Source organism: Streptomyces sp. NPDC001100 (assembly GCF_053598575.1).
Window position 1 is genome coordinate 193,437 of sequence record NZ_JBSFKO010000005.1, and the last position, 56,204, is coordinate 249,640.

Sequence of the window (56,204 nt, forward strand, 5' to 3'; positions counted from 1 at the left end):
TCTGATTGACCCGCAGCAGGGTCAGCGCGGTGCGCTTCACACCCATCTGCTGCTGGGCGATACGCAGCGTGTGCCCGATCGCCGGGAGGCCGGCGGCGGCATGCTTGGGCTCGGTGACCTGCGGCGCGTCCTGGACCGGATCGCCCTGGGGCGGCTTCGTGGCCATCGCGGGCCCTCCTTCGCTGGCACGTGTGCACTAGATCTCCGATCCTCGCACGCGGCAGTGACAACGCCGAGGTCGGTCCGCGGGCTCAATGGTTTCGGTGTGTGCGCGGGACGAGGTGTGGGGTGTGGGGCGGGGTGGGCCGGTTCCTCGCCGCGGCTTCCTCGCTGCGGCGGGTGGTGGCGGTCGGTCCGATCCGCCGGGCGGTGGGCCGGGGAGTGTTCGTCCAGGTTGCCCTCTGGCGACGGTGACCTCGCACGCGCGCGCGTGGCCTGTCCGTGTCGCTACGGGGACCGGTTCTCGTGCGACCGTTGCCGCGACGCGGTGGGCCACACTGCCCGCGCCTCGCACGGGTTTCCTCCGTTTCCGCGGTCACCGCGGTCCCTGCGCTGCCTCTCTGCGCTGCGTCCCCGCGCTGCGGGCCGCGCGGGATCGGCCGCCGCTCGCTCCCGCTGTCGCGGCGGCGACTCCAGCCGCCTCTCCCACGCCTTTCCCACGCCTCCGGTTCACCCTCGCCCGACCTTCGTTCATCACGGCCACGGCCTCCGACGCGGCGGCCGTGACCCCGACTGTCAGTGGGGCGTGGCAGGATCGGGGGCGTGGCAGAGACAGCATCGAAGAAGACCGACAAGACCTCCGGCGGAGACCGTCCACGGCTGATGCTGATGGATGGGCACTCGCTGGCCTACCGCGCGTTCTTCGCGCTGCCCGCGGAGAACTTCACGACCGCGACGGGCCAGCCGACGAACGCGATCTACGGCTTCGCGTCGATGCTGGCCAACACCCTGCGCGACGAGGCGCCCACGCACTTCGCGGTGGCCTTCGACGTGTCCCGCAAGACCTGGCGCTCCGAGGAGTTCACCGAGTACAAGGCGAACCGCTCCAAGACCCCGGACGAGTTCAAGGGCCAGGTCGAGCTGATCGGCGAGCTGCTCGACGCGATGCACGTCTCCCGGTTCGCGGTCGACGGCTTCGAGGCCGACGACGTCATCGCCACGCTCGCCACCCAGGCCGAGGCCGAGGGCTTCGACGTGCTGATCGTCACCGGCGACCGGGACTCCTTCCAGCTGGTGTCCGACCACACGACCGTGCTGTACCCGACGAAGGGTGTCTCCGAGCTGACCCGGTTCACTCCGGAGAAGGTCGTCGAGAAGTACGGGTTGACGTCCGCCCAGTACCCCGACTTCGCGGCCCTGCGCGGCGACCCGTCCGACAACCTCCCCGGCATCCCCGGCGTCGGCGAGAAGACCGCCGCGAAGTGGATCAACCAGTTCGGTTCCTTCGCCGAGTTGGTCGAGCGCGTCGACGAGGTCAAGGGCAAGGCCGGACAGAACCTCCGCGACCACCTGGACGCGGTCAAGCTCAACCGCCGCCTGACCGAGATGGTCAAGGACGTCGAGCTGCCCAAGACGGTCGTCGACCTGGAGCGCGCTCCCTACGACCGCACGGCCGTCGCGATGGTTCTCGACACCCTGGAGATCCGCAACCCCTCGCTGCGCGAGCGCCTGTTGGCCGTCGACCCGGGCAGCGAGGAGGCCGACGCGACCCCGCCCGCCGAGAGCGGTGTCGCGGTCGACGGCTCGGTCCTCGGCACCGGCGAACTGCCCGGCTGGCTCGCCGACTACGGCACCGAGCCCCTCGGCGTCGCCACCGTCGACACCTGGACCCTCGGCTCGGGTTCGGTGACCGAGGTCGCGCTCGCCACCGCCGGGGGAGCGGCCGCCTGGTTCGACCCCGCCGAGCTGGACGAGAGCGACGAGAACGCGTTCGCGGCCTGGCTCGCCGACGCCGACCGCCCCAAGGTGTTCCACAACGCCAAGGGCGCGATGCGGGTCTTCGCCGAGCACGGCTGGACCATCAACGGCATCTCCATGGACACCGCGCTCGCCGCCTACCTGGTCAAGCCCGGCCGCCGCTCCTTCGACCTGGACGCGCTGTCCCTGGAGTACCTGGGCCGCGAGCTGGCCCCCGCCGCCACGGCCGACGGGCAGCTCGCCTTCGGCGCGGACGACGGCGCCGAGGCGGACGCCCTGATGGTGCAGGCCCGCGCGATCCTCGACCTGGGAGCGGCCTTCGAGACCCGCCTCCAGGAAGTCGGTGCGGCGGACCTCCTCCGGGACATGGAGCTGCCCACCTCGATCCTGCTCGCCCGCTTGGAGCGGTACGGCATCGCGGCCGACAAGGCCCACCTCGAAGCCATGGAGCAGATGTTCGCCGGTGCCGTCCAGCAGGCGGTGAAGGAGGCGCACGCGGCGGCCGGACACGAGTTCAACCTCGGCTCGCCCAAGCAGCTCCAGGAAGTCCTCTTCGGTGAACTCGGCCTGCCCAAGACCAAGAAGACGAAGACCGGCTACACGACGGACGCCGACGCTCTTGCCTGGCTGGCCAACCAGACGGAGAACGAACTGCCGGTCATCATGCTCCGACACCGCGAACAGGCGAAGCTCCGTGTCACCGTCGAGGGCCTGATCAAGACGATCGCGACGGACGGCCGCATCCACACCACGTTCAACCAGACCGTCGCCGCGACCGGCCGCCTCTCCTCCACGGACCCGAACCTGCAGAACATCCCGGTCCGCACGGACGAGGGCAGGGCGATCCGCCGCGGCTTCGTGGTCGGCGAGGGCTTCGAGTCCCTCATGACCGCGGACTACAGCCAGATCGAACTCCGAGTGATGGCCCATCTCTCCGAGGACGAGGGCCTGTTGGAGGCGTTCACCTCCGGCGAGGACCTGCACACCACGGTCGCCTCCCAGGTGTTCTCCGTCGAGGGCTCCAAGGTCGACGCGGAGATGCGCCGCAAGATCAAGGCCATGTCGTACGGCCTCGCCTACGGGCTGTCCGCCTTCGGGCTCTCCCAACAGCTGAACATCGACGCGGGCGAGGCTCGGGTCCTGATGGACACGTACTTCGAGCGCTTCGGCGGTGTACGGGACTATCTGCGCCGCGCGGTCGACGAGGCACGGGCCACGGGCTACACGGCGACCCTCTTCGGGCGCCGCCGCTACCTCCCCGACCTCAACAGCGACAACCGCCAACGCCGTGAGGCCGCCGAGCGGATGGCCCTCAACGCGCCGATCCAGGGCACCGCGGCGGACATCGTCAAGATGGCCATGCTCAAGGTGGACAGCGCGCTGCGCGAGGCCGGCCTCAAGTCCCGCATGCTCCTCCAGGTCCACGACGAAATCGTCCTGGAGATCGCCCCGGGCGAACGAGCGGCCACGGAGGAACTGGTCCGCCACGAGATGGCGGGCGCGGTGCATCTCCGGGCGCCGCTCGACGTCTCGGTGGGAGTGGGCCCGGACTGGGAGTCGGCAGCACACTAGCCTGCGGCACTGCGGCGGAGAGTCGTCCCGGGCGAGCTTGTCACTCGGGCCCGTCTTGACTCTCCGCCGTAATGGCGCGCACGCACCATGGCGCATTCCGGCGGTGCCGAACCCTCTTTCACCCCGCCCCGGCAACAGAAACTCCCCGCCCAACCCTGGCCCGACCCCCGGAGGGCCCGTCACCCGCGTGGCCCCCGCGGAGGCGCCCCCCGCGCCCGGGGACCGTAAGGATGCGGGCATGGGTATACGCATGCTCCATCGCCGGTCGGGCCGGGCACGGACGCAGGCGCAGGCAGCGGGCGCCGCTGCCGCACCGGTCACGCCCCGCCCGCCGGTCCCGGCCCTCGCCGCCGGCGCAAGCACCGCCCGCATCCCCGCCGACCTCGCCATGGCCGTCCGGCACACGGCCGCAGGCCTCCGGCATCGCCTCACGTTCCGGGACGACACGGCCGTAGATCCCCGAGAACAGGCCAGACATCCGCAGGGGCCGGCCACCACCCCCACCGGCACCCCCGTGTGGCGGCTGTGGGCCGAGCTGGGCCGCAGCTATCTGGACCTCGTACTCACCCGGCTCCCGAGGTCACGCTCCGTGCACACCATGACAGTGTTCATCGCGACCCCGCCGGACGGCTCCGCTCCGCGCTGACCTCGCCGGGAAACCCGGAGGTCGCCGGGCGCCACACACGGACGCCCACGGCGTACAGCAGCACGCCCAGGACCAGCCCGGCCCCCGCCCCGAAGCACAGGGTCGGGATCAGGTCCCAGGCGCTCGCCGTCGAGCCCCAGTACGCCCACCAGCGCGCGGCCCGCTCCACCGCCCCGACGAGCGCGCAGCCGGCCAGGACGGCACCGGCCGCCCACCGGTCCCGTACCGACAGCACGGGCACCCTCACCGGCGCGGTGGCCGGAACCCGCCGTAGCGCACGCACCAGGAACGCGGTGATCAGCAGTGCGCCGACGGCCGAACTGCCGTACTGGAGAGCCGAGAACAGCGGTCGGCCGCCCACCGCGCGGTCGAGGACGGGGAACAGCCGTACACCCCACCGGTCGTGGTGCGTGAACGCGTCCCACACGACATGGGTCAGACCGCCGAGGACCGCGGAGACGTACCACCACGCGGCCAGTGCCGGGGTGGCACGCGCGCGTGGCGCCCCGCAGCGCAGCAGGGTCGCCGTCCGCGGCTGCCGGGCGCGGGGGAGGAGGGCCACCAGGGGTTCGCGCAGCAGGAGCCACAGGGCGACCGTCGTCCAGGTGATGAGGACGTCGACCGTGAAGACGCCGGGGAAGGAGTGCGTGACGTTCCCGAACTCCATCGCCCCGGGGACCGCGCTCGCCGCGTAGTAGGTCATGTCGGGGGCGAAGGAACCCGCCACCAGGACCGCCGGTACCAGCCGGCCGCGCCCCCTGCCGTCGCCGCGCACGGCGGGCAGTACGGCGGCGGCATGACTCAAAGTGAACGGCAACAGGGCTCCCCGTAGGAGTCATCGGCATATGGCCAGGCGGTGAATAAGGGTCACCAACGGGTGCCCGTGCAAAGCAAGTTGTCGTAGGGTCGCCTGGGCCCCCACGCGGGGCCCACGGGCAGGCGGAGACGGAGAACAAGTACACACCATCCGATAACCACCACGAGGGCAACCTGCGGGGCGGCTCGACCGTCACAACAGGCGCAGAGGCAACAGACAAGGACGGGCGCTCGGGCGTCCCTGGGAGGGGTTCACTCCATGACGGCGCATTTCGGCAGGCGGCTGCGCAAGGGTGCGGCGACGACAGCGGTGGCCGCGGCAGCGGTCGCGGCACTGTCCGCGTCCCAGGCTCCGGCGGCGACCGGCGGTCACAGAACGCTCGCCGCCGGCCAGACCGCGCCGGGCGGGAGCGACGGAGGCACCGGCCGCAGCGCCACCGGAGACTCGCCGTACTACACGGACCTTCCGCCGCTGAGCAGCCCGAACCCCAGTACGAGCACCAGTCAGCCGCCCTCCATAGGTACCCCCGTCTCGGTGGGCGAGGCCGAGGCGGGCATCCCCGCGACCGTCCTCGACGCCTACAAGAAGGCCGAGGCCGAACTCGCCACCTCCAAGCCCGGCTGCAACCTGCCCTGGCAACTCCTCGCCGCCATCGGCAAGGTGGAGTCGGGCCAGGCGCGCGGCGGCCAGGTCGACGCGAACGGCACCACGACCTCCAAGATCCTCGGCCCCGCGCTCGACGGCAACGGCTTCGCGCTCATCAGGGACACCGACAACGGCAAGTACGACGGCAACAGCGAGTACGACCAGGCCGTCGGGCCCATGCAGTTCATCCCGTCGACCTGGGCGTGGGCGGGCCGCGACGGCAACGGCGACGGGGTCAAGGACCCCAACAACGTCTACGACGCCGCGCTCGCCGCCGGGCACTACCTGTGCCGCAACAACTGGAACCTGTCGACCGACGCGGGCCTGCGCAGCGCGATCCTCAGCTACAACAACTCGACGGACTACCTGAACACGGTCCTGTCGTGGCTGGAGTACTACCGCAAGGGCACCCACTCGGTCCCGGACGGCACCGGCACCCTGCCCTCCGGCCGCAGCGACGACGGCTCCGGAGCCAACCCCTCGCCCTCGCCCTCGACTCCGGCCACTTCGACGCCGAGCCCGAGTCCGAGCACGCCGGGTGACACCACCAGCCCGAGTCCCTCCGCGCCGGCCACTCCGACGCCCACACCCACTCCGACGCCGACCCCCACCGACACGGTGGCCAAGCTGGCCGACGCGGGCACGGCGAAGCTCACCGCGACGGCGGGCGACGCATTCACCAAGAAGATCAGCACCCGCGCCCAGAACTCGGCCGGCAAGGGCGTCGCCAAGGTCAGGATCCGGTTCACGATCGTCGGGACCACGGACGCCACGTTCGCCGGCGGCGAGAAGGTCGCCACGGTCGTCACCAACGCCTCCGGTGTGGCCGTCGCCCCGGCCCTGAAGGCCGGCGAGACCACCGGTGACTTCACCGTCCGCGCCACGCTGCTGGGCCGTACGATCACCGCTCTCGACTACACGGCGAGCGTCACGCCCCGGGTCGCCGACACCCTCGTCCGCACCAGCACCACCGCGCTGACCTGCACCCCGGGCGGCGAGTTCGCCGACCAGGTCGAGGTGAAGGCCACGAACAACGGCGCCGTCGCCGACAAGGTCGCGGCCACCGCGACCCTCGTCAAGGCGACCGACGACGCCACCGAGAACGACAAGGGCCCCTACTTCAAGGACGCCGACGGCAAGACCGTCCGCACCCTCACCGGCCTGGCCACGGACGCCGACGGCCTCCTGAAGCTGCCGAAGCTGTACGCGGACGACAACACCGGCACCTTCCTGCTCAGCATCACCACCACGGGCGGCGCGACCCTCACGGTCGAACTGACCGTGGCCGCGGCGACCGACACCTCCTCGCCCAGCCCGACCGCCTCGGCCGACCCGAGCCCGTCGGCCTCGCCGAGCGCGTAGTTCCGACCGCACGACCGCACCACGCACTCCGCACTACCGCACCACGCACTTCGTACGACCGCACCACGCAGTCCCCACGACTGCACCACGAGGGCGCCCCTCCGCTTCGGCGGGCGGGCGCCCTCGCCGTGTCCGCCGTCCGCCCGTCGTGCGTGTGCAACGTGTTCTCATCTCGCCCGCGCGTTGCTACGGTGCCCGACCTGACGACCTATCAGTTCCTGTCCGTCGGGAGGCCCGTCATGCGTGCCCTGATCGCCGCCGCGACCGGACTCGTGCTCGCGTTCGCGCTGATCCTGACCATTACCGCGATGGGCTCACCGATGGGGAAGACCTCCCCGAAGCCGTTGCTGACGACGGTGCCCGCGCACCCATAAACGATTGCGCAAGCGTTTACGCAAGCCTTTGCGCAAGCGTTTGACCGCCCGGGAAGGAGGCCGAGATGCGCCGCAAGGCCAGCCTGATCCTGCTCGCCCTCGCCGTGTTCTTCACGACGCTGTCCCCGCTGCTGCGCTGGTACGCCTTCCCGCGCCTGGCCAAGATCCCGGCGAACCAGTACCAGGACATGGTCCTGGAGGCGAAGAACGCCACCCTCCTCGACTACGACGGCCTGAAGGCCAAGACGGTCCCCAAGGTCACCATCGTGCAGACCCTCAAGGGCAACGTGGAGGCCGCCAAGAAGATCGACAAGACGACGGGGCGGGACGTCGTCGTCTGGGACGGCCTGTCCTACGTCCAGGGCCCCGACGGCAAGATGGTCTCCTCGATCCCCGAGCGCTACATCTTCGACGCGCACACCCAGGAGCCCGTCCACGCCGCCGGAGAGATGGTCGACGGCGACCCGGTGAAACGGGACGGCATCGAGTTCAAGTGGCCGTTCCTGACCCAGAAACGGGACTACGAGTACTTCGACGCGCAGACCCGCACCACCAACCCGATCCACTACAAGGGCACCCAGAACTTCCGTGGCGTCAAGGTCTACTACTTCGAGCAGACCATCCCGTGGACCAAGGTTCCCTTGCCCAGGACGATGCCCGTCAAGGGCATCACCCCGGAGGATGTCGCCAAGACCGGCACCACCCGCTGGTACACCACGGTCCGCAAGTTCTGGGTCGAGCCCGTCACCGGGGCACCGGTCTACGGCGAGGAGATCCACAAGGAGGAACTGCGCGGCGGCACCCTCCTGGGCGGTCGCGCGAAGGTGACGGCGTTCGCCGGCGACGTGAAGATGCGCGAGGACTACATCAAGCACACCGTCGCCCTGGTGAAGTCCAACCGCACCCTCGTCCTGCTGATGGTTTTCTACCTCCCCTGGGGCTTCCTGACCCTCGGACTCCTCCTGCTCGCCCTCTCGCTCTACCTGGAGGCCCGTAGCAGGCGCCCCGGCGACCCGGCCCCCACCGAGGTCCAGGAACCGGAACCGGTCACCGCCTGAGCCGCGCGTTCGTGAACCGCGTGGCCTCGGCGGTCGCCGGGTCCTCGGGCCACGGATGCTTCGGATACCGCCCCCGCAACTCGGCCCGCACACCCCGGTATCCGTCCTTCCAGAAGGACGCCAGATCGGCGGTCACGGCGGCGGGGCGCCCGGCGGGGGACAGCAGATGCACCAGCACCGGCACCCCCGCGACCTTCGGCGAGTCGTGGAGCCCGAACATCTCCTGCAACTTCACGGCCAGCACGGGCTGTTCGGGGTTCCCGTAGTCGATCCGCACCCTGGACCCGCTGGGCACGGCAAACCGCTCCGGCGCCAGCTCGTCCAACCGCCCCGCGTCCCCCGAGGCCCACGGCAACAACCGCCGCAGCGCCTGCCCCGCCTCGATCCGCCCCAGATCGCTCCGCCGCCGCGCCCGCCCCAACTCCGGCTCCAACCACTCGTCCACGCGCGCGTGCAGCGCCTCGTCGGACACGTCGGGCCACGGCGCCCCGACGTTCAGCCGCAGGAACGCCAGCCGCTGCCGCAGCACTTGGGCATCCGCCGACCACCGCAACAGCCCGAACCCTTCCTGCCGCAGCCCTTCGACAAGCGCGTCCCGTACGGCAACGGGGTCGGCGTCCCTGAGCGGCCGTACCGCCAACTCGACTGCCCCCAGCCGCTCGACGCGCCGGGCAACGACGTCACCGCCGGCCCAGTGCACCTCGTCCACCTCACTGAGCAGCGCCCCGGCCGCGAACCGGGCGACGTCCTCGTCGACGACGGCCCCGAGCTGCACGCGCGCGTGCCCTTTGCCGATGGGCCGGTCGGCCGCGGCGATGGCGATCCAGGGGGCGCCGCGGAGAGGGCTGTTGTCGCGGAGTTCGGCGCGGGTGCCGGAGACGAGGAGGTAGGAACCGCCGTCGGCCTTGGCGACCCGTTCGGGATAGGCGAGGGCGGCGACGAGCCCGACGAGAGAGTCGTCGCTTGTGACGTTCACTTCTGGAGGGCTGTAACGGGTGGGTGGTTGGGAAATTTCTGCCCCCACGGCCCGCAGTCGCCGAACCTCCGCACGCCACCGCCCGGAGTAGGCGTCACCCCCACGCCGAGCAAGCCGCAAAGCCCCGGCGAGATCGTCGCCGTACTCCCGCGGAGCCTCCTCACTGAGCAGTGCGACAACCTCCGCACCCGCCGCCCCCGTGTCCAACAACGCCCGCCCCAACCGGGGATGCAACCCCAGCCGAGCCAACTGCACACCCCGAGGCGTGGCACGCCCACCCGAGTCGACCGCCCCCACGGCGGTCAGCACACCCCGCGCCGCCGCCATCGCCCCGGCGGGAGGCGCATCGAGCAGCGCCAGCCCCGACGCCCCGGGATCGCCCCAGCAGGCCGCCTGGAGGGCGAACGCGGTCAGATCGGCCACCTTGATCTCCGGCGCCGGAAAACGCGGCAGACGCGCGTCCTCGGCCTCCGCCCAGCACCGGTACACCGCCCCCGGCGCCTCGCGCCCGGCCCGCCCCGCCCGCTGCCGCCCGGCCGCCTGCGAGGCCCGTACCGTCGCGAGCGCGCTCAGCCCGCGCGCGTGATCGACCCGCGGCTCCCGCGCCAACCCGGAGTCCACGACCACCCGCACACCGGGAACCGTCAGCGAGGACTCCGCCACGGACGTGGCCAGCACCACCCGCCGCCGCACTCCGGGAGACAGCACCGCGTCCTGTACGGCGGCGGGCGCCCGCCCGTGCACCTGGAGCACCTCGACGTCACCGATGTTCCCCAACTGCCCGGCGACACGGGCGATCTCACCGACGCCGGGCAGGAAACACAGCACGTCCCCGTCCCGCTCCGCCAGCGCCCGCCGTACCACGGACGCCACGTGCGTGAGCAGCGCCGGGTCCACGCGCATCCCGTGCGGCGGCCGTACCGGCCGTACCGGGGGCGTCCACACGACCTCCACCGGGTACGCGACACCCTCCGCCTCGACCACCGGCGCATCGCCCAGCAGCCGGGCCCAGCCGTGCGCGTCCGTGGTCGCGGAGGCCGCGAGCAGCCGCAACTCGGGCCGCAGCGCCTCCCGTACGTCGACCAGGAAGGCGGCCACGGTGTCGGCGTCCAGGTGCCGTTCGTGGCACTCGTCCAGGACCACGGCGTCGACGCCCGTCAACTCCTGGTCGCGCTGCAGGCGTTGGAGCAGCACTCCGGTCGTGACGACCTCCACGCGCGCGTGCCGTCCCACGACCCGCTCGCCGCGCACGGTGTAGCCGACGCTCTCCCCGACCTTCTCGCCGAGCAGCCACGCCATCCGCCGGGCCGCCGCCCGCGCCGCGATCCGCCGCGGCTCGGCGACGACCACTCGCCGCGCGGGCCCCTCGTTCCCCCTGCCGAGCAGTCCGGCCAGCGCGAGCGGCACCAGCGTCGTCTTGCCGGTGCCGGGCGGCGCGACGAGCACCGCGGCACCGCCCGCCTCCAGGGCGGCGTCGAGTCCGGGCAGGGCACTGCGGACGGGCAGCGCGTCGAGGGCGTCGTAGCGGATCACGCCCCCAGTGTCGTACGGCTGCCCCCGGTGTCGTACGGCTTCCGAAACGACCTCTGCGCGCGCGTGCCCGTGTTCCGTCAGTCCCGCCCGCGGTCGCGTTCGCAGACGTAGATGGCCGTTCCCGGGATCAGGTTGCCGCGCAGAGGCGACCAGCCGCCCCACTCGGCGGTGTTCCAGGACGGCCACTCCGGCTCGACCAGGTCCACCAGGCGCAGGCCCGACGCCACGATGTCGCGGATGCGGTCGCCGAGAGTGCGGTGGTGTTCGACGTAGACCGCGCGGCCCTCGTCGTCCTGCTCGACGTACGGAGTGCGGTCGAAGTAGGAGGCGGAGACCGTGAGTCCCTCGGGGCCCGGCTCGTCGGGGAACGCCCAGCGGATCGGGTGCGTGGCCGAGAAGACGAACCGGCCGCCGGGCCGCAGTACCCGGTGCACCTCGCGCAGCACCAGGGCCGGGTCGGCGACGAACGGAAGCGCCCCGTAGGCCGAGCACGCCAGGTCGAAGGACTCGTCCGCGAAGGGCAGCGCGCCCGCGTCGGCGCACACCAGAGGGAACGATCCGCCGATCCGCAGCGCGTGCTGGAGCTGGCGGTGCGAGAGGTCCAGGGCCACCGGACGGGCGCCCTGGGCGGTCAGCCAGCGCGAGCACTGGGCCGCGCCGGCGCCGATCTCCAGGACGTCCTTGCCCTTCAGCTCCTCCGGCGGGCCGAGGAGTTCGGCCTCCACCTCGTCGAGGCCCTCGGGGCCCCATACGAACCGGTCGTCGCCGAGGAACGTGCCGTGCTCGACCTGGTAGTCGTCCGCGTTCCGGTCCCACCAGCCGCGGTTGGCGCGGGAACTCTCGGTGACGTCGGCGTCACGTCGGGTGGCTTCCGGTTCGAACGTATCGGGCTCTTGGATGATCGGCTCCCTCGTCGTACTCTTCCGTCACCTCTGCGGTGCGGCTGCCCCGGTGGCGTCACTGAAGGGGTGTGTCAGGCCTGCGTGGCCTCGCGGGACACGTTTTGTGCCGGGTATGCGGCGATCCGCCCCGGGTGTGCGCCTTCGCGCATTGACCCTGCCTGGCTGCCCCCGTATGCTACAAGTTGCGCTGCGGGCCTGCGCACCTCAGACGTAGCAGGTTGCGCTCGCATCTGTATGTATGTCCCCTCGGTTTTCGAGGCGCCACCGGACACCTGGTGTTCCGGATCGGCGCTTCCTTGGCTGTCCGGCCTTCTGCAGAGCGAAGCGAAAAAGGCTCTCGGCGTGAGCAGTACCTACGACTTCAATGTCCGTACCGGAGCCCTTTCCCACATGACGAGCAGCACCGAGACCACCGCCACCACCCCGCAGGTAGCGGTCAACGACATCGGTAACGAGGAAGCCTTCCTCGCCGCGATCGACGAGACGATCAAGTACTTCAACGACGGCGACATCGTCGACGGCGTCATCGTGAAGGTCGACCGGGACGAGGTCCTGCTCGACATCGGTTACAAGACCGAAGGTGTCATCCCGAGCCGCGAGCTCTCGATCAAGCACGACGTCGACCCGAACGAGGTCGTCAAGGTCGGCGACGAGATCGAAGCCCTTGTTCTCCAGAAGGAGGACAAGGAAGGCCGCCTGATCCTCTCGAAGAAGCGCGCCCAGTACGAGCGCGCCTGGGGCACCATCGAGAAGATCAAGGAAGAGGACGGCATCGTCACCGGTACCGTCATCGAGGTCGTCAAGGGTGGTCTCATCCTCGACATCGGCCTCCGTGGCTTCCTGCCGGCTTCTCTCGTCGAGATGCGCCGTGTCCGCGACCTCCAGCCCTACGTGGGCAAGGAGCTCGAGGCCAAGATCATCGAGCTGGACAAGAACCGCAACAACGTGGTCCTGTCCCGCCGTGCCTGGCTGGAGCAGACCCAGTCCGAGGTCCGCCAGACCTTCCTCACGACCCTCCAGAAGGGTCAGGTCCGCTCCGGCGTGGTCTCCTCGATCGTCAACTTCGGTGCCTTCGTGGACCTGGGTGGCGTCGACGGTCTGGTCCACGTCTCCGAGCTGTCCTGGAAGCACATCGACCACCCCTCCGAGGTTGTCGAGGTCGGCCAGGAAGTCACCGTCGAGGTCCTCGACGTCGACATGGACCGCGAGCGCGTCTCCCTGTCGCTGAAGGCGACCCAGGAAGACCCGTGGCAGCAGTTCGCCCGCACCCACCAGATCGGCCAGGTCGTGCCCGGCAAGGTCACGAAGCTGGTTCCGTTCGGTGCGTTCGTCCGCGTGGACGAGGGCATCGAGGGTCTGGTGCACATCTCCGAGCTGGCCGAGCGCCACGTGGAGATCCCGGAGCAGGTCGTCCAGGTCAACGACGAGATCTTCGTCAAGGTCATCGACATCGACCTCGAGCGTCGCCGGATCTCGCTGTCCCTGAAGCAGGCCAACGAGTCCTTCGGTGCCGACCCGGCCTCGGTCGAGTTCGACCCGACGCTCTACGGCATGGCCGCGTCGTACGACGACCAGGGCAACTACATCTACCCCGAGGGCTTCGACCCCGAGACCAACGACTGGCTCGAGGGCTACGAGACCCAGCGGGAGGCGTGGGAGCACCAGTACGCCGAGGCGCAGCAGCGCTTCGAGCAGCACCAGGCGCAGGTCATCAAGTCCCGCGAGGCCGACGCCCAGGCGGCGGCCGAGGGCGTCGACACCCCGGGTGCGGCTCCGGCCGCCGCCGGTGGTGGCGGTTCGTACTCCTCCGAGGGTGCGGACACCTCCGGCGCGCTGGCGTCGGACGAGGCGCTCGCTGCGCTGCGTGAGAAGCTGGCCGGCGGCCAGAGCTGATCACCTGAGCAGTAGCTCTTGAACTGAGGGGCCACACCTTTCGAGGTGCGGCCCCTCAGCCGTTTCCCCGGCCCTGCAGAAACATGTGAGATACATCAGTAACTGCCGTGCCGTAACCGGCCGTTGGCACGCTTCCCCGGTCATTCATGATCGGAGAGGGGAGCCGCACCATGGCAAGCAACCAGAGCCGACGTGCTTTTCTGCGGAACGTGGGCCTCACCGGTGGCGCGGGCACCATGTTCGCCACCATGGGGGCCCTCGGGCTCGCCCCCACCGCGCAGGCCGCCCAGCGGGAGCAGCCCTTCCGCGCCCTGAACGCGAGCGACTTCACGCTCACCGGGCGCGGCGCGGCCAAGGTGGTCGTCGTCGGCGGCGGCATCGCCGGACTGGCCACGGCGTACGAACTGGGCAAGGCCGGCTACGACTGTACGATCCTGGAGGCCAGGGACCGTACGGGAGGCCGCAACTTCACCGTCCGCGGCGGCGACACGACGACCGACCTCTACGGCAACCGGCAGACCGCCCGCTTCGCCGAGGGGCACTACATGAACTGCGGTCCCGCGCGGATCCCGCAGTGGATGATCACCCTCGACTACTGCCGTGAACTCGGCGTCCCCATCCAGGTGTTCACCAACGTCAACGCGGACGCGTACATCTACAACGAGTCCGCCGGCATGACCAAGCCCGAGCGCTACCGCACCGCCAAGGCCGATGTCTACGGCTACGTCTCGGAGTTGCTCGCCAAGGCCACCGACAAGGGCGCCCTGGACAAGGAGTTGACCGCCACCGACCAGGAGCGGCTGGTCGAGTTCCTGAAGGACTGGGGAGAGCTGGGCGACACGCTGAAGTACACGGGCGGTGAGCGGCGCGGGTACACGACCGTACCGGCCGCCGCGGGCACCCCCGGTGTGCTGCTCGGCGACGTCCCCACCGCCTCCGAGGTCCTCGCCAGCGGTGTCGGCCGCTACTTCTCCTTCGAATTCGGCTTCGACCAGGCCATGTTGATGTTCCAGCCGGTCGGCGGCATGGACCAGATACCGAAGGCGCTGACCCGGGCGATCGGCGCACATCGCATCCGCACCGGAGCGGTCGTCTCGAAAATCACCGACAAGGGGAGCGGTGTTTCGGTCACCTACACCCAGGGAGGCCGTACGAAGATGGTCGAGGCCGACTACTGCGTCGGCGCCCTGCCGCCCAACATCCTCGCCAAGATCCCGCACAACCTCGGAGCCGGCGTCCAGAGCGCCCTGGAGGCGATCACCCCGTCGTCCGCCGCCAAGATCGGCCTGGAGTACAAGTCCCGCTGGTGGGAACTCGATCACCGGATCTACGGCGGCATCACCGAGACCGACCAGGACGTCACCCACATCTGGCACCCTTCGTACGGCTTCCATGGTGAGCGGGGCGTCCTCATCGGGTACTACAACTACGACGACGACGCGGACTCGTACGCGAAGCTCACCCCGAAGGGGCGTGAGGAGCGGGCGGTGGCCGCGGGCGTGAAGATCTACGGGGAGAAGTACCGCAGCGAACTGGCGTCGTCGTTCTCCCACCACTGGCGTCAGACGCCCCACCTGGAGGCCGCGTGGCACGACACCCCGGGCGGCCCCGACGACGTCCGCTACAAGCCGCTCAACGAACCCACGGGACGCGTCTACTTCGCCGGCGACTGGCTCAGCTACACCGACGCCTGGCAGCACGGCGCGTTCTCCTCCGCCCGCAAGGCCGTGACCGCGCTCCACGCGCGCGTGCTGTCCACGTGACGTGGACGCCCTCCTGGTGACACAGGGGAGCGGCGCATGAAAAGCCCGTAAGAGGTGCCTGATCAGGGGCATGGGCGGGAATGCCCATGCCCTGGAGGGCGTTGTGCAGTACGAACACGAGGAGGAGCGGTCACAGTGCTTGATCCGCAGGGTTTGTACGCATGGGAGCCGAAGGGCCTGGCCGTCGTCGACATGGCGCTCGCACAGGAGTCGGCCGGTCTTGTCATGCTCTACCACTTCGACGGATACATCGACGCGGGCGAGACGGGCGACCAGATCGTCGAACGGCTGCTCGACACTCTGCCCCACCAGGTCGTGGCCAGATTCGACCACGACCGGCTCGTGGACTACCGCGCCCGCCGTCCGCTGCTCACTTTCAAGCGCGACCGGTGGACCGACTACGAGGAGCCCACCCTCGACGTACGGCTGGTCCAGGACGCCACCGGAGCGCCCTTCCTGCTGCTGTCGGGCCCCGAGCCGGACGTGGAGTGGGAGCGCTTCGCCCTGGCCGTCCAGCAGATCGTGGAGCGCCTCGGTGTCCGTCTGTCCGTGAACTTCCACGGCATCCCCATGGGCGTCCCGCACACCCGCCCGGTGGGCCTGACCCCGCACGGCAACCGCACGGACCTCGTCCCGGGCCACCGCAGCCCCTTCGAAGAGGCGCAGGTCCCCGGCAGCGCCGAGGCGCTCGTCGAGTACCGCCTCATGGAGGCGGGCCACGACGTCCTGGGCGTCGCCGCGCACGTCCCGCACTACATCGCCCGCTCCCCGTACCCGGACGCGGCCCTGACCGTCCTGGAGGGCATCACGGCGGGCACCGGACTGGTCCTCCCCGGCATCGCGCACTCCCTGCGCACCGAGGCCCACCGCACCCAGACCGAGATCGACCGCCAGATCCAGGAGGGCGACGAGGAACTCGTGGCGCTCGTCCAGGGTCTTGAGCACCAGTACGACGCCGCCGCGGGCGCCGAGAGCCGGGGCAACATGCTCGCCGAGCCGGTCGAGATCCCGTCGGCGGACGAGATCGGGCAGGAGTTCGAGCGCTTCCTTGCGGAGCGCGAGGGCGACAGCTGACGGACATGTCGGCGGTCGCCGGTTGCCGGGTGGCCTGTCAGTGACAGGCCGTAGGCTTCTGTCCATGCTGAAGGTCGGCCTCACCGGGGGCATCGGTGCCGGTAAGAGTGAAGTGTCGCGGCTGCTGGTCGGGCACGGTGCCGTGCTGATCGACGCCGACCGCATCGCGCGCGAGGTCGTGGCGCCCGGAACTCCCGGGCTCGCGGCGGTCGTCGAGGCCTTCGGCGAGGACGTGCTCGGCCCGGACGGCGGCCTGGACCGGCCGAAGCTGGGCTCCATCGTCTTCACCGACCCCGAGAAGCTGGCCGTCCTCAACTCGATCGTCCACCCCTTGGTCGGCAGACGCTCCCGCGAGCTCGAAACCGCCGCGGCCGACGACGCGGTGGTGATCCACGACGTTCCCCTCCTCGCCGAGAACGCCCTGGCCGCGCTGTACGACCTCGTGATCGTCGTCGACGCGAGCCCCGAGACACAGCTCGACCGGCTGGTACGGCTGCGCGGCATGACCGAGGAGGACGCCCGCGCGCGTATGGCCGCCCAGGCGACGCGCGAGAAGCGGCTCGCCATCGCGGACATCGTCATCGACAACGACGTACCCCTGGAGGCGCTGGAGCGGCGCGTACGGGACGTATGGGCCGAACTCGTGCGCAGGGCGCACGCGCCCCAGCAGCCACCCCAGGAATAGCGGCCTTTCCATCGGGCGTTGAAACGTGCGAGCGAGGGAAGGAATTCGCCGTGCCCGAGAACAGCGGAACGACCGGACGTACTCCGGAGACGCATGTCATCGACTTCCGTGCCGCCGAGCAGCTGCTCGGCGCACGGGACCCGCGGGGCGCGGTGAAGCTGCTCGACAACGTCATCGACGCGCACCCCGAGAACACCGCCGCCCGCCTGCTGCGCGCGCGTGCCTTCTTCGCCGCCGCGCAACTGCGCCCCGCCGAGCTGGAGTTCACCATCGTCCTGGAGCGAGAGCCGGACAACGCGTTCGCGCACTTCGCGCTCGCCCGTACCTATGAGCGGCAGGGACGCGCCGCCCAGGCCAAACGCCACTTCCGGCTGGCCGCCGCGCTCGATCCCCAGCCGCAGTACCTGAAGGCTGCCCGGTTCGACGGGTAGGCCCCGCGCGCGAGCCGGTCAGGGATGGCGGTGTTCCGGCGGCCGGTACGGCGGGACGTCGGGGCCCGGCTGGTAGTGCGGGCCCTGGCGCATATGTCTGAGGATCATGGTCATGTCGATCGTGACGACCAGCCACAGCACCCCGCAGGCCGCCGCCCAGCCGGGGCGCCCGGCGAGCGCGAACGCCGCCGTGCCGAAGATCGTCCAGACCAGCCCCCACACGCTCAGCCAGAACCGCGCCCGCAGCGGACTCCGCGCGGTCGTCGGCTCACTGCCCGTACGCATCAGGATCACTACTCCTTCTTGAAACGTACTCTTCGGGTCGGACGTTCTCCACAGGTAGGAGACCCGACGGGAGGGGAAACGCACTGTGCTGCCGGACGCCGAGGAACTGCCCGAGATCCTGCTCGACCTCGCCGTACCCCACGAGGACATCAACGAACTGGTCCGACTGCGCCGGGTGCTGGCCCGGAACTCCGACGCGATGCGGCTCCTGGAGGAGTGCGTCGAGGCGCTGGTGAAGGAGATCGGGGAGCACGGCCACTGGCCCCGGCTCACCGAGCTGCTCCTGGCCCGGCTGCCCGAGGCGCCGCCCGAGATCGGTTCCTACTTCTCCGTGTACGTGTTCGTCGCCGCGCTGCCCGCCACGCGCGCGTACCACCGCGAACGGGGCATCCCCGCAGACGTCTCCCGGCACACCCTCGCCGACCTGGGACGCAACATCGCGGTCAACCACAAACGGTACGGCGGGGGAGGCGTGCCGATCCCGCAGTGGCTCGTCCCGCACTTCCGCGGCGAGCTGTACCAACTGGGGCGGCTGCAGTACGAACGGGCGCGGCTCGGAGAGCGCACCGCGCGGGGGCTCGCGGCGGCCGGACTCGACGTCGAGCCGGGGACACCCTGCCTGAACCTGCACATCCCCGACTTCCAGGGGCCGCTCTCGCCGGCCGCCTGCGACCGCTCGCTCGACCTGGCCCGCCCCTTCTTCGCCCGGCACTTCCCCGAGGAACGCCACGCGGTCGCGGTCTGCCACTCCTGGCTGCTGGACCGGCAGTTGAAGCAACACCTCCCGGCCGACTCGAACATCGTCCACTTCCAGGAACGGTTCCGGGTGGCCTACGACGACACGGAGCCGGCCGACGGCGATCCCGTCCAGTTCGTCTTCGGCAACTCCGGTCTGCCGGTGGCGACGCTGCCTCGGCGTACGTCCGTGGAGCGGGTCGTCGGCGATCATCTGCGGGCGGGCGGGCACTGGTATCTCGGGCACGGCTGGTTCCCGCTCTGAGCCCGGGCCGCCAACCGGATCCGGAGGGTTCTGTTTCAACGGCTGCCGCCCCAACGGTTGCCTCTCCAAAGGGAATTGACTCGTACGGGTGAACCAGTGCGAGTCGGGAACGGGCGTGCGGGCACGGGCCGTTGGGCGGGCATGCGAATCGAAATGCGTGAGGGGTACGAGGGGACAGGACCCGGGGCGATCACCCCGGACGGCTGCGCGGTGGAGCTGTACTCACGGCTGCCCGTGGGAGCGGAGCCGGACATCATCGTGACGGCCGTACCGGCGGGCGCGCGCATTCTGGAGCTGGGCAGCGGGGTGGGACGGGTGACCCGTCCCCTCCTGGAGCGCGGATTCGAGGTCACGGCGGTCGACGAGTCCGCCGAGATGCTGGAGCGGGTCCGGGGCACACGCACGATATGCAGTCCGATCGAGAACCTCGACCTGGGCGAGACCTTCGACGTCGTAATGCTGGCGTCGTTCCTGGTGCACGCCTGGGACGAGGAAGTGCGGCGCAGACTGCTGCGCACCTGTGTACGGCACGTCGCGGCGGGCGGCTGTGTGCTGATCCAGCGGGAGGGCGAGGACTACCACTCGAACGTGCCACGCGAGCGGGTCGACCCCAGTGGCTTCACCGCGCGGATCGTGTCGGCGGAACCGGTCGGGGACGGGGCCAACTCGGTGCGCGCGGAGTATGTGTTCCCCGACGCGGTCTGGACCCAGACGTTCCGGTCCCGGCCGTTGACGAAGGACCAGTTCGAGGAGGCGCTCGCGGAGGCGGGACTCAAGGTGGACAGCTATCTGACACCGGACCGGGTGTGGGTGCGGGCGGTGCCGATGGGCTGACGGACGGACGCTCGGACGTATGGACGGATGGGGAAGTCCCGTACGGCAGCGATGAGTTCTCCGGTGGAGGCCGGTCTACCTCTGTGACAGCAACACGGACCGCTTCCCTCAGGAGAACCCCATGTCCCAGACCGTTGCCTCCGCCTCTGCCTCTCCGGTCGCGTCCGCGAGCGCCCGAGGTCGCCGAGCCCGGATCGCGCTGCGTGGCTTGCAGGTGCTGCTGGCCCTGTTCTACGGCATCGCGAGCGCGCTGCCCAAGCTGATCGCGCACCCGTCGGCCGTGGAGTCCTTCGACCGGATCGGATGGGGGAGTGGGGCCATGTACACCATCGGCGCGCTCGAACTGTCCGGGGCCGTCGCCCTGTTGGTCCCGCTGCTGCAGTCGGTGGCGGCGACGGCGCTCAGCGCGCTGATGGTGGGTGCCTTCGTCGTGCAGCTGACCGCGTTCCACGGTCAGAACGCGGCGACACCGCTGATCCTGATCATCCCGCTGGGCCTGATCGCCTGGGCACGGCGAGGGCAGAACGCGGAGCTGCTGCGGCTGCTCCGCCTCCTGCGACCGCTGCGACGACGGATGTGATCCGAGCGCAGGGCGACGGTGGCATCCGGTGGGCCCAGGGGGCCGGACCGGATGTCACCGTTGCGTGCCCCGGTGTGCGCCGCGATGTGTGTCGCGGTGCGCGTCGGGACCGGTGCCGGGGTTGGGCAGATCGCGCAGCCGTTCCAGCTCGCGGCGGTCGCGCTTGGTGGGGCGGCCGGTGCCGCGGTCGCGGATACCGGCCGGTGCCACGGTCTCGCGGGGCGGGGGCGGCGGGGAGTTGTCCACATAACACTCGGCGGCGACGGGAGCGCCGACCCGCTTGCGGATGACGCGCTTCACGACGACGACCCGTTCCCGGCCCTCGTGGCGCAGCCGCACCTCGTCGCCGACGCGGACGGAGTGCGCGGGCTTCACCCGCTCGCCGTTGACACGGACGTGGCCGCCCTTGCAGGCCGCGGCGCCCATGGAGCGGGTCTTGACCAGACGGACGGACCAGATCCAGCTGTCGACGCGGACACTCTCGCCGTTCGAGGGACCGGCGGCGACGGCGGCGGCCACGGCATCGCCCCGCGGTTCGGGTGCAGGGCGACGGTCGTCGGTCTCGTCGCTCACGTCGTCGCTCTCGTGCACGCCCTCGGAAGCCATGCCGCGATTTTAGTCCCCGGGGGACAGCGGGCAGTGGCAGTCGCCGACGCTGCCGGGCAGCGTGATCCGCGGCTGCCCGGTGCTCGGCACCCGGTTCGCACCGGAGCCCGTGCGGTGATCGCCGGAGCCCGTACGGTGAGGGGATGAACCTGTCCGACCTCGATCGCGGGATCACCGGCTGCCGGGCCTGTCCCCGGCTGGTCGCCTGGCGCGAGGAGGTCGCCCGCACCAAACGCGCGGCCTTCGCCGACTGGACGTACTGGGGCCGCCCGGTACCCGGCTTCGGTCCCGCCGACGCACCCCTGCTGATCATCGGCCTCGCTCCGGCCGCGCACGGCGCGAACCGGACCGGCCGCATGTTCACGGGCGATCGCTCCGGGGACGTACTGTACGAGGCCCTCTACGACGTGGGTCTCGCCTCGCAGCCGACCGCCGTGAGTGCCGACGACGGCCTGGAGCTGTACGGCGTGCGCATCACCTCGCCGGTGCGCTGCGCACCGCCCGCCAACAAGCCCACCCCCGAGGAGCGGGACACCTGCCGCTCCTGGCTCGTCGAGGAACTGACGCTGCTGCGGCCGACGTTGAAGGCCGCGATCGTGCTCGGCGGGTTCGGCTGGCAGGCCGCGTTGCCCGCGTTCGCGGCTGCGGGGTGGGCCGTGCCGAAGCCGCGACCGGCGTTCGGGCACGGGATGCGGGTGGCGCTCGACGGCCTCGACCTCTTCGGCTGCTTCCACGTCAGCCAGCGCAACACCTTCACCGGGAAGCTCACCCCCGCGATGCTGCGGGACGTGCTGCGCACGGCGGCCGGGGCGGCGGGGCTGCCGGTCGCGCGATAACCGGTGGCAGGCCGGTCGCGGCGGGCGTTACGGTCGCCGGATGGGCCTGTATCCGGAGATCGAACCGTACGACCACGGCATGCTCGACGTCGGAGACGGCAACCTCGTCTACTGGGAGACCTGCGGAAACCCGCACGGCAAGCCCGCGGTCGTGCTGCACGGCGGCCCGGGATCGGGCTGTTCGCCTTACCCCCGGCGCTTCTTCGACCCCGCCGCCTACCGGATCGTGCTGCTCGACCAGCGCGGGTGCGGACGCTCCACCCCGCACGCGAGCGCCTACGACACCGACATGAGCGTGAACACGACGGCTCACCTGATCGCCGATCTGGAGCTGCTGCGACGGCACCTGGGGATCGAGCGATGGCTGGTGCGGGGCGCGTCCTGGGGCTCGGTGCTCGGACTGCGGTACGCGCAGACCCATCCCGAAGCGGTGTCGGAGCTGGTGCTGACCTGTGTCGCCACCGGTTCGAACGCCGAAGTGACCTTGCTGACCAGGGGACTTGGGAAACTCTTCCCGGAGGCGTTCGAGCGGTTCCTAGGTGAACTGCCCGCGGGGGAACGCGACGGGAACCTCGCCGCCGCCTACAACCGGCTCATCGAGTCCCCGGACAGGGCGGTGCGGGAGCGGGCGGCTCGCGCGTGGACCGACTGGGAGACGGCGATCATCCCGGCGCCGCCGCGTTCCGAAAAGCGGTACGAGGACCCGGAGTTCAGGATGTGCTTCGCCCGCACCGTCACGCACTACTTCGGCAACGACCACTTTCTCGGCGAGGGCAACGACGAGGGTGTCGTGCTCCGGGACGCGCACCTGCTCAAGGGCATCCCCGGAACCCTGGTTCAGGGCAGCCTCGACCTCGGCAACCTGCTCGGTATCGTCTGGCGGCTTCAACACGCCTGGCCCGAGAGCGAGTTGGTGATCGTGGACGAGGCCGGGCACGACGTGAGTTCGCCCGGTGTCGTGGAGGCACTGGTGGCGGCGACGGACAAGTACGCCCGTCGATAGCCCAGTTGGACGGCTAGTCCGGCTCGTCACCGAAAAGGTGCCGCACCGTGGAGCGGTAGTTCGCCTGGACGTGGCTGAGGGCGTGGGAGCGGGCCCGGTCCGGGTCGCCCGAGGCGATCGCCTCGTACAACTCCTCGTGCTCGGTGAGGAGTTGGGGCCACTCCTCGTTCTGCCGGGTGAGCCAGCGCAGCCGGCCGTCGACCGGTTCCATGACCGAGATCAGCAGGCTGTTGCCGGCCAGGGACAGAATCCGGTCGTGGAAGCGGGTGTTGACGTCGGTGATCGCCTCCGCGTCGTCGGACCTGGTGGCTTCCGCCGCGCTGTCGAGCAACTCCCGTAGTTCGGCGAGTGCTTGAGGAGTGGCGCGGGACGCGGCGAGCCCGGCCGCGTACACCTCCAGCGCCTCGCGCAGCTCGAACAGCTCCTTGACGTCGGTCGGGGTCAGTCGTCGTACGACCGTACGGCGCGCCGACTCGAACAGGACGAAGCCCTCCGCGACCAGGGCCCGGATCGCCTCCCGGACCGGCACCCGCGAGACCCCGAAGCGTTCGGCCAGCTCGCGCTCCACCAGCCGGTCTCCGGGACGGAGGCGACCGGCGATGATGTCCTGTCGCAGGGTCGCCAGGACGCGTTCGCGCACCGCCCCGAGGGGTTCGATCTTCGCTGTCATGGAGCTCATGGGGCCATCTTCGCCGACTCCGGGGGTCTTTTACGGAGCGTTAACAGTGGGGACATCGGCCGGAACGGTTGACGGGGGGACCATGACGGCAGTTTGGTATACCAAAAGACATCGGTAGCCATCCTGCCCACCCTTCTCCCGTCCCTCCGCCCCCGCCTCTCCACCCCCCACCCCTCCCAGCTCCTCCGTCCCCGTCCTGGAGGCCCCGTGTCCCTCGCCGACCGTGCCGAAGCCACCGGCACCCCAGCGTTCGTCCCCGACCCCCGGCTCACCAACGAAGACCTCGCCCCCGCCGACAAGCGCAACTGGAAGGTCTTCGACCTCTTCGCCATGTGGATGTCGGACGTCCACAACCTCGGCAACTACACCTTCGCCGCGGGCCTGCTCGTCCTCGGCATGAACGTCTGGCAGGTCTTCACCTCCCTCCTCGTCGGCTTCGTGCTCATCTACGTCGGCATGAACTGGATGGGGAGGATCGGACAGGCGCACGGCGTCCCGTTCCCGGTCGTCAGCCGCATCAGCTTCGGCGTGTGGGGCGCCAACATCCCGGCCCTCATCCGAGCCGTGATCGCCATCATGTGGTACGGCATCCAGACCTACCTGGCCTCCGTCGCCGTCAATGTGATGCTGCTCGCCGCCTGGCCGGGCCTCGACTCCTGGACTCACCACTCCTTCCTGGGACTTGACGCCCTCGGCTGGGTCTCCTTCGTGTCCCTGTGGCTGATCCAGGCGGTGATCATCAGTCAGGGCATGGAGTCCGTACGGAAGTTCCAGGACTTCTGCGGCCCGGCGATCTGGCTCGTGATGATCGCGCTGGCCATCTGGGTGCTGGCGAAGGCCGGTTGGTCGATCTCGCTCACCTCCACCCCGCACCCGGTCTCGTTCGGCGAGCAGTGGCGCCAGTGGTTCGGAGCGATCGGCCTGATCCTCGCCACCTACGGCACGCTGATGCTCAACTTCTGCGACTTCTCCCGCTTCGCGCCCGACTACAAGACCGTCCGCCGCGGCAACTTCTGGGGCCTGCCCATCAACTCCACGGCCTTCGTGGTCGTTTCGGTGATCGTCACGGCCGGCTCCCTCGAGGTCTGGGGCCAAGCCATCACCGACCCGGCCGAGTTGGTCGCCAAGGTCGGCAACACCTGGGTGATGGTGCTGGGTGCGTTCACGTTTGCCGTCGCCACCATGGGCGTCAACATCGTCGCCAACTTCGTCTCACCGGCGTACGACCTGGCCAACGTCTGGCCGCAGAAGATCACCTTCAGGATCGGCGGCATGATCAGCACGGTCGCCGCACTGGTCGTCACTCCGTGGAACCTCTTCTCGAACCCCACGGTCGTCAACTACTTCCTCGGCGGCCTCGGCGCCTTCCTGGGCCCGCTGTTCGGCGTGATCATGGTCGACTACTACTGGGTGAAGCGCGGCCGTATCGACGTCGACGAACTCTTCGACGCGACCCCCGGCTCCCGCTACTACTACCGCAAGGGCGTCAACCCCAAGGCCCTGTGGGCGTTCCTGCCCTCGGCGGGCGTCGCGGCCGTCCTCGCACTCGTGAAGACGTTCAGCGATGTCGCTCCGTACTCCTGGTTCATCGGCACGGCACTCGGCGCCTGCCTGTACCTGCTGATCTGCCGCTCCGAGCGAGCCGCCGCCGAACCCGCCCTCAAGCCGGTGGAGGTCTGAGCGGAGTGCGCATCGTCGTCACCAACTGCAACACCACGCAGGAGATGACCGAGGAGATCGTACGAGGTGCCCGGGCCGCCGCAGGCCCGGGCACCACCGTGACCGGACTGACCCCCGCGTGGGGACCGGAGTCGGCAGAGGGCTGGCTCGACAGCTACCTCTCGGCGGCGGCCGTCATGGACCTGCTGCGGACATACGACGGCCCGTCCTACGACGCGGTCGTCATGGCCGGTTTCGGGGAGCACGGGCGGGAAGGCGTCCGGGAGTTGGTGGACGTACCGGTCGTCGACATCACCGAGGCGGCCGCCCATCTGGCCTGCCTGCTGGGCCGCCGCTACGGCGTCGTCACCACGCTGGAACGCTCGTGCGGCCAGATCGAGGACAGCCTGGAGTTGGCGGGGGTGGGCCGCAACTGCGCGGCGGTCGTGGGCACGGGGCTCGGCGTCCTGGACCTGGGCGGTGACGAGGCCCGCACGGAGGCGGCGTTCCTCACGGCGGCGGAACGGGCGCGGGCGGCCGGCGCCGAGGTACTGGTGCTGGGCTGCGCCGGGATGACGGGACTGCAGCGGGCGGTGGGGGAGAAGCTGGGGCTGCCGGTCGTGGACGGGGTCGGCGCGGCGGTGAAGCTGGCGGAGTCGCTGGTCGGACTGGGGCTGAGGACGAGCAGGGCGGGGAGTTATGGGAGACCGGTGCCCAAGAGGCGGACCTGGGGTGAAGCGCCCCGATAGGGGCGCGGGGCTGTATCGATTTGTGGCTCCGCCGCGTGGGCGCGACAAGCCACGACGGCGCCGCACCCGCCAATCGACACATGGCGGCACTCCCGACAGCGCATCCATAGGGGTGATCTCGCAGCGACCTGACCGACGCCACGGCGACTCGTTGACGCGTGCCCCGCAAACTCCCGGAAGGACAAGTCCCCACCGGCAGGAACGGAGAGCCTCCCTTGCCCACGCCGGTACAGCGAGCACTCCTCGCCACGCTCCTCGCGGGACTCTGCTGCGCCGGGGCGACCCGCGACGTACCGGAACCCTTCTGGACCACCCCCGACTCCCCGGCCGCGCGACAGGCGGCCATCTGGCGCGAGGACGGCCGAACGGCCGACGCCACCCTGATGGACCGCATCGCCGCCAGACCCGAGGCCGAGTGGCTCAACGGACCCGATCCCGGCCCGGTCGTCCGCGCGCGCACCACCGCCGCGGCCCGCGCGGGCCGCCTCGCCGTACTCGTGGCGTACTACATCCCGAACCGCGACTGCGGCCAGTACTCGCTCGGCGGCGCCCCCACCGCGGCTGCCTACCGCACCTGGATCGACGAGTTCGCGACCGCCCTCGGCGACCGGGGCGCCTACGTCGTCGTCGAACCGGACGCCGTCGCCCAGGTGGTCGCCGGCTGCACCCGGGTCGTGGCGAACGACCGCTACGCCCTGCTCGCGTACGCCGTCGACCGCCTCGAACGCCAACCTCGCACCCACGTCTACCTCGACGCGGGCAACTCCGGCTGGATCCCCGAGGCCTGGCGACTGGTCGACGCGCTGAAGGCGTCCGGGGTCGCCCGTGCTGACGGGGTCGCCCTGAACGTCGCCAACTTCCAGACGAACAAGGCGAGTTCGGCGTACGGCGACCAGCTCTCCAAGGATCTCGCCGGCACGCACTACGTCATCGACACCAGCCGCAACGGCAACGGCCCCTACGCCGGCACCGACGCGTGGTGCAACCCGCCCGGCCGCGCACTGGGCACCCCGCCGACGACCCGCACGGACAACCCCCTTCTCGACGCCTACCTGTGGATCAAACGCCCCGGCGAGTCCGACGGCACCTGCCGGGGCGGCCCGGCAGCGGGCCAGTGGTGGCCGTCGTACGCCTTGGAACTGGCCCGCAACGCAGGCCCTTGACCTAGGACTTGGGCTCCCACACGAACCGCACATCCGGCTCCCGTTCTTCGTTGCCGCTGCCGTCCGTGGACTCGACGGCGACGAAGCCGTGCCGCTCGTAGAACCGGTGGGCGGGCTTGTTGACCTGGAAGGTCCACAGCTGCAGGCCCCCCGGACTCCGCTCCTTGGCCAGTTCCACGAACCGATCCCCGAGGCCGCGCCCGCGCCAGTCCGGATCGAGGTAGAGCTGCGACAGCAGATCACCGTTGAGCACCATCAGCCCCACGACTCCGCCACCGTCCCCCGCATCGGCCACCCACACCTCGCGCAACGGCACGACGACATCCCGGAAGTACTCGCGCACGTCGTCGGCGGACCGCGGGCTCACAACGGTCGGCAGCGCGGCGGCGAAGGACCGCAGCCACACGTCGGCGACGGAGCGGGCGTCGGGAGCGGTCGCCCGGCGGAGCGTGACGACGGTCTCCGGGCCGGAGTTCACGGCTGAGCCACCTCCGCCGGTGCGGGCGGTACGACGGCTGTCGCCGTGATCTCCACGAGCTGCCCGGTGTACCCGAGGCAGGCCACACCGACGAGCGTGGACGAGTGCGGCCCCACGCTCAGCCCGGACGCCCGGACCACTTCCCACACGGCGGACAGCGCCGAGGGCTCACTACTCACGACGTACACGTCCGTCGCCACGACATGTCCCAAGTCGCTGCCGACGGCCCGCAGTTGCTCACCCAGATTCACGAGCACCTGCTCGGCCTGCCGCACCGGGTCCCCCTCGCCGACCACATTGCCGTCGGCGTCGAGCGGCACGGCCCCGGCGAGCAGGGCGAGCTTCGTACCGGCCTCTACGACGGTGGCGTGGGAGTACATGGGCGGTGGGAAGAGGCCGGGGACGGTGACACGTTCGAGCACGAGGTCTCCCAGGGGTGGGGGTCGGCGGCGGGCTTCGCCCTGCGGGACGTCAGCGGATCACGTGGACGACGGTCCCGCATCCGAATTACTCCTCCACCTGTTCCGGAGGCGGACCGAACTCCCTTTCGGACAGCCGCCGTTCGCACTCCTGCGCAAGGAGTGGGTACGCCTCGGTGATGGCCGCGCAGAGCCGGCGCCGGAGCACCGACGGGGCGCGCCAGGCCGTCGAGGCCTACGTGGACGCCCTCAACTCCCGCAGCGCCACCGGTCTGATCAAGGTCGGCGGGGTCGAGGACGAGAGCTGGTCGCGACAGGAGGCCGCGCAGATCCTCAAGGACCGAGGTGGGCAGGAGTGGAAGATCAAGGATGTCCGGATCGGTCACGACATGGGTCCTGACACCGGGTCGGCTCGCCTTCTGGCCGACGCCGGGGCGGGCAAGTCTCTGAGTGACACCTTCACCGTGACGCGGGAGAAGGGCGTGTGGCACCTGGCCGTCTTCACCCACCAGCCGAACGGGAAGCGCAAGGAGTCCTCCTCGACCGACAAGCCCGCTTCCTGACACCTCGGAAAAGGGCTGGACCCGGTGGACGCGAAGCTGTCCGCACCCGCGTCGGCGGGTGGCACCGCGTTGGTGGCGCACAGGGAGAGCCGCGGCTGGGGACAGCTGCCTCCGGAGCCGGACGCACAGGGCATGGGGTACGTTCAGTGATCATGGACGATGAGACGTTCCTCGGCGGAGTCGCGGACCTGCTCGCCGAGTTGCCGGCCGTCCAGGCCGTCGCTCTCGGCGGTTCCCGCGCCCAGGGCACCCACCGCCCCGACAGCGACTGGGACTTGGCGGTCTACTACCGCGGTCCGTTCGACCCGGCCGATCTCCGAGCCCTCGGCTGGGACGGTGAGGTCTCCGAGGTCGGCGGGTGGGGCGGTGGGGTCTTCAACGGGGGTGCCTGGCTCGCGATCGACGGGCGGCGCGTCGACGTGCACTACCGCGATCTCGACGTGGTGGAAGGGGAGTTGGCGGAGGCGGAGCAAGGACGTTTCCGGGTGGAGCCGTTGCTGTTCCATCTCGCCGGAATCCCCAGCTACCTCGTGGTCGCCGAACTCGCGGTCAACCGTGTGCTGCGGGGTGAACTGCCCCGCCCCGACAGCTATCCCGAGAAGCTGCGGCGCTCCGCCGCCGACCGCTGGCACGGCACCGCCCGCGCCACCCTCGCGTACGCGCGGGACAACCACGCCCCGAAGGGCCGCCTCACCGAGGTCGCCGGCGCGCTCGCCGTGGCCGCCGCGCAGGCCGGGCACGGAGTGCTGGCGGGCCGGGGGGAGTGGGTGACGAACGAGAAGCGGCTGCTGGAGCGGGCCGGGCTGCGGCGCTTCGACGACATCGTGGCGGGGCTGCGCCCGGATCCGGAGGCGCTCACGCACGCGGTCTCCGCCGCGGAAGCCGTTCTCGGGGCGTTGCGCGCGTAGAGAAGCGGAAGCCACTCTCCAGGCGCTTCTCGCACCAAGGCGGCGGAAGCTGTGTTCCAGGCACTGCTCGCACCAAGGACACGGACGGAAGCTGTGTTCCGGGCGCCGCGCGCACCAAGGCGGCGGAAGCTGTGCTCCGGGCGCCGCGCGCACCAAGGCGGCGGAAGCTGTGTTCCGGGCGTTGCGTTCATAAAGAAAGCGCCCCTACGGCCAACCTTCACACCCCCGAAATACCACCGGCCCGTTCCGCGCAAGTCCCCGGACTACCGTGGAGGCACAGCCCCAGTCTCCGCCCCGGCCACCGTCGCCCGAAGGCACACCCCGCCCTCGTCACGACAGGAGCTCCGTGTCCCGACGTACCGTCGCACTGTCCCTTCCGCCCTGGCTCGCCCACACGCTCCGCGCCCAGCGCGGGCCGGTTCCCTGGAGCGCGGTCACGCGGGGGGCGCTGTCCGCCGGGCCGCTTCTCCTCCTCGCGGTACTCGTCGACAGGACGTCTCTTGGCGTGCTGGCCGCGCTCGGGGCGATGCTCGCCGGGATCAACGACCGGCCCGGCAGCCGGCGGGCCTCCGTCAAGCGGCTCGGTGGGCCCGCGCTGGCGGGTGGCGCGGGGCTGCTGGTCGGGACGTACGCAGGGGAGCACGTCGGGGCTGTCGTGCTGACGCTGCTCCTCACCGGGATCGGGCTGGTCGCCGGCGGGTTCAGCGCCATCGGGCCGGTCGCGTCCGGTGCCGGTACGCAGCTGCTCGTCGCCTCCGCCATCGGCGCCGGGATGCCCGTGCCCGAACCGGGCTGGCAGCGGGCGCTCGCCTTTCTCGCCGGGGCCGCCTGGCTGGTCGGGCTGCGGCTGGCGCTGCCCACACCCGGCGCGATCGCCGGCGACTACCGCTTCGACGGCGAGCGGGACGCCGTAGCCGCCGTCTACGACGCGATCGCCGCGCTCCTCGACGCCACCGGCGGTCCGGAGGCGACGGCCCGGCGCGCCGCGCTCACCGCCGCTCTCGATCACGCGCAGGACGCCCTCGCGGGGCCCCGGCTGCGGCGGTACGCCAGTTCCGCGGCCGAGCGGCGACTGCACGGGCAGTACGCCGCCGCGCTGCCGCTCGCCGAGGCCGCGACCGCGCTCGCCTGGGCGGGGGAGGCGGTGCCGGCCCGGGTGGGTGAGGGGCCGCGTCGGCTCGCAGCCGCCGTGCGCGACAACGCGCACACCGGGCCGCTGCCCGCCCCGAACCGTTCCGCGCCCGCGCTGCGCGCCCTCGACGACGCCCTGCTGCACGCCGCCGACGCCTTCGACCAGGCGGAGGGGAGCGATCTGCACACCCGCCGGAGGACCACAACTGATCTGTTCCGTAGGGCATTTGGCGCTGGAGGGCGCGAGTACGGCTTCCGGGTCGCTCTCTGCTTCGGGGCCAGTGTCGCGGTCGCCCAGGCCCTGCACCGGGCCCGCTGGTACGGGCTGCACGAGCACTGGTACTGGCTGCCCGCCACCGCCGTCTTCCTCGTCAAGCCCGACCTCGGACCGCTCGCCTCCCGGGCGCTGAGCCGGGCGGCGGGGACCGTGCTGGGGGCGCTGCTCTTCGCCGGGTTCGCCGCCGTGCTGCCCCGGCCCGAGGGGCTCGTCGCGCTCGTGGCGCTCAGCGGGGCGCTCATCCCGGTCGCCACCCGGCACTTCGCCGCGCAGACCGCCGTCGTCACCGTTCTCGTGCTCTCGCTCGTGATGGTCGGCGGGGAACCGCAGGCCTCCGCCGGCCGGATCGCGGAGACGCTGATGGCCTGCGCGATCGTGCTGATCGTCGGCCATCTGCCGATGCCCGGGAAGCGCGGTGGGGGAGTGCGGGCGCGGCTCGCGGCCGCCGGCGAGGCCGCGCACGCCTACCTGGTGCACGTGCTGAGCGAGTCGGGCGACCGCGCCGAGCGCTGGACCCTGCGCCGCGAGGCCTACCGCACGCTCGCCGAGGCCCGTGGCGCCATCGCCGTCTCGGCCGCCGAACTCCCCGCCCTCGCCCGGCACACGGAGGGCACCGACGAGGTCGCCGCCGTCCTCGAACGGCTCGTCGACACCACCACCGCCTGCGCCGTCCACCTCGACGACACGGGGCGGCTCACCCGCCGGCACATCGAGCAACTCACCGCACTGCTGGAGGAGTTCGAGCGGGGGCGCGGGCGGGTCGGGCTGCGCGCCATCGAACTCCCCGTCGCCGTATAGCCGGTAGCTACTCCACTCGCACCCACACGGGTGCGTGGTCCGACCCCGGCGCCTCGCGCCGCGCCGCCGGATCCGGTCCCACGGACGGCAGTTGGGGTGCTTCTGCGCCGGGCAGTCCCGTCCCCGCCGCCGTCACCCGGTGCACCAGGTGATGGCTGGCCAGAATGTGGTCGATCAGTTCGCGGCGCCCGGAGTTGATGCGGGAGTAGCGCTGGTCGGCCGGGATGAGCGGGGCCACGTCCCACAGCCGGACCGCGTCTCCCTGGTCCGGGTGGTCGTAGCCGGGCGTGCCGATCTCCGAGCCGGGCGGCCCGAGCAGGATCTGTGTGGTGGCCGCCTGCACCTCGTCGTTCATGTCGCCGAGCACCGCAACGTCCCGGGTACGGCCGTCACCGGCCAGCAGTTCGTCGGCCAGCGCGCGCAGCGTCGCCGCCTCGGCGGCCCTGCGGTAGAGGGCGTAGGCGCCGTAGCGGGCCCGTTCGCCCTCGTCGTGGGGGAAGAAACGGTCCCCCGGGTAGGTCAGCAGCTTCGACTTCAGATGGGCGACCGCCACCGTCAGCGGGCCGGTCGCCGTCGTGACCTCCACCGCCAGCAGGCCGCGCCCGGTGGCCGACTCCTCGGCGCCCGAGTCGTCGGACTGCACCGGGCGCAGCTGAGCGGGGAACGCGTTCGTGTCGGCGACGACCCGGGGTTCCGTACGGCTGAGGAAGCCGACCCGGATGCCCCGGACGTCCGGGTGCGCGGACAGGGCGATGTGCCACTCGCCGGCCAGCATCCCGGCCAGATCCTGCAGTGCCTCGGGTTCCCCGACCTCCTGCACGCCCAGCAGGGCCGGGTCCAGTTCCGTGATGACGGCGGCGAGGGAGGCGAGCTTCGCCTCGTAGGCGGCCTTGTCCTTGGGGCCGAACGGGCCGCCGGGACGGTACAGGTTCTCCAGATTCCAGGTGCCGAGGAGCATGCCGGGCTCCTTCCAGAAGCCTTGGACCAGAAGTCTCGGACCAGAAGTCCTATGACGCCTTATGAGGCAAGCGTGCTGGTCCGGGGCGGCTTGCGACAGCGCCACGCCGGGATGCGTGGTTCGGCTCACCCGGGGCGAGGACGACGCCGTACGTTGGGAGAGTGAGTGACTCTCCCGCAGACCTGCTGATCACCGGCTGCGCCGTCCTCGTGCACGACGACGAGGAGCGCGTCGGCTTCGCGCAGGACGCCGCGATCGTTGTACGGGACGGGCTCGTCGCGTCGGTGACGAGCGCGGCGGACGTGGCCGGCCTGGCCGCCGTCGAACGTCTCGACGCGCGCGGGCAGGTCGCCCTGCCGGGGCTGATCAACTGCCACACCCACGCGCCGATGGTCGCCCTGCGCGGGCTCGCCGAGGACCTGCCCACCGACGAGTGGTTCAACGACGTCGTCTGGCCCGTCGAGTCCAACCTCACCCGAAAAGATGTCGAGTTGGGGGCGCGGCTCGCCTGTGCCGAGATGATCCGCGCCGGGGTCACCTGCTTCGCCGACCACTACTTCTCGATGGACACGGTCGCCGCCGTGGTCGCCGAGTGCGGGATCCGCGCCCATCTCGGCGAGGCCTACTTCTCCTCCCAGGGACCTCAAGGCCGGGAGAAGTCACTGGAGTTCGCGCTACGGCACCGCGGCGCGGCCGACGGCCGCATCACCACCGCCCTCGCCCCGCACGCCCCCTACACGGTGACCGACGCCGACCTCGCCGCCACCGCCGAACTCGCCCTGGAACACGGCCTCCCCGTCCACCTCCACGCGGCCGAGAACCGCGACCAGACCGACACCAGCCTCGCCCGCCACGGCGTCACACCGATCGAAGTCCTCGACCGCGCGGGCCTGTTGGCCACCGACCTGCTCATCGCCCACGGCACCGGCATCACCGACCGCGACCTGCCCGTCCTGGAGCGCGCGAGCGGCCGTGTCGCGGTCGCCACCGCACCCCGCGGATACCTCAAGTTCGGCTGGCCCGACACCACTCCGATCCGCGCCCTGCGCGCCATCGGCATCCCGGTCGGACTCGCCACGGACGGCGCCGCCTCCAACAACTCCCTCGATGTCTGGGAGTCGATGGCCCTCACGTCCCTCGTCCAGAAGTCGACCGAGGGCGACCCGCGCTGGCTGACGTCCCGTCAGGCGCTGCATCACGCCACCCTCCAGAGTGCCCGGGCGGTCGGACTGGGGGACTCGATCGGGTCCGTCGCACCGGGCCGCCGGGCCGACATCGTCCTGGTCGACCTCACCGGACCGCACACCCAGCCCGTCCACGACCTCGCCGCCACCCTCGTGCACAGCGCCCGCTCCGCCGACGTCCGCACCACGATCGTCGACGGCCGCGTCCTGATGCGCGACCGCGAGCTGCTGACCCTCGATGTGCCCTCCGTCGTACGGGAGTTGGGGGACCGACTGCCCTCCCTGGTCGACCGGAGTCACGGGCGGCGCATCCAGGAATACGACACCTGAACCGCGCCGAAGTCCCCTCTAGGCTGTTCCCATGGATCTCGCGGACGGCCTTCTCGACCACCCGTACGACGTGTACCGGCGCCTGCGCGACAGCGCCCCCGTGCACCGCATCGCGGGCCCCGACGGCACCCCCGCCTGGCTCGTCACCCGGTACGAGGACGTCCGGGCGGCACTGGCCGACCCGAGGCTCTCGCTGGACAAGAGGCATGCCACGGCCGGGACTTACAAGGGGTTCGCGCTGCCGCCCGCCCTCGACGCGAACCTCCTGAACATGGATCCGCCGGACCACACCCGCGTCCGCCGCCTGGTCGGCCGCGCCTTCACCCCGCGCCGAACCGAGCAGCTCCGTACGCCCGTTCGGCGCACCGCCGACCAACTCCTCGACGCACTGGGCGAGAACGGTGACACCGACCTCATCGCCGCCTACGCGGCACCCCTGCCCATCACCGTCATCTGCGACCTGCTCGGCGTGCCCGACCGGCACCGCCGGGATTTCCGGGTGTGGACCGACACCCTGGTCGCGCCCGCCCCCGGGACACCGCCGGAGGCTGGCAAGCAGGCGATCGTCGGGATGCTCGGCTTCTTCACCCGACTCCTCGCCGACAAACGGGAGGAGCCCGCCGACGACCTGCTCTCCGACCTGATCGCCGTGCGCGACGAGGGCGACCGGCTCAGCGAGGACGAGCTGATGTCGCTGGCCTTCCTCATCCTCTTCGCGGGGTACGAGAACACGGTTCAGCTCATCGGGAACGCCGTGCTCGCCCTGCTGCAACACCCGGAGCAACTGGCCGCGTTGCGCAAGGACCCCACCCAAATCCCCGCCGCCGTCGAGGAGTTCCTGCGCTACGAAGGGCCCGCGCTGCTCGCCATCCGGCGCTTCCCCGTCGAGGAAGTCACCATCGGCGGGGTCACCATCCCCGCGGGCGAGACGGTCTGGGTGTCCCCGTCCGCCGCGAACCGCGACCCGAACCGCTTCCCCGACCCGGACAGGCTCGACCTCGGCCGCGACACCACCGGGCATCTCGCGCTGGGCCACGGCATCCACTACTGCCTCGGCGCGCCGCTGGCCCGCGCCGAGACGGAGATCGCGCTCGCCGCCCTGCTGGAGCGCTTCCCGCGGCTGGAGCCGGGGGAGGGCGAGGTGCGGTGGCGGCCCTCGCTGCGCGCGCGAGGGCTGCTCACGCTCCCGGTGTCGTACGCGACGAATCTCTAGAGGTCGACGAATCTCCAGAGGTCGACCGATCCCCAGAGGTTTCCGACGAATCTCCAGAAGTTTCCCGCGGCAGCGATGAGTTCCGGTCCGTACCCCGGTCCACCCCTCAACGGACCGTTGTCACAGGAGGGCCCATGTCGCTTCCGGAGATCGTCTCGCGTGCGCAGTGGCGCGCGGCGCGCGAGGAACTGCTGCTCAAGGAGAAGGCGGCCACGCGCGCGCGGGACGTGCTCAACGCCGAGCGGCGCCGGCTGCCCATGGTGGAGATCGACAAGGAGTATCTGTTCGAGGGCGGCGACGGGAAGGCCACCCTGCTCGACCTCTTCGAGGGGCGCGGCCAACTCGTCGTCTACCACTTCATGTTCGCGCCCGAGTGGGAGGCGGGGTGCCGCAGCTGCTCGGCGTTCCTCGACCAGATCGGGCATCTCGCCCATCTGAAGGCGCGCGGCACCACGTTCGCCGCCGTGTCGAGGGCGCCGTATACGAAGATCCTGCCGTTCAAGGCACGGATGGGGTGGACGGTGCCCTGGTACTCGTCCTTCGGCGGGGAGTTCAACTGGGACTTCGACGTGACGCTCGTCGGGGACGGGGAGCCCGTCGAGCGGCCCGGTGTCAGCTGCTTCCTGCGGGACCGGGACCGGGTGTTCCACACCTACTCGACCTATGAGCGCGGGCTCGACGGGCTCGGTTCGACCACCTCCTTCCTCGACCTGACCGCGCTGGGGCGGCAGGAGGAGTGGGAGGAACCCAGGGGGCGTGCGTCGGTGCTGGGGGCGCCCGCCGGCAGCGCACGTGTTCTGTATCACGACGAGTACGAGGACTGATACGGAAACCTGTGTTCAACATGTGTGGCCAGGTGTCGACTATGTCTCAGTACCGTCACTTCGCGAGCCGTTCACCGTACTGTCGGCGTTTAACTCTACGAGGCTTCACGAAGCTCTCCGAGTTCAGCACGACAGGGAGGTACAGGGTGAACGGGCGAACGGTGCTTCAGCGTTTTCCCGCCGGCGGGCCGCGTGGCTCGTGGCCGGCGGAGGAGTTCGCGCAGGCACGCCGTCTGGAAGGGCTGCCCGCCGAGGTCGTCATGGACATCGCGACCGACATGTTCCTGGTGATCGTGCGCAGCGCCGACACCGTGGACGTGGCCGCCTGACCCGTCAGCCCGCCTTCGGGGCGGGCACCTTCGCCGTGAACTGGTCCGCCTGGAGCGCGTACAGCTCCGCGTAGACACCGCCGCTGAGCAGGAGTTCGTCGGGCGTCCCGGACTCCACCAGCCGCCCCTGGTCCAGGACGTGCACCAGATCCGCGTGGCGTACGGACGCCAGCCGGTGGGTGATCAGGACGACCGTCTGGCCGGTGCCGGCCAGCGCGCGGATCTTCTCGAAGACCTCCAGTTCGGCACGGGCGTCAAGGGCCGCGGTCGGCTCGTCCACGATCAGGATGCGGCCCTTGCGGTAGGCGGCCCGGGCGATTCCGAGCCGCTGCCACTGGCCTCCCGACAGCTCGTGGCCGCCGCTGAAGTTGCGGGCCAGCAGCGTGTCCAGGCCGCGCGGCAGATCCGCGACCACGTCCTCGGCGCCGGCCTCGGCGAGCGCACCGGCCAGCCGCTCCTCGGTGAGCGGCGCGGCGGACCGCCCGACGGCCACGTTGACGCGGGCCGTGAACGGCCAGCGCTTGAAGTTCTGCGCCACCATCGCGATCCGGTCGGCCAGCTGGTGCCGGTCGGCCGTCGCCGCGTCGACGCCGTCCCACAGGATCCGGCCCCGGTCCGGCCGGTACAGCCCGGCCAGCAGCTTGACCAGGGTCGTCTTGCCGGAGCCGTTCTCGCCGACCAGGGCGATGATCCGGCCGAGCGGCAGACTGAGCGTGACGTCGTCCAGCGCGGGGTGGGTGGACTCGCCCGGGTAGCTGAACGTGACGTTCTCGAAGCGGACCTCCCGCGGCTCCTCGGGCAGCGCGGCCCCGCCGACCGGGATAGCCCGCTCGGCCGCCTCCTCGTACAGCTTCTGCAGATCGCCCACGAACAGGGCCTCCTCGTGCAGCTGGTTCACCGCCAGCACCAGCGTGTCGAGGCTTCCGGAACCGGTGCGGATCGCGATCACCGCCGTACCCGCCACCGACAGCGCCATCGCACCGGACAGCAGCAGCACGCCCAGCGTCGCGTACGTCGCCGCAGTCGCCAGACCCGTCCAGGTCGCCGCGATCAGGCCCGTGCGGGCCGCGAGCCGGGCCAGCCGGGCCTGTTCCGCCTCCGCGCTCTCCGACATCGAGTGGAAGTGGCGCAGCAGGAACGGGCCGACCCCGTGCACGCGGATCTCCGGGGCCGCCTCCGGTTCGGTGAGCAGACCGCTGATGAGATGGCCGGCGCGGGCGTGCTGCACCCAGATGTGGAAGGACTCGTAGCGGCGGCGCGCGTTCGTCAGGGCGCCCCACGCGCTCGGCAGCGTCATCGTCACCAGCAGGGGGAGCAGCGCCGGATGCAGCACGGTCAGCACACCGGCCGCCGCGATCAGCGAGATCACCGCGTTCATCACCCGCGTCGCCAGCGAGATCATGCGGCGCGCCGAGGAGGCACCGTACTGCGCGGTGTCCAGCAGCTTGTGGAACGCGTGGTCCTCGATCGCGGCCAGCTCCACGGCCGCCGCCCGCTCCAGGTACAGCTCGGTGGCGACCCGCTCCACCTTCGGCTCCAGCCGGCCCGTCGCATACGTCGACGCGGCCCGCAGCAGCGCGCCCACCAGTAGCACGGCGGCCACCGTGACCAGCGCCGGCGCGGCGCCGCGCAGCCGGTCGGCGATCGCGCCGCCGGTGATCAGCCGCCCCAGCACGCTGTTGACCGCGAGCAGACTCACCGCCTGTGTGACACCCCGGCCCGCCTCGGCGGCCAGCACGATCCGCGCGGCCCGGGGATCGGCCTGCCAGGCCAGCCGGAAACTCGACCCCAGCATCGCCGGCAACCGCGTCACCATGGCCCGGAAGCCCAGCTCCAGGAACGCGTCGGTGTGCTGGTTCCACCCCATGTCGTACCGCAAGGGCCCACCGAAGAGCAGCTGCTCCGACGCGGACGGCCTCGCCTGCCCCGAATCACCCTTGCTTCCCATCGTCGACCTCCCCCGATAGCGGACGAACGGCCACTATCGCGGGGCGGGGCGGTGTGGGGGAGAGCGCGAGGGAAGAGGGTTGCGGACGCGCGGGCGTACGCCGGGAGGGACGGACCGTACCTTCGACCGACGGCGAAGGACGCGCCCCAAAGGGGCGCGGGGAACTGCGCGGCCAGCCCCCACCGGACCCGCGGACAAATCCGCAACCGCCCCGCAGAGCGCTACGCGCTAATGGGCCGAGACCAAGAGGGCGTAGCCCCGGTAACCCGGCACACAGCCAGATACAACGGAATCGGCGGCGTATACGGCAGCTTCCCGTCGGGCCGGTGAATGAGCCCGGGCGCGTGCGGCGCGTCCGGCACCAGCGCCCCGGCGGTGTACCGCGCCGGCGAAGGCCAGTCCAGCGCGTAGTCGGAGTCGGACGGCACGATCCACCACCAGTGCGCCTCGTCGGCGTAGACACAGCCGACGCGCGGCAGGCGGGGCAGGACCAGCGGTCCGAAACGTGCGGGCACCGCCACCGCGTCGCAGCCGAGCGGAGCCGTCATGCCCTCGGGGACGGGCAGTCGCCGGGGCGTGCCCGGTCCGTGCAGCGCGCGCCCCAGACGGACCAGCGTGTCGAGACTGAGTACCTGGCCGGGACCGGAAGCGCCGCTCAGACCCATTCGACCCCCGACCCGAAGTCCCCGAACCCGCTGGAGGTGCCCAGCGGACCCGGATTCACGAGCCCGCCGGAATCCCCGGTGTTCGCCGTGTCCGCGGAGTCCGGGAGGTCGCCGGCGTCCAGGTGGCCCCGGCCTCTGGAGGATCCTGTTTCCTCCCGGCCCGGCTCCCCGAAGTGTCCGGCGACCTCCCGGCTCCGGTGTACGGAGCCGGTCCCGCTGCCGGGACCCACCCCGTTTCCGTGTTCCCGGTCCCCGAAGCCGCCGAGATCCAGGCCTCCGAACTCGCCGGCACCCCCATGCCCGCGGGGGGCATCCTCATGCCCCCGTGCCGGATACACGCCCAGATTCTCGAAGGCCCCGAAGTGTGCCGTCGCCTCGTCCTCGTCGCCCGTACCGCCCGACGGCACCGGTTTGGGTCGTGCGCCCCACCCCAGGTCGTTGCGCGGTACGGAACTGTCGTGGCCGGGGGCCGGGTGGTGGCCGTGGGCCGGGTCGGCCTGCCGGGGCAGGTCGGCCCAGACGAGCAGGCCGGGTCCGTGTTCCTGTGCGCCCCAGGCCCGGCACAGCGCGTCGATGAGAAGCAATCCCCTCCCGTGCTCCTCATCGGGCCGTTGCGGGGACGGGTGCGGCTCGCCAGGAGCACAGCCCTGGTCACGGACGGCTATCCGCACCAGGTCGTCACCGTCGTGCAGCTCGCAGACTATGTGGCTGCTCGCGGTGTGCACGATGGCGTTGGTGACCAGTTCGGAGACGATCAGAACCGCCGTGTCGCAGGTGTCCTCGCCCACGGACCAGCCGGACAGTCGGGCCCGCGTCAGGCGTCTGGCCTGGGCTGGGGAACCCGGATGGGCGGCCAGCTCGAACCGGAACCGGCGCTCGGCAGCGGCCCCACCTGGGGCGGCTCCCGTGGCGGCACCGAGACCGAGGCGGCCTGCGGCGGCGTCTGTTCCTAAGGGCGCGGACGGAATCACGCTTGCCACTATCGCCCCGCCGTGAACACTTGGCAAGTGTCACTATGAAAAATGCAGAGTGCCGTATGACGCTCTGCACGGTCGTGGCACACTGCTCGCAACAGAACGTCGCGCGGCGCCAGTTGGAATCTCCGGAGGTCTCTCCCGATCTTCGAATGAGTCTTCGAATGGCGCCGCAGGGCTGTCAGGATTCAGCGCCCGGGCTCAGGCGCCGTACGGGACTCAACGGGACTCATTGGGGGGAGGTGGAGCGTGAGCGAGCCGCGGTCCGCACCGACGGTCGGCCAGGTCGTCCTCGGCCGGCGCCTGCTGGACCTGCGGGAACGCGCCGGGCTCAAGCGCGAGGAGGCCGCCAAGGTCCTGCGCGTCGCGCCCGCCACCGTCCGTCGTATGGAGATGGCGGAGGTCTCCCTCAAGATCCCGTACCTCCAGTTCCTCCTGAAGTCCTACGGCGTCTCCGACGAGGAGGCCGCGGCCTTCGTCCGGCTGGCCGAGGAGGCCAACAAGCCCGGCTGGTGGCAGCGCTTCCACGACATCCTGCCGGGCTGGTTCTCGATGTACGTCAGCCTGGAGGGTGCCGCCGCGCTCATCCGGTCGTACGAGCCGCACTTCGTGCCCGGGCTGCTGCAGACCGAGGAGTACGCGCGCGGTGTGCTGCTGTCGGGCGCCATCGGCCAGACCGAGCCCGACGAGATCGAGCGCCATGTCGCGCTGCGCATGCAGCGCCAGGACCTGCTGACGCGTCCCGACGCGCCCCGCTTCTGGGCCGTCATGGACGAGACCGCCCTGCGCCGCCCGGTCGGCGGCCCGGAGGTGATGCGTGCCCAGATCGACAAACTGCTCGACGCCACGAAGCTGCCCAACGTGACCCTGCAGGTCGCCCCGTTCTCCTCGGGGCCGCACCCGGGCACGTACGGGCCCTTCGTGCTGTTCCGATTTGCCATGCCGGAACTGCCGGACATGGTCTACAGCGAGTACCTGACCGGCGCCGTCTATCTGGACGCGCGCGAAGAGGTGGCGACCCACCTAGAGGTCATGGACCGCATGGCGGCGCAGGCCGCTACGGCACATCGCACGAAGGAGATCCTCAAGGATCTCCGCAAGGAGCTGTGAATGGATCGCATCAAGCCGCGTATGAGCGTCTACAACGGCATGCCCGCGCGGGACTTGGGAAGCGAAGGCTGGCACAAGCCGTGGAGCGGCGGCAACGGCGGCAACTGCCTGGAGGCGATGAAGCTCGCCGACGGCCGGATCGCCGTCCGCCAGTCCACCGACCCGGACGGGCCGGCACTGATCTACACCACCGACGAGATGACGGCCTTCATCGAGGGGGCGAAAGCGGGCGAGGCGGATTTCCTGCTGTCCTGACCCGGTCCCTGACCCAGCTGTGCTGAATGCTTTTTCCTTACCGAACCTGCTTATTTTGATACTGACTTGATCACCCGGTATCCGGAAATGTCTTGTTCCAGAACCACGACAGCATGCGCCGCGGAGCGTCCACCGGCCGGCTGACGGCGACCACCGGGAACGGCGGTCGCCCCGGCCGGCCGGGGCCGAGGCACAGCGCGTAGTAGATCTGCTCGATCGAGGGCGGCCCGACGGCGAGATTCCGTCGGACCGCCCTCGTCGGCGTCTCCTCCCCGCTTCGCACGAGATACGCCGCCGCCATCGTCCGGGTACGGCCCACGCCTGCCCCGCAGCGCGTGTCCTCCAACGCCAGGAGTTGCCCCGGCAGCATCTCCGCGACCGGCCCAGGACCGAGCAGCCGGGCCCCGTGCGCCGGCCGTACGGCCACCAGGATCGACCGCCAACAGGGCGGGACGTGCGGGGGTGGCCCTGCGCCTGACGGTGGAACGAAGGACGGGGGCGCCGTCGCGGCCGACGCCGTTCCGGGCCGGACGACAACTCGCCTCCTGCGCCGACGGTCCCACCGCCGTTGGACTCGACATCGGCCGGAAGTCGCTTTCCGGCCCGCCGTCGGTGGGATCCGTGAGCCGGGAGGAGACCACATCGGACGACTCGTACCGGCGCAGCACTCCCCGTCTCCTGCGCAGGTGGGAGTCAGGCCGTGCAGGGCTGCTCATCCGGCAGCAGGGGAACCGGTCGGCGCGTCGGGCGGGAGCACCTCGCACAGCGCCTCCAGCGCGGCACCGAACCTCGCCTCCGAGGGCGTCGCGTACCCCACGACGAGACCGTCCCGAACTCCCGCCCCGGGCCCCGTGGTTGACGCCTCCGGATGCCGGAACGCGGCCAGCCCGTCCAGCGCGACGCCCTGCCACGCGGCGGCCTTCAGCGCGGAGCGCTCCGTGCCGGGCGGCAGCCGCAGCACCGCGTGCAGGCCGGCGGCGACCCCGGTGACCTCGATGTGCGGGGCCCGCGCGGCGAGCGCCGCGACCAGGCGGTCACGGCGGCTCCGGTACCGCTGCCGCATCCGCCGCACATGACGGTCGTAGGACCCCGACGTGACGAAGTCGGCCAGGCTCAGCTGGTCGAGGACGCTCGCCCAGGCCTCGCGTTCGCCCTTGGCGGCGAGTACGCCCTCGACGTACCGCTCCGGCAGGACCAGCCAGCCCAGGCGCAGCGCGGGGGACAGGCTCTTGCTGACCGAGCCGAGGAGGATCACCCGCTCCGGGTCGAGGCCCTGGAGGGCGCCGACGGGCTTGCGGTCGTAGCGGAACTCGCCGTCGTAGTCGTCCTCCAGGACCACACCGCCACGCGCGCGTGCCCAGTCGATCACGGCGGCCCTGCGCTCGGCGTGCAGCGGACCGCCGGTGGGGAACTGGTGCGCGGGCGTGAGCAGTACGGCCCGCTCCTTCGTCAACTCCCCGACGCGCGCGCCGTGTTCGTCGACCGGCAGCGGCACGGTCCGCACACCGGCCGTGCGCAGCAGCTCCCGGTGGAAGCCGAGTCCGTACGCCTCCACGGCCAGCGGTCCGCGCAGCATCCCGCCGCCGCCCTGGCCGAACAGCAGCCGCAGCCCGTGCGCGAAGCCGGAGCAGATCACGATCCGGTCGGGTGCGGTGCGTACGCCACGCGCGCGTGCCAGGTATTCGGTGAGCGCCTCCCGAAGTTCGACCCGGCCGGCCGGGTCGCCGGGCCCGAACACCTCGTCTGGCGCCTGCTGGAGCGCCCGCCGGTACGACGCGAGCCAGGCCGCGCGCGGGAACGCCGACGCGTCGGGCGTGCCCTGTCGCAGGTCGTGCCGGGGCGCACGCGCGCGTGGAGGTGCCGTAACCGGGCCGTTCCCGGCGTGTCGCGGCGGCTGCGCCCGTAGCGGCCGGGTTCGGTCGGCGACCCGGGTGCCCGAGCCCTGGCGCGCGGTCAGCCAGCCCTCCGCGACGAGTTCCGCGTACGCGTCCGCGACCGTGTTGCGGGCGACCCCGAGGTCGGCGGCGAGCGAGCGGTACGGCGGCAGCCGGGTGCCGGGGGCGAGCCGCCCGCCGCGCACGGCCTCCCGCAGCGCGTCGATGAGGGCGGCCCTGCGGCCACCGCTGCCCGACAGCTCCAGATGCAGATCGGCCCCGATCCGCTCCGCCGAATTGACCCATGATTCAGCCATGGAAATGCACCCTACAGGGGGTCTTTCCGACTCGTAGATTTGTCGTATGACGACGAACACGAACACAAACGCCCAGGTCGCCACTATGACGCCCCGCCTCGACCTCGCCCGCTCCGCCCCGAAGGTCTTCCGCGCGCTCATCGGCTTCGACGCCGCCGCCCGCGAGGGCCTGGACCCGGCCCTGGTCGAGCTGATCCAGATCCGCGCCTCGCACCTCAACCACTGCGCGTACTGCCTCCACATGCACACGAACGACGCCCGCAAGGCCGGCGAGAGCGAGGACCGGCTGCACATGGTCGCCGTCTGGCGCGAGGCCCGGCACTTCTTCACCGAGCGCGAGCAGGCGGCCCTCGCCCTCACGGAGTCGGTGACCCTGGTGGCCGACGGCGGTGTCCCGGACGACGTCTACGCGCAGGCGGCCGCTCAGTTCGACGAGGAGGAACTGGCCCACGTCCTGTCCCTGATCCTCACGATCAACACCTGGAACCGGGTGGCCCTGTCGACCGCCAAGGTGGCTGGCACGGACCAGCGACGCTGAGCCGGCACATCCCACCGCCCCGCGCCCCGCGTCACGCTTCCCCGCGTCACACCGTCATCGGCCGGTCGTACGGCCCGATCGGCGCCGGCAGCTGCGAACTCCCCGTCAGATAGCGGTCGACGGCCGCCGCCACCGCCCGCCCCTCCGCGATCGCCCACACGATCAGCGACTGGCCCCGCGCCGCGTCCCCCGCGACGAACACACCCCGCGCGCTCGTCGCGAAGTCCGCGTCCCGGGTGATCGTGCCGCGCGGTGCCATCGCCAGCCGCAGCTGATCGATGAGCCCGTCCGCCCGGTCGGGCCCGGAGAACCCGAGGGCGAGCAGCACGAGATCGGCGGGCAGGCTGCGCCCGGAACCGTCCAACGGGCGCCGCTGCGCGTCCACTTCGACCAGGTGCAGGGACCGCACCCGCCCGTCCGCGTCACCCTCGAAGTGCAGGGTCGAGGCCGCGAACAGCCGGGCGTCCGCGTCCGCCGCCGGCGCCGTCTCCAGATCCCGCGCCTCCTCGTGCGCGGCCGACAGACGGTAGATCTTCGGATACGTCGGCCAGGGCTCCGCGTCCTCGTCGCGCTCGGCCTCCGGCTGGGCGTAGATGTCCAACTGCGTGACGGACGCGGCCCCTTCACGCACCGCCGTGCCGAGACAGTCGGCCCCGGTGTCGCCGCCGCCGACGATGACGACATGCTTCCCGGCGGCGGACAGAGGGGAGGCCGCCAAGTCTCCTTCGCACACCCGGTTGGCCAGCGGCAGATACTCCATCGCCTGGTGGATGCCGGTCAACTCCCGCCCCGGTACGGCGAGTTCGCGCCAGGCCGTCGCTCCCGTGGCGATCACCACCGCGTCGTAGCGCGCCCGCAGTTCGGCCGCTCCGACATCCCGCCCGACCGTCGTGGACGTACGGAACTTGGTGCCCTCGGCCCGCATCTGCTCCAGCCGCCGCTCCAGATGCCGCTTCTCCATCTTGAACTCGGGGATGCCGTACCGCATCAGCCCGCCGAGCCGGTCGTCCCGCTCGTACACGGCGACCGTGTGCCCGGCGCGCGTCAACTGCTGTGCCGCGGCAAGGCCGGTGGGCCCGGAGCCGACCACCGCGACGGTCCGCCCGGACAAGCGGTCCGGCGGTCTGGGTGGCGTGAAACCGTCGGTCCACGCGCGGTCGGCGATGGCCACCTCGACGTTCTTGATGGTGACCGCGGGCTGGTTGATGGCGAGCACGCAGCCGGCCTCGCACGGCGCCGGGCACAACCGCCCGGTGAACTCGGGGAAGTTGTTGGTGGCGTGCAGCCGGTCCGCCGCCGCCCGCCAGTCCTCGCGGCTGACCAGATCGTTCCACTCGGGGATCAGGTTGCCGAGCGGGCAGGCGTCGTGGCAGAACGGGACACCGCAGTCCATGCACCGGTCGGCCTGCCTGCTCACGATCGGCAGCAGCGCGCCCGGGACGTACACCTCGTCCCAGTCCCGCACCCGCTCGTCGACGGGCCTGCGGGGCCACTCCTCGCGCGGAGTGGTCATAAAACCCTTGGGATCGGCCATGGCGGTCTTCCTCGCGTCCGCATGCGACAGGCCGTGCGTCATCGGGCGGCACTCTTTCAGCCACGATAAGGCCCCCCGGCCGAGCGCGCAGAGTGGGCGAGACCGCTTTCTCAAGGGGGTTTCCGCAGGTTCGGGCCGCCCTTGCCCGGTGTTCCTCAGCCCGTACTCAGTCGATCTTGGGACTTCGCTCAGGAGAGGGCCAGCATGTAGACCAGCGCGGCGGCGGCCGAGGTCACCGCGCGGACGTGGTTCCACATCGTCCACTCGCGTATGTACGACGGCCAGTACGCGGCGGCTTCCGGGGTCCCCGGGTCCAGCTTCAGCAGGGCCTCGTTGCGGGGCACGTTCGCGACGAGGGTCAGCCCGAACGACCCGACCAGATACAGCGCGCTGCCCAGCAGCAACTCCGTCGTCCCCCGGTCCGGCCAGAGCACGAACGTCACCACCGCGATCACCGCGCACACCAGCGCCGAACCGGCGAACAGCAGCATGAACGCGGGAGTCAGCGCGACCCTGTTGATCGCGTTCATCGCGGCGACACCCTGCGCGGGCGGCAACTCGGCCAGCCCCCGCACGACCAGCACGGAGAAGGCACAGAACACGCCCGCCATCACCCCGGTCGCGAGCACCCCCAGAACCGTCAGCGCGAAATACGGTTCACCGATCATGCCGACACCAACTCCCGCCCGTAGAGCCGAGATCCTGCCCACCACCAACCATCACGACAAGTCGAACCCATCCCCGCCCGCGCAACCATGGCCGAGAATCGCCGGGGCATACGCGGGCGTCCACGACGCCGCTCGTCCGCCGACTCCTGGGGCATCGGCGAACGTCATGCCGGGGCATCCCGCCAGTCCCGCAGCATCTGTTCCACCCTCACCCCGATCCGCCGACGCGCCTCGTGTCTCGGCACCCCGCTCATCAGTAACTGGTCGTACGGCGTGTCCACATGCCGTACGGACGCCACCACCGCCGAGAGCACCGCGCCCTCGGACAGCGCCCGTCCCGCCGCGCTCCGCCCCACCCGCCCGCTGCCCCGCAGCGAGGCGTGCGCGGCGATCGTCCGGGCCCGCTCCTCGGGGCAGCCCGGGAACAGCCGTCCTATCTCCGCCGCGAACGCCGCCGTGAACCGCACGTCCTCCACGGCCCGCCGCTCCGCGTCGCGCACCCGGCGCCGCCGCCGGGCCTCCGCGTCCGCGAGGCACCGTTCCTCGGCCCGGGCGAGCCCCGCCTCCTCGACGAGGACGCCCTGCCGCTCGTACCGGCCCCGGCGCCGGTTGAACCGCACGACCACCGCCGACAGCGCGCTCTCCTCCCGCGCCCTGCGCGTCAGCGCCGTGTCGCCGCGCGGCAGGAACACCAGATGCCCGAGGTCGGCGCAGTCGAGACACCGAGGCCCCCCGCCCTCGACGACCAGCAGCGCCAACGGCCCACGACGACACCCCGCACAGTGGCGTTTCCTGAGCGGCTGGACGACCACAAGTCCGCTGCCGGCCACGAGCCCGTTGCGGAGTGGAGGAGTCGAGAGCGATGCCATACGAGATCCATTCCCTGCCACTGACCACCTCTCTCCTGTTCTGATCCTTCCTGTTCTGATCCTTCCTGGCCTGTCTTCTCCTTCCTGTCCTCTCCTTCCTGTCCTCTACGTCCGCCGCATGTGCGCCTCGCGTGGAACGAACACCGACACACGTGTCCGGTGTCGGCTCGGCGTCCCGATCTCGTCGAGCACCGCCACGGCCAGATCCGCGTACGACAGCCCGGGCGCGCCCTCCGGCATCCGCTCGCCGCCGAACCGGTGGCGCCCGGTGCGCGGGGCGTCCTGTTCGAGCCCACCGCCCGGCGTGAGCATCAGCCAGTCGACCGTGCCCTCGCCCGCCTCGCGCAACCGCCGCAGGCCCGCCGTGTGGGCCAGCGCGAACGGCCGGATCTCCGTCGGAAAGGCCGAGGCGTCGTCCATCACCGGGCGCCCGTCCGCCCCGAGAAGGTCCGCGACCAGCCCGACCGCGACCAGCCGCCGTACCCCCGCCGAGGCCAGCCCCACCAGCAGCGCGTCCGCCGCCTTCACGAAGAAGTCGGGTTCGAGCGAGCCGAACCCCTGCTCGGGCCCGCTGAACGGCGACACCGCGTGCACGGCGCCCACCGCCCCGCCCGCGACCTCCCGTACCGACCCGGCATCGGTCACATCTCCCCGTACGACCGAGACGCCCTCCGTGGCGAGTTCCGCGTACCGCTCCGGATCCCGCACCACGGCCGTCACCCCGTACCCGCGCCCGAGCGCCTCCGCTGTCACCGCCCGTCCCGCCCGGCCCCCGGCCCCGAAGACGACGATCCCGTCCATGCCCAACCTCCTTGCCCGGCAGCGTTTTTCGCCGCCCGACCTGGACGTTAGGGACCGGAGGCCCGGTTACTTCAACGGTATCGGCGCTAGCCTCGACGGATGACCGACGCGACGAACGCCTTGGGGCAGGACCCGCTGGACCCCGCCATGTTCGACCCCGTCTGCCCCTCCTCCGTGATGCCCTTCAGGGTCGGTGACAAGTGGACCGGTATGGTCGTCCGCTGCCTCGAAGGCGGCCCGCGCCGGTTCACCGAACTCCGGGTGCCGCTCAGGGCCGTCACCCCCAAGGTCCTCAGCGAGACCCTGCGTGCCATGCGGCGCGACGGCCTGCTGACCAGGACCGCGTACGACGAGAACCCGCCGCGTGTCGAATACGCCCTCACCCCTCTCGGCCGCAGCCTCATCCCCCTCCTCGACGCGGCCCGCGCCTGGAGCGAGACCCATCTCCCGCACCTGCTGGCCGCCCGCCGGAGCCACTCGCGCGACACCTCCTGACCGGGACCTGACGCATCATGGGCCCTGTGCGACTGGAAGCGATCACCTGGGACCGGCTCGGCGACCTTCTCGCCGAGCGCCTGCTCGACCTCAAGCCGGCCGACGGCAGCCCCTGGCCGCGCATCGCCTTCGACGGCGCCCCGGCGGCCCGCCCGGGCGACCTCGCCGAGCGGGTCGCGGAGGCGCTGCGCATCCGCGGCCGTTCCTCGCTCGTCGTCGGCACGGAGGGCTTCCTGCGCCCCGCCTCCCTGCGCCTGGAGTACGGGCACCAGGACGCCGACACCTATTACGACGGCTGGTTCGACACCCGGGCCCTGTGGCGCGAGGTCTTCGGCCCGCTCGAAGCGGACGGCGACGGCCGCGTCCTGCCCGACCTGTGGGACCCGGCCGCCGACCGCGCCACCCGCAGCCCCTACGTCCAACTCCCGCCCGGTGCCCTTCTGTTGCTGCACGGCCCCCTCCTCCTGCGACACTGGTTCCCCTTCGACCTGACCCTCCATGTCCTCCTCTCGCCGGGCGCGCTGCGCCGCCGTACCCCCGAGACCGAGCACTGGACCCTGCCCGCCTTCGAGCGCTACGAGGACGAGACCGACCCGGCCGGCACGGCGGACGTCCTGGTGCGCGCCGACGATCCACGTCACCCGGCGTGGGGCGGTTTGCCCGAGGGGTGAGGGGCCGGGCGCGGGTGTCCGGCCGCGTCGTTGTCGTTCCGCAGCGGGCCGTCCTGGCGCGGCAGGTCGTGGGATTCCGGGTCCGATCGCCGTCCCGGGGTGTCCGTCCGGGTCCCGGAAGTCGCGACCGTCCGGGTGCGTTCCCCCCGCCGCGCGGCGAGAATGTAGGGCGCCGGGACTAGCGGAACGTTCTGTGCCGCGCCGGCCGTCCGGCACCGGGAGGTACTTCATGACCACCGCCGGAGACATCATGCACCGGGGCGCCCAGTGGATCCCCGCCCATGAAACCCTGGACCGCGCCGCCCAGCTGATGCGCGAACTGGGCGTCGGAGCCCTGCCCATCAGCGACGAGAACGAACGGCTCTGCGGCATCCTCACCGACCGGGACATCGTCGTCGGCTGTGTGGCCATGGGCCACGATCCGGCGAAGGTCACCGCGGGCGAGATGGCCCAGGGCACGCCCCGCTGGATCGACGCCGGCGCCGATGTCGGCGAGGTGCTCCAGGAGATGCAGGGACACCAGATCCGCCGGCTTCCCGTGATCGAGAACAAACGCCTCGTCGGCATGATCAGCGAGGCCGACCTCGCCCAGCATCTGACGGAGGACCAGCTCGCCACCTGGGTCGAGAGCGTCTACGCCCGAAGCGCCATGCGCTGAACCGCCGGACGGTCGTGCTCCGGCGCCTCGGGGGTGCTCGTGTTCCGAGTCGCCGGGCGGTTCAGAGCCAGCCGTTGCGCCGGAAGCCCCGGTACAGCGCCAGACAGGCCACGGATATCACGCCGAGGACCAGGGGATAGCCGAACCGCCAGTGCAGCTCCGGCATGTGGTCGAAGTTCATGCCGTACACACCGCACACCATCGTCGGTACGGCGATCACCGCGGCCCAGGCCGTGATCTTCCGCATGTCCTCGTTCTGCGCGACCGTCACCTGGGCGAGATGCGCCTGCAGAATCGAGTTCAGCAGTTCGTCGAAGGACGCGATCTGCTCCTTCGCCCGCAGCAGGTGGTCGGAGACATCGCGGAAGTAGGCCTGTATCTCCGGTCCGACCACCCGCATCGGCCGCGTGGACAGCGCCTCCAGCGGGCCGCTGAGGGGGACCACCGCCCGCTTCAACTCCAGCAGTTCACGCTTGAGTTGGTAGATACGGCCCGGGTCCGCCCGGGCGCCGTTCTCCGCGAACACGTCCGTCTCCACCTGGTCGATGTCCGCCTGCACGGAGTCCGTGACGCTCAGATAGTCGTCGACCACGTGGTCCGCGATCGCGTGCAGCACCGCGGCCGGCCCCTTGGCGAGCTGCCGGGGGTTCGACTCCAACTCCTCGCGCAGCGGCCCCAGTGAGCCGTGCCGTCCGTGTCGCACGGTGATGACGAACTCGGCGCCGACGAACACCATGATCTCGCCGGTGTCCACGACCTCGCTCGTCGCCGTCAGCTGCTCGTGCTCGACGTAGCAGACCGTCTTGAACACCGCGAACAGCGTCTCGCCGTAGCGCTCCACCTTCGGGCGCTGATGGGCCTCGATCGCGTCCTCGACCGCCAGCGGGTGCAGGTCGAAGAGCTCGGCGATGCCCGCGAACTCCTCGTTCGTCGGCTCGTGCAGACCGAGCCAGACGAACCCGTCGTCCTTCTTCCGCACCCGCTCGACGGCGTCCACCAGATCGCCGCCGACCGGGACCCGGACGCCGTCCTGATACGTGACGCACTTCACCACCGAGGAGCCCAGGGGTGACCGGGCGTGGTGGCTCAGGTCGACCCGCGGGCGCCGTCGCGCCAGGCGCGCCACCTTGCGGAGGCCGCCGACCCTGCCGAGGCCCGTGACCTTCCGAAGATTCCCTGCCATGGACATCCGGATCTCCTTGCGTGGATCCCCTCGCATCGCATTGCTGCGCCTTGGCGTGCCAGTTTGCCAGGCTGACGTGAGCGGCGGGTAAGCCTGTGGGAACGGAATCCTCCGCTTTGTTCCCGGCTGTGGACGAAGCCGTGTGTGCGCCTTGTTCCCCGCTGTGGACGAAGCCCTGCGGGAGCCGGCGCACGGTCGCGGCAAGGGCGTTCCGCACCGGAGCGTCGCCCCCTCCCGAGAAGCGGAGCAACTGGGATGATCGCGGCATGACGCGATCCGACGGGTATCTCCTCGACAACCGGCAGTCCGAGGCGGGGCAGCGCTTCGACGCCTTCGCCACGCTCTTCGACCCCACCACGTTCCGGCACCTGGAGGGGTTCGGCGTCGGACCCGGCTGGCGGGTCTGGGAGGTCGGCGTCGGCGGCACCTCGGTGGTGTCCTGGCTGGCCAAGAAGGTAGGACCGACCGGGAAGGTCCTCGCGACCGACATCGACACCTCCCAGGTCGCCTCGGTGGCCCGCCCGCCGATCGAGGTGCGCGTCCACGACGTGGGCGCCGAGGAACCGCCGGGGGAAGGCTTCGACCTCGTGCACGCCCGACTGGTCCTCGTCCATGTCCCGGACCGGGAACGGGCGTTGCGCTCGATGATCAAGTCCCTGCGCCCCGGTGGCCGCCTCCTGATCGAGGACGCCGACCCGGCCCTCCAGCCACTGCTCTGCCCCGACGAACACGGCCCCGAGCAGCAACTGGCGAACCGTCTCCGCAACGGCTTCCGCACCCTCCTCGCCGACCGCGGCGCCGACCTCTCCTACGGCCGCAAACTCCCGCGGCTGCTCCGCGAGGCGGGCCTGCGCCGGGTGGAGGCCGACGCGTACTTCCCGGTCACCTCACCGGCCTGCGCCGCCCTGGAATCCGCGACGGTCCGTCAGATCCGCGACCAACTCGTCACGGCGGGCCTCGCCACGGACGAGGACATCGACCGCCACCTGGCCAACGTCGCCTCCGGCACGATGGACCTGGCGACGGCGCCGATGATCTCGGCCTGGGGGCGGAAGGGGTAGGCGGGGAGCGGGAGTCGGCGCCGGGTGGGCGTTGCTTGAGACGTGATGCCCGGTCCTTCCTCCAAGGGGCGCTGCCCGTCACCCCCGCCCAGGCGGTCGCCCTCCCACTCGTTGCACCGCTCGCGCCCCCGCTCGACATCCTTCCCGCGCCGCCTCCTCCGGATCGGCGCCCGTCAGCAGCGTGGCGAGGAACGCTCCCGTGAACGCGTCGCCCGCGCCCGTGGTGTCCCGGGGCGTGGCGGGTTCGGCCGGTACGCGCGCGTGGACCGTGCCGGAGTGGGCCAGCAGGGCTCCCTCGGCGCCCTGCTTGGTGACGACCAGGGGGACATGACGGCTCAACTTGGCCGCCGCGTCCGCCGGATCGGGCAATCCGGTGAGCAGACACGCCTCGTCCCGGCTGGGCAGCAGCACGTCCACCCCCTCGACGAGCGCAAGGAAACGGTCCACCCCCAGCTCCACCAGGAACCCCGCCGACGCCGGATCCAGACTCACCGGTACCCCACGCGCGCGTGCCGACTCCACCGCCGCGGCCACGAACGCCCGGCTCGGCCCGGAGAACAGCAGATAGCCCGACAGATGCAGCCGTACGACGCCGTCCAGCAGCGAGTCCGACCAGTCCGCGGGGCCGAGCCGCAGCGCCGCGCCACTGTCGGTCAGGAACGTCCGCTCGGCCGAGGCCCCCGTGTCGACCAGGCAGATCACCGTCCCGGTCGCCGCCTCCGGATCGACGACGAGACGGGGGCGTACCCCGGAGGCGATCAGCTCCCGCTCGTGCCACGCCGCCGCGTCCGCACCCACGCGACCGAGCAGCCGTACGTCCGCACAGCCCCAATGGGCCGCCCAGCACGCCACGTTGGCGCCCGCGCCGCCCGGCACGGTCCGGATCACGGCGGCCGTGTCGGTGCCCGGGGCGAGCGGTCCCCGATGCCGGGCCACGATGTCCGTGATCACGTCCCCGACGACCAGGAGCGCACCGGCCGGCCCGGTCGTCACGCCTCCTCGGCCCAGGCCGCCGCGATCCGCCCCGCCAGCCGTACGTTGCCGCGCACCGCCGCCAGGTTGGCGCTCAGCGAGGCACCGTCGGTGTGCTCCACGAGGTAGCCCAGCAGGAACGGCGTGACGGCCTGCCCGGTGATGCCCTCCGCCTCGCACGCGTGCAGCGCGTCGGCGAGCACGCGCGCGTGCAGCGCGGGATCCAACTGCTCGTCCTCGGGTACGGGGTTGGCGACGATCAGCGTCGACTCCGGGGCGTCGAGCGCGTCCTGTGCCCGCATCACGGCCGCCACCTGCTGCGGGGTCTCCAGCGTCCAGTCCACCGGGTGTCCGGAGTCGGAGAGGTAGAAGCCGGGGAAGCGGTCCGTGCCGTATCCGGCGACCGCCACGCCCAGCGTCTCCAGGCGCTGCAAGGTCGCCGGCACGTCCAGGATCGACTTCACGCCCGCGCACACCACCGTGATCCGGGTGGACGCCAGCAGCCCCAGGTCGGCGGACTCGTCCTGCGTCACCGTCCACTCCCGGTGCACCCCGCCCAGGCCCCCGGTCGCGAACACGCGGACACCCGCCCGTGCCGCCAGCAGCGCCGTCGCCGACACAGTGGTCGCCCCGCTCGCTCCCGCCGCCACCGCGAGCGGCAGGTCGCGGTGGCCGAGCTTGCGGATCCCGTCCTCGTTGGCGACCCGCTCCAACTGCTCCTTGTCCAGGCCGACATGGGGCCGCCCGTCGAGTACGGCGATCGTCGCGGGGACTGCGCCCTCCTGCCGTACCGCCGCCTCCAGCTCCAGCGCCACCTGCAGATTGCGCGGGCGCGGCAACCCGTGCGCGATGATTGTCGACTCCAGGGCCACCACGGGTCGACGCGCGTCGATCGCCTCACGTACTTCCTCGGACACCACCAGCACCACGCGCCTCCTGTCGTTCGGTCTTCCCTCATCCCTGGCGGGCTCGGCCCCCGGTCAAACCCACGCGGGCTGTGGGAGACATCATCACCGTCCGACATGGAAAACGGGGGCCACGCGTGCGTGGCCCCCGCCTTCCCGTGCGTCAGACCGGGCTGACGCCCGCCAGCGCCCCGTGCGGATCGAGCACGTACTTGCGGCTGGCGCCCTGGTCGAACTCGGCGTAGCCGCGCGGTGCGTCCTCCAGCGCGATCGGGGTCGCGTTGACGGCCTTCGCGATGTGCACGCGCCCGTGCAGGATCGCCATCATCAGATTCCGGTGGTACGTCATCACCGGGCACTGACCGGTCGTGAACCGGTGGCTCTTGGCCCAGCCGAGGCCGAGCCGCACCTTCAGGGTGCCGCTCCTCGCGTCCTCGTCGACGCCGCCGGGGTCATCGGTGACGTACAGCCCGGGGATGCCCAGGGCACCGCCCGCGCGCGTGACGCCCATCAGCGAGTTGAGGACGGTCGCCGGTGCCTCCGGGGCGTTCGGGCCGTGGGCCCGTGCCTCGAAGCCGACCGCGTCGACCGCCGCGTCCACCTCGGGCTCGCCGAGGATCTCGGCGATCTGCTCCCCGATGTCGCCGCGCGAGACGTCGACGGTCTCGCAGCCGAAACTCCTTGCCTGAGCCAGGCGTTCGGCGTTGAGGTCGCCGACGATGACGACCGCGGCGCCCAGCAGCTGCGCCGACGCTGCCGCCGCCAGACCGACCGGACCCGCCCCGGCGACGTACACCGTGGACCCGACCCCGGCGCCCGCGGTGACCGCGCCGTGGAAACCGGTCGGGAAGATGTCCGAGAGCATGGTCAGATCGAGCAGCTTCGCGCGTGCCTCGTCCCGGTCCGGGAACTTCAGCAGGTTGAAGTCCGCGTACGGGACCATGGCGTACTCGGCCTGACCGCCGACCCAGCCGCCCATGTCGACATAGCCGTAGGCCGCCCCCGGTCGGGCCGGGTTGACGTTCAGGCAGATGCCGGTCTTGCGCTCCTTGCAGTTGCGGCACCGCCCGCAGGCGATGTTGAACGGTACGGAGACGATGTCGCCCACGTCGACGAACTCGACGTCCGGACCCCGTTCGACGACCTCTCCGGTGATCTCGTGTCCGAGGACCAGCCCCTCGGGCGCGGTCGTCCGACCGCGCACCATGTGCTGGTCGCTGCCACAGATGTTGCTGGCGAGCACCTTCAGGATCACCCCGTGCCGGACCTTGCGGCCGACGTTGGCGGGGGCGACTCCCGGCCCGTCCTGCAGTTCAAGCGTCGGGTGGTCGATGGTCCTGACTTCGACCGCTCCCGGCTTGAGATACGCGACTGCCCTGTTTCCGCTTCCACTCATGCGTGATCGCCGTCCCTTCGGCTCCGATCCCCCGGATGCCAGTGGCTGTGCGCGCGCATGGCGGAGTCTGCTACCGGCTCGGCGTCCCGGCCACCCTCCGCGGGCCATCGGAAACCGGGGTTTTCCGGGAACGGGTGAACAGCGCCAGCGTGGCCAGGGGTATCAGCAGGCAGGCGGCGGCGAGGTTCAGCCAGCCGTAGCTCGCCTCCGCGACGACCAGGCCGGCCACCGCCCCGCCGATGCCCGCCGAGGTGTTCATGGTGAGGTCGGACAGGCCCTGTGCGGCGGCCCGCGCGGGCTGCGGGACCGAGTCGGTGAGCAGCGCCGAGCCGGAGACGAGCCCCGCCGACCAGCCCAGGCCCAGCACGAACAGCCCCAGTGCGATCCGCCCGTGACTCCCGCCCGCCGTACCGGCGAGGAACGCGGCACAGGCCAGCAGCCCCACCGCGAGCCCTATCCCCGACAGCCGCCCCACCCGGTCGGACAGCCTCCCCATCAACGGCGAGAATGCGTACATCCCCGCGATGTGCCCGCTGATCACCAGCCCGACCAGATCGATGCTCGCCCCGTGACGGCCCAGCTCGACCGGGGTCATCGCCATCACCGACACCATCGCCGTGTGCACCACGGCCACCGTCACCAGCGCGAGCCGGGCCCGCGGCGAGGCGGCCACCGTGGCGAACCCCGCCCGCAGCGACCGCGCGGCCGGCGACCGGTCCTCGTCCGGCGCGAGCGCCCGGGCCGTCAGCAACGGATCGGGCCGCAGCAGTACGGCGACCACGACCGCGGCGACGAGGAAGATCCCGCCCGCCCACAGGAAGGGGCCCGCCGCCTCGGGTATCCCGAGCCCCGCGAC

At 71.3% G+C, this 56,204-nt stretch carries 55 protein-coding genes and 1 pseudogene (2 of these 56 cut by a window edge); 32 read left to right on the forward strand and 24 right to left on the reverse strand.

Translation table 11 applies throughout. From position 1 onward, the window contains the following. Positions 1–166, reverse strand: the 5' end (the start) of a protein-coding gene (locus ACWDEW_RS09160) for an FdhF/YdeP family oxidoreductase (RefSeq protein ID WP_450511046.1). 2,114 nt of this gene lie to the left of the window's left edge; 166 of the gene's 2,280 nt are visible here — the first part of the coding sequence; it begins with the start codon at positions 164–166; its stop codon lies off the left edge, out of view. Between the two features lie 596 nt (positions 167–762). Here ACWDEW_RS09160 and polA point away from each other — a divergent pair. Together polA and ACWDEW_RS09170 are read left to right on the forward strand one after the other, a co-directional pair. Continuing rightward, entirely contained in the window at positions 763–3,489 is a 2,727-nt protein-coding gene (gene polA / locus ACWDEW_RS09165) for a DNA polymerase I (RefSeq protein ID WP_450511048.1), read from the forward strand. Positions 3,490–3,727: 238 nt separating this feature from the next. Further along, on the forward strand, positions 3,728–4,135 hold the full coding sequence (locus ACWDEW_RS09170; RefSeq protein ID WP_450511050.1) for a hypothetical protein: 408 nt from the start codon (positions 3,728–3,730) through the stop codon (positions 4,133–4,135). On the opposite strand, the gene ACWDEW_RS09175 is transcribed toward ACWDEW_RS09170, so the two are convergent. Further along, complete coding sequence (locus ACWDEW_RS09175; RefSeq protein WP_450511052.1) at positions 4,098–4,952, reverse strand: DUF4184 family protein; 855 nt, start codon at positions 4,950–4,952, stop codon at positions 4,098–4,100. The two genes, ACWDEW_RS09170 and ACWDEW_RS09175, sit on opposite strands and share 38 nt — an antisense overlap. A gap of 258 nt (positions 4,953–5,210) precedes the next feature. On the opposite strand from ACWDEW_RS09175, the gene ACWDEW_RS09180 reads away from it, so the two are divergent. The 3 genes from ACWDEW_RS09180 to ACWDEW_RS09190 all read left to right on the forward strand — a co-directional run bounded on the left by ACWDEW_RS09180 (position 5,211) and on the right by ACWDEW_RS09190 (position 8,391). After that, positions 5,211–6,959, forward strand: a complete 1,749-nt coding sequence (locus ACWDEW_RS09180; protein ID WP_450511054.1) for a lytic transglycosylase domain-containing protein — start codon at positions 5,211–5,213, stop codon at positions 6,957–6,959. Between the two features lie 239 nt (positions 6,960–7,198). Further along, positions 7,199–7,333: an SPW_0924 family protein gene (locus tag ACWDEW_RS09185; protein ID WP_106417094.1), complete on the forward strand. Its 135-nt coding sequence runs from the start codon at positions 7,199–7,201 to the stop codon at positions 7,331–7,333. Positions 7,334–7,398: 65 nt separating this feature from the next. Next, a complete protein-coding gene (locus tag ACWDEW_RS09190; protein ID WP_450511056.1) occupies positions 7,399–8,391 on the forward strand; it encodes a DUF3068 domain-containing protein in 993 nt (330 codons plus the stop codon). Here the strand turns inward: ACWDEW_RS09190 and hrpB are convergent. Both hrpB and ACWDEW_RS09200 read right to left on the reverse strand, forming a co-directional pair. Continuing rightward, complete coding sequence (gene hrpB / locus ACWDEW_RS09195; RefSeq protein WP_450511058.1) at positions 8,381–10,900, reverse strand: ATP-dependent helicase HrpB; 2,520 nt, start codon at positions 10,898–10,900, stop codon at positions 8,381–8,383. The two genes, ACWDEW_RS09190 and hrpB, sit on opposite strands and share 11 nt — an antisense overlap. Positions 10,901–10,977: 77 nt before the next feature. Next, entirely contained in the window at positions 10,978–11,799 is an 822-nt protein-coding gene (locus tag ACWDEW_RS09200; RefSeq protein ID WP_450511387.1) for a class I SAM-dependent methyltransferase, read from the reverse strand. A 393-nt stretch (positions 11,800–12,192) separates the two neighbouring features. Here ACWDEW_RS09200 and rpsA point away from each other — a divergent pair, with 393 nt between their 5' ends. The 5 genes from rpsA to ACWDEW_RS09225 all read left to right on the forward strand — a co-directional run bounded on the left by rpsA (position 12,193) and on the right by ACWDEW_RS09225 (position 17,648). Beyond that, positions 12,193–13,695 (forward strand): 30S ribosomal protein S1, encoded by a 1,503-nt coding sequence (gene rpsA / locus ACWDEW_RS09205; RefSeq protein WP_019067645.1) that lies wholly within the window; start codon positions 12,193–12,195, stop codon positions 13,693–13,695. A gap of 236 nt (positions 13,696–13,931) precedes the next feature. After that, on the forward strand, positions 13,932–15,458 hold the full coding sequence (locus ACWDEW_RS09210; protein WP_450511390.1) for a flavin monoamine oxidase family protein: 1,527 nt from the start codon (positions 13,932–13,934) through the stop codon (positions 15,456–15,458). A 135-nt stretch (positions 15,459–15,593) separates the two neighbouring features. After that, positions 15,594–16,532 (forward strand): PAC2 family protein, encoded by a 939-nt coding sequence (locus ACWDEW_RS09215; RefSeq protein ID WP_450511060.1) that lies wholly within the window; start codon positions 15,594–15,596, stop codon positions 16,530–16,532. 64 nt (positions 16,533–16,596) lie between these two features. Continuing rightward, complete coding sequence (gene coaE, locus ACWDEW_RS09220; RefSeq protein ID WP_450511062.1) at positions 16,597–17,217, forward strand: dephospho-CoA kinase; 621 nt, start codon at positions 16,597–16,599, stop codon at positions 17,215–17,217. Positions 17,218–17,267: 50 nt separating this feature from the next. Beyond that, positions 17,268–17,648 (forward strand): tetratricopeptide repeat protein, encoded by a 381-nt coding sequence (locus tag ACWDEW_RS09225; protein ID WP_450511064.1) that lies wholly within the window; start codon positions 17,268–17,270, stop codon positions 17,646–17,648. An 18-nt stretch (positions 17,649–17,666) separates the two neighbouring features. Here the strand turns inward: ACWDEW_RS09225 and ACWDEW_RS09230 are convergent, their stop codons facing one another. After that, positions 17,667–17,933 (reverse strand): DUF6343 family protein, encoded by a 267-nt coding sequence (locus ACWDEW_RS09230; RefSeq protein WP_403655179.1) that lies wholly within the window; start codon positions 17,931–17,933, stop codon positions 17,667–17,669. Between the two features lie 85 nt (positions 17,934–18,018). Between ACWDEW_RS09230 and ACWDEW_RS09235 the strand changes: the two genes are divergently transcribed. From ACWDEW_RS09235 to ACWDEW_RS09245, 3 genes are all read left to right on the forward strand, one after another. Next, complete coding sequence (locus ACWDEW_RS09235) at positions 18,019–18,933, forward strand: acyltransferase domain-containing protein (protein WP_450511067.1); 915 nt, start codon at positions 18,019–18,021, stop codon at positions 18,931–18,933. Positions 18,934–19,086: 153 nt separating this feature from the next. Further along, entirely contained in the window at positions 19,087–19,767 is a 681-nt protein-coding gene (locus ACWDEW_RS09240; protein ID WP_450511069.1) for a class I SAM-dependent methyltransferase, read from the forward strand. Positions 19,768–19,888: 121 nt separating this feature from the next. Next, positions 19,889–20,347, forward strand: a complete 459-nt coding sequence (locus ACWDEW_RS09245) for a DoxX family protein (RefSeq protein ID WP_450511071.1) — start codon at positions 19,889–19,891, stop codon at positions 20,345–20,347. 54 nt (positions 20,348–20,401) lie between these two features. On the opposite strand, the gene ACWDEW_RS09250 is transcribed toward ACWDEW_RS09245, so the two are convergent. Further along, the gene (locus ACWDEW_RS09250) at positions 20,402–20,953 is read right to left on the reverse strand and encodes an RNA-binding S4 domain-containing protein (RefSeq protein ID WP_450511072.1); all 552 of its coding nucleotides are present in this window, start codon (positions 20,951–20,953) and stop codon (positions 20,402–20,404) included. Between the two features lie 143 nt (positions 20,954–21,096). Between ACWDEW_RS09250 and ACWDEW_RS09255 the strand changes: the two genes are divergently transcribed. Both ACWDEW_RS09255 and pip read left to right on the forward strand, forming a co-directional pair. Beyond that, a complete protein-coding gene (locus tag ACWDEW_RS09255) occupies positions 21,097–21,789 on the forward strand; it encodes a uracil-DNA glycosylase (protein WP_450511074.1) in 693 nt (230 codons plus the stop codon). Positions 21,790–21,829: 40 nt separating this feature from the next. Continuing rightward, complete coding sequence (pip, locus tag ACWDEW_RS09260; RefSeq protein ID WP_450511076.1) at positions 21,830–22,792, forward strand: prolyl aminopeptidase; 963 nt, start codon at positions 21,830–21,832, stop codon at positions 22,790–22,792. A 13-nt stretch (positions 22,793–22,805) separates the two neighbouring features. On the opposite strand, the gene ACWDEW_RS09265 is transcribed toward pip, so the two are convergent. Beyond that, complete coding sequence (locus ACWDEW_RS09265) at positions 22,806–23,471, reverse strand: GntR family transcriptional regulator (protein WP_450511078.1); 666 nt, start codon at positions 23,469–23,471, stop codon at positions 22,806–22,808. A gap of 207 nt (positions 23,472–23,678) precedes the next feature. On the opposite strand from ACWDEW_RS09265, the gene ACWDEW_RS09270 reads away from it, so the two are divergent. The 3 genes from ACWDEW_RS09270 to ACWDEW_RS09280 all read left to right on the forward strand — a co-directional run bounded on the left by ACWDEW_RS09270 (position 23,679) and on the right by ACWDEW_RS09280 (position 27,042). Further along, positions 23,679–25,151: an NCS1 family nucleobase:cation symporter-1 gene (locus ACWDEW_RS09270; RefSeq protein WP_450511080.1), complete on the forward strand. Its 1,473-nt coding sequence runs from the start codon at positions 23,679–23,681 to the stop codon at positions 25,149–25,151. Between the two features lie 5 nt (positions 25,152–25,156). After that, positions 25,157–25,879, forward strand: a complete 723-nt coding sequence (locus ACWDEW_RS09275) for an aspartate/glutamate racemase family protein (protein WP_431249868.1) — start codon at positions 25,157–25,159, stop codon at positions 25,877–25,879. Between the two features lie 215 nt (positions 25,880–26,094). Continuing rightward, entirely contained in the window at positions 26,095–27,042 is a 948-nt protein-coding gene (locus tag ACWDEW_RS09280; RefSeq protein WP_450511082.1) for a glycoside hydrolase family 6 protein, read from the forward strand. A gap of 1 nt (position 27,043) precedes the next feature. Here the strand turns inward: ACWDEW_RS09280 and ACWDEW_RS09285 are convergent, their stop codons facing one another. Next, on the reverse strand, positions 27,044–27,520 hold the full coding sequence (locus ACWDEW_RS09285) for a GNAT family N-acetyltransferase (protein ID WP_450511083.1): 477 nt from the start codon (positions 27,518–27,520) through the stop codon (positions 27,044–27,046). Beyond that, complete coding sequence (locus tag ACWDEW_RS09290; RefSeq protein WP_450511084.1) at positions 27,517–27,942, reverse strand: RidA family protein; 426 nt, start codon at positions 27,940–27,942, stop codon at positions 27,517–27,519. The genes ACWDEW_RS09285 and ACWDEW_RS09290 overlap by 4 nt, the downstream gene beginning before the upstream one ends. A gap of 176 nt (positions 27,943–28,118) precedes the next feature. On the opposite strand from ACWDEW_RS09290, the gene ACWDEW_RS09295 reads away from it, so the two are divergent. The 3 genes from ACWDEW_RS09295 to ACWDEW_RS09305 all read left to right on the forward strand — a co-directional run bounded on the left by ACWDEW_RS09295 (position 28,119) and on the right by ACWDEW_RS09305 (position 31,616). Then, positions 28,119–28,502, forward strand: coding sequence for a hypothetical protein (locus ACWDEW_RS09295; protein ID WP_450511086.1), 384 nt, complete (start codon positions 28,119–28,121; stop codon positions 28,500–28,502). 152 nt (positions 28,503–28,654) lie between these two features. After that, entirely contained in the window at positions 28,655–29,410 is a 756-nt protein-coding gene (locus tag ACWDEW_RS09300; protein WP_450511088.1) for a nucleotidyltransferase domain-containing protein, read from the forward strand. 346 nt (positions 29,411–29,756) lie between these two features. After that, the gene (locus tag ACWDEW_RS09305; protein ID WP_450511090.1) at positions 29,757–31,616 is read left to right on the forward strand and encodes an FUSC family protein; all 1,860 of its coding nucleotides are present in this window, start codon (positions 29,757–29,759) and stop codon (positions 31,614–31,616) included. 7 nt (positions 31,617–31,623) lie between these two features. Here the strand turns inward: ACWDEW_RS09305 and ACWDEW_RS09310 are convergent, their stop codons facing one another. Continuing rightward, entirely contained in the window at positions 31,624–32,574 is a 951-nt protein-coding gene (locus ACWDEW_RS09310; protein WP_450511092.1) for an endonuclease/exonuclease/phosphatase family protein, read from the reverse strand. A 161-nt stretch (positions 32,575–32,735) separates the two neighbouring features. On the opposite strand from ACWDEW_RS09310, the gene ACWDEW_RS09315 reads away from it, so the two are divergent. From ACWDEW_RS09315 to ACWDEW_RS09330, 4 genes are all read left to right on the forward strand, one after another. Further along, complete coding sequence (locus ACWDEW_RS09315) at positions 32,736–34,088, forward strand: amidohydrolase (protein WP_450511094.1); 1,353 nt, start codon at positions 32,736–32,738, stop codon at positions 34,086–34,088. 31 nt (positions 34,089–34,119) lie between these two features. Then, positions 34,120–35,301: a cytochrome P450 family protein gene (locus ACWDEW_RS09320; RefSeq protein ID WP_450511095.1), complete on the forward strand. Its 1,182-nt coding sequence runs from the start codon at positions 34,120–34,122 to the stop codon at positions 35,299–35,301. A 134-nt stretch (positions 35,302–35,435) separates the two neighbouring features. Further along, entirely contained in the window at positions 35,436–36,125 is a 690-nt protein-coding gene (locus ACWDEW_RS09325) for a DUF899 domain-containing protein (RefSeq protein WP_450511097.1), read from the forward strand. A 146-nt stretch (positions 36,126–36,271) separates the two neighbouring features. After that, positions 36,272–36,454, forward strand: coding sequence for a hypothetical protein (locus ACWDEW_RS09330; protein WP_019067619.1), 183 nt, complete (start codon positions 36,272–36,274; stop codon positions 36,452–36,454). Between the two features lie 4 nt (positions 36,455–36,458). Here ACWDEW_RS09330 and ACWDEW_RS09335 read toward each other — a convergent pair whose 3' ends face one another. The 3 genes and pseudogenes from ACWDEW_RS09335 to ACWDEW_RS09345 form a co-directional block, all read right to left on the reverse strand. Continuing rightward, the gene (locus ACWDEW_RS09335; protein WP_450511099.1) at positions 36,459–38,402 is read right to left on the reverse strand and encodes an ABC transporter ATP-binding protein; all 1,944 of its coding nucleotides are present in this window, start codon (positions 38,400–38,402) and stop codon (positions 36,459–36,461) included. 221 nt (positions 38,403–38,623) lie between these two features. Next, positions 38,624–39,067: a hypothetical protein gene (locus ACWDEW_RS09340; RefSeq protein WP_450511101.1), complete on the reverse strand. Its 444-nt coding sequence runs from the start codon at positions 39,065–39,067 to the stop codon at positions 38,624–38,626. Between the two features lie 371 nt (positions 39,068–39,438). Continuing rightward, positions 39,439–40,047: pseudogene (locus ACWDEW_RS09345) on the reverse strand (ATP-binding protein); the annotation flags it as partial. A gap of 243 nt (positions 40,048–40,290) precedes the next feature. On the opposite strand from ACWDEW_RS09345, the gene ACWDEW_RS09350 reads away from it, so the two are divergent. Both ACWDEW_RS09350 and ACWDEW_RS09355 read left to right on the forward strand, forming a co-directional pair. Then, on the forward strand, positions 40,291–41,151 hold the full coding sequence (locus ACWDEW_RS09350; RefSeq protein ID WP_450511103.1) for a helix-turn-helix domain-containing protein: 861 nt from the start codon (positions 40,291–40,293) through the stop codon (positions 41,149–41,151). Next, positions 41,152–41,406, forward strand: a complete 255-nt coding sequence (locus ACWDEW_RS09355; RefSeq protein WP_019060458.1) for a DUF397 domain-containing protein — start codon at positions 41,152–41,154, stop codon at positions 41,404–41,406. Between the two features lie 70 nt (positions 41,407–41,476). Here ACWDEW_RS09355 and ACWDEW_RS09360 read toward each other — a convergent pair whose 3' ends face one another. Further along, positions 41,477–41,833, reverse strand: a complete 357-nt coding sequence (locus ACWDEW_RS09360; protein WP_450511105.1) for a hypothetical protein — start codon at positions 41,831–41,833, stop codon at positions 41,477–41,479. A 285-nt stretch (positions 41,834–42,118) separates the two neighbouring features. Further along, entirely contained in the window at positions 42,119–43,597 is a 1,479-nt protein-coding gene (gene pdxR, locus ACWDEW_RS09365; protein WP_450511106.1) for a MocR-like pyridoxine biosynthesis transcription factor PdxR, read from the reverse strand. A gap of 46 nt (positions 43,598–43,643) precedes the next feature. Between pdxR and ACWDEW_RS09370 the strand changes: the two genes are divergently transcribed. Continuing rightward, the gene (locus ACWDEW_RS09370; RefSeq protein WP_450511107.1) at positions 43,644–44,135 is read left to right on the forward strand and encodes a carboxymuconolactone decarboxylase family protein; all 492 of its coding nucleotides are present in this window, start codon (positions 43,644–43,646) and stop codon (positions 44,133–44,135) included. Positions 44,136–44,181: 46 nt separating this feature from the next. Here ACWDEW_RS09370 and ACWDEW_RS09375 read toward each other — a convergent pair whose 3' ends face one another. From ACWDEW_RS09375 to ACWDEW_RS09390, 4 genes are all read right to left on the reverse strand, one after another. Then, the gene (locus tag ACWDEW_RS09375) at positions 44,182–45,669 is read right to left on the reverse strand and encodes a glutamate synthase subunit beta (RefSeq protein WP_450511109.1); all 1,488 of its coding nucleotides are present in this window, start codon (positions 45,667–45,669) and stop codon (positions 44,182–44,184) included. Between the two features lie 188 nt (positions 45,670–45,857). After that, entirely contained in the window at positions 45,858–46,337 is a 480-nt protein-coding gene (locus ACWDEW_RS09380; protein WP_450511111.1) for an anthrone oxygenase family protein, read from the reverse strand. A 164-nt stretch (positions 46,338–46,501) separates the two neighbouring features. Beyond that, positions 46,502–47,206: a DUF2293 domain-containing protein gene (locus ACWDEW_RS09385; RefSeq protein ID WP_450511113.1), complete on the reverse strand. Its 705-nt coding sequence runs from the start codon at positions 47,204–47,206 to the stop codon at positions 46,502–46,504. Between the two features lie 105 nt (positions 47,207–47,311). Beyond that, complete coding sequence (locus ACWDEW_RS09390; RefSeq protein ID WP_450511115.1) at positions 47,312–48,007, reverse strand: NAD(P)-dependent oxidoreductase; 696 nt, start codon at positions 48,005–48,007, stop codon at positions 47,312–47,314. 99 nt (positions 48,008–48,106) lie between these two features. Here ACWDEW_RS09390 and ACWDEW_RS09395 point away from each other — a divergent pair, with 99 nt between their 5' ends. From ACWDEW_RS09395 to ACWDEW_RS09405, 3 genes are all read left to right on the forward strand, one after another. Then, positions 48,107–48,502 (forward strand): winged helix-turn-helix transcriptional regulator, encoded by a 396-nt coding sequence (locus ACWDEW_RS09395; protein WP_450511117.1) that lies wholly within the window; start codon positions 48,107–48,109, stop codon positions 48,500–48,502. Positions 48,503–48,519: 17 nt separating this feature from the next. Next, a complete protein-coding gene (locus tag ACWDEW_RS09400) occupies positions 48,520–49,173 on the forward strand; it encodes a uridine kinase (RefSeq protein WP_450511118.1) in 654 nt (217 codons plus the stop codon). 229 nt (positions 49,174–49,402) lie between these two features. After that, entirely contained in the window at positions 49,403–49,831 is a 429-nt protein-coding gene (locus ACWDEW_RS09405) for a CBS domain-containing protein (RefSeq protein WP_450511120.1), read from the forward strand. A gap of 61 nt (positions 49,832–49,892) precedes the next feature. Here ACWDEW_RS09405 and ACWDEW_RS09410 read toward each other — a convergent pair whose 3' ends face one another. Further along, entirely contained in the window at positions 49,893–51,020 is a 1,128-nt protein-coding gene (locus ACWDEW_RS09410) for a magnesium and cobalt transport protein CorA (protein WP_450511122.1), read from the reverse strand. A gap of 260 nt (positions 51,021–51,280) precedes the next feature. Here ACWDEW_RS09410 and ACWDEW_RS09415 point away from each other — a divergent pair, with 260 nt between their 5' ends. Next, positions 51,281–52,075: a methyltransferase domain-containing protein gene (locus ACWDEW_RS09415; protein ID WP_450511124.1), complete on the forward strand. Its 795-nt coding sequence runs from the start codon at positions 51,281–51,283 to the stop codon at positions 52,073–52,075. A 78-nt stretch (positions 52,076–52,153) separates the two neighbouring features. Here ACWDEW_RS09415 and ACWDEW_RS09420 read toward each other — a convergent pair whose 3' ends face one another. From ACWDEW_RS09420 to ACWDEW_RS09435, 4 genes are all read right to left on the reverse strand, one after another. After that, positions 52,154–53,068, reverse strand: coding sequence for a carbohydrate kinase family protein (locus ACWDEW_RS09420; protein WP_450511125.1), 915 nt, complete (start codon positions 53,066–53,068; stop codon positions 52,154–52,156). After that, entirely contained in the window at positions 53,065–53,976 is a 912-nt protein-coding gene (locus ACWDEW_RS09425; protein ID WP_450511126.1) for a pseudouridine-5'-phosphate glycosidase, read from the reverse strand. Before ACWDEW_RS09425 ends, ACWDEW_RS09420 begins: the two co-directional genes overlap by 4 nt. Positions 53,977–54,115: 139 nt before the next feature. Continuing rightward, entirely contained in the window at positions 54,116–55,348 is a 1,233-nt protein-coding gene (gene fdhA / locus ACWDEW_RS09430) for a formaldehyde dehydrogenase, glutathione-independent (protein ID WP_450511128.1), read from the reverse strand. A gap of 70 nt (positions 55,349–55,418) precedes the next feature. Then, on the reverse strand, positions 55,419–56,204 hold the 3' portion of the coding sequence (locus ACWDEW_RS09435; RefSeq protein ID WP_450511130.1) for an MFS transporter. Its footprint extends 516 nt past the window's final position; the window shows 786 of its 1,302 coding nt (coding positions 517–1,302); the start codon falls outside the window, past its right edge — the gene reads right to left on this strand; the stop codon is at positions 55,419–55,421.

Coding starts and splice junctions, on each gene's coding strand:
- coaE (WP_450511062.1), top strand. CDS start 16,597: ATGCTGAAGGTCGGCCTCACCGGGGGCATCGGTGCCGGTAAGAGTGAA.
- ACWDEW_RS09180 (WP_450511054.1), top strand. CDS start 5,211: ATGACGGCGCATTTCGGCAGGCGGCTGCGCAAGGGTGCGGCGACGACA.
- ACWDEW_RS09265 (WP_450511078.1), bottom strand. CDS start 23,471: ATGAGCTCCATGACAGCGAAGATCGAACCCCTCGGGGCGGTGCGCGAA.
- ACWDEW_RS09310 (WP_450511092.1), bottom strand. CDS start 32,574: ATGCTCCTCGGCACCTGGAATCTGGAGAACCTGTACCGTCCCGGCGGC.
- ACWDEW_RS09250 (WP_450511072.1), bottom strand. CDS start 20,953: ATGGCTTCCGAGGGCGTGCACGAGAGCGACGACGTGAGCGACGAGACC.
- pip (WP_450511076.1), top strand. CDS start 21,830: ATGGGCCTGTATCCGGAGATCGAACCGTACGACCACGGCATGCTCGAC.
- ACWDEW_RS09395 (WP_450511117.1), top strand. CDS start 48,107: ATGACCGACGCGACGAACGCCTTGGGGCAGGACCCGCTGGACCCCGCC.
- ACWDEW_RS09170 (WP_450511050.1), top strand. CDS start 3,728: ATGGGTATACGCATGCTCCATCGCCGGTCGGGCCGGGCACGGACGCAG.
- rpsA (WP_019067645.1), top strand. CDS start 12,193: ATGACGAGCAGCACCGAGACCACCGCCACCACCCCGCAGGTAGCGGTC.
- ACWDEW_RS09405 (WP_450511120.1), top strand. CDS start 49,403: ATGACCACCGCCGGAGACATCATGCACCGGGGCGCCCAGTGGATCCCC.
- ACWDEW_RS09410 (WP_450511122.1), bottom strand. CDS start 51,020: ATGTCCATGGCAGGGAATCTTCGGAAGGTCACGGGCCTCGGCAGGGTC.
- ACWDEW_RS09230 (WP_403655179.1), bottom strand. CDS start 17,933: ATGCGTACGGGCAGTGAGCCGACGACCGCGCGGAGTCCGCTGCGGGCG.
- ACWDEW_RS09325 (WP_450511097.1), top strand. CDS start 35,436: ATGTCGCTTCCGGAGATCGTCTCGCGTGCGCAGTGGCGCGCGGCGCGC.
- ACWDEW_RS09340 (WP_450511101.1), bottom strand. CDS start 39,067: ATGGGTCTGAGCGGCGCTTCCGGTCCCGGCCAGGTACTCAGTCTCGAC.
- ACWDEW_RS09370 (WP_450511107.1), top strand. CDS start 43,644: ATGACGACGAACACGAACACAAACGCCCAGGTCGCCACTATGACGCCC.
- ACWDEW_RS09380 (WP_450511111.1), bottom strand. CDS start 46,337: ATGATCGGTGAACCGTATTTCGCGCTGACGGTTCTGGGGGTGCTCGCG.
- ACWDEW_RS09240 (WP_450511069.1), top strand. CDS start 19,087: ATGCGTGAGGGGTACGAGGGGACAGGACCCGGGGCGATCACCCCGGAC.
- ACWDEW_RS09295 (WP_450511086.1), top strand. CDS start 28,119: ATGGCCGCGCAGAGCCGGCGCCGGAGCACCGACGGGGCGCGCCAGGCC.
- fdhA (WP_450511128.1), bottom strand. CDS start 55,348: ATGAGTGGAAGCGGAAACAGGGCAGTCGCGTATCTCAAGCCGGGAGCG.
- pdxR (WP_450511106.1), bottom strand. CDS start 43,597: ATGGCTGAATCATGGGTCAATTCGGCGGAGCGGATCGGGGCCGATCTG.
- ACWDEW_RS09415 (WP_450511124.1), top strand. CDS start 51,281: ATGACGCGATCCGACGGGTATCTCCTCGACAACCGGCAGTCCGAGGCG.
- ACWDEW_RS09190 (WP_450511056.1), top strand. CDS start 7,399: ATGCGCCGCAAGGCCAGCCTGATCCTGCTCGCCCTCGCCGTGTTCTTC.
- ACWDEW_RS09375 (WP_450511109.1), bottom strand. CDS start 45,669: ATGGCCGATCCCAAGGGTTTTATGACCACTCCGCGCGAGGAGTGGCCC.
- ACWDEW_RS09385 (WP_450511113.1), bottom strand. CDS start 47,206: ATGGCATCGCTCTCGACTCCTCCACTCCGCAACGGGCTCGTGGCCGGC.
- ACWDEW_RS09390 (WP_450511115.1), bottom strand. CDS start 48,007: ATGGACGGGATCGTCGTCTTCGGGGCCGGGGGCCGGGCGGGACGGGCG.
- ACWDEW_RS09400 (WP_450511118.1), top strand. CDS start 48,520: ATGGGCCCTGTGCGACTGGAAGCGATCACCTGGGACCGGCTCGGCGAC.
- ACWDEW_RS09300 (WP_450511088.1), top strand. CDS start 28,655: ATGGACGATGAGACGTTCCTCGGCGGAGTCGCGGACCTGCTCGCCGAG.
- ACWDEW_RS09210 (WP_450511390.1), top strand. CDS start 13,932: ATGTTCGCCACCATGGGGGCCCTCGGGCTCGCCCCCACCGCGCAGGCC.
- ACWDEW_RS09255 (WP_450511074.1), top strand. CDS start 21,097: ATGAACCTGTCCGACCTCGATCGCGGGATCACCGGCTGCCGGGCCTGT.
- ACWDEW_RS09185 (WP_106417094.1), top strand. CDS start 7,199: ATGCGTGCCCTGATCGCCGCCGCGACCGGACTCGTGCTCGCGTTCGCG.
- ACWDEW_RS09320 (WP_450511095.1), top strand. CDS start 34,120: ATGGATCTCGCGGACGGCCTTCTCGACCACCCGTACGACGTGTACCGG.
- ACWDEW_RS09335 (WP_450511099.1), bottom strand. CDS start 38,402: ATGGGAAGCAAGGGTGATTCGGGGCAGGCGAGGCCGTCCGCGTCGGAG.
- ACWDEW_RS09245 (WP_450511071.1), top strand. CDS start 19,889: ATGTCCCAGACCGTTGCCTCCGCCTCTGCCTCTCCGGTCGCGTCCGCG.
- ACWDEW_RS09355 (WP_019060458.1), top strand. CDS start 41,152: ATGGATCGCATCAAGCCGCGTATGAGCGTCTACAACGGCATGCCCGCG.